Raw genomic sequence first — 53,654 nt, 5'->3', positions numbered from 1 at the left:
TATCGAGCGGCCTGGCTGGTAAGTGCCAGCGATCAGGTCGTCGTGTAGCTGGATCAGGTTCTGTTCCAGGTTCAATTCGAAAGCCAGAGCGCTGTCGCTGTTTCGCTTCGAGCGCCGACAATCGTAATAAGCCTGCACTAAATCCTGAAACTGGTACGGACCAACAGTCGAATCTGCGGACGGGGCGGACACGGAGCTCGTTGTTCTTGTCGTTGTTGTTCTGATTGCCATCATCGAAGTTCATGTTGAATGCGTTGTTGGCTGAGCGCTGCGACCTATCGTGCTATCTACGTCGCCAAGCCGAAGGCAATGCCGATCAGCGAGGAAACTGCGCGAGACCTACGCGGACGCTTTAGACCGGCGGTATCTCTGATGCGCATGGCGGTGACCAGGAGGTCAGCGGCACGACCAGATTCAATATCGCACAGACCTGAAAGCCGTAACTCTCAGGTGGCGGGCGCGGTTGGGGTGTAGCGTTTCCAGGCATTGGCCTGCTTTCCGATAGAGGTGGTCACCGCTATCGCTTTTGCGTGCTGCTGGACACTGATAAAGCGGTTCTCTTTGAACAGCCTCATCATGAACTCGACCACCTGGACCTTCTCAACCAGCAACGTCAGGTGAGGGTGCTTGTCCCGGGTAGAGTTTGCTCGAGCAATCAACATCAGCACGTCAATGCATTCGTCGATCACACGCTTGCTGAGCGGCAGCTTTAAATCCCGAGGGATGTTCCGGGTGAGGTTTGTTGCGAGGCTTAGCAGGTCCATCGACACTTTGTAGATCTGCAAGTCCGTGTGCATTGCCATTAGCGGGAACTCCAAACAGCAACCGGCCGCACGCGGCCGGATTAAATAAGCGAATTAATCAATTATCAACTCTCTGCGGACGGGGCGGACACGGAGCTCGTTGCTCTTGGCGTTGAGGTCCTGAGTGCCATCACCGAAGGTCATGTAGAATGCGGTGTCGGCTGAGCGCTGCGAACTCGACCAATACCAGGAGCCGCTGAAAGCTTCTGCGCCATCGTCTTGGAAGGCCGGGAGCGTTGTCTGCGCCGGTAGCTCGGCGGTGTACAGCAGGCCGATGGGTAAGCTATTCGGGTTATCGCCATCCCGACCCCAGCAGTAGTTCTCCTCACTGGTGGGTTTGAGGTGGCGGTACTGCAGCTCCTGCACGTCACGTGCTGGAATGGCCCAGTCGGTGTGCCCGTCGATTTCCAGTGCCAAGACTTTCTGTGCCAGCTCGCTACCAGCAGCGGCCATTGATTCGGTATTGCTGCGGCTGTCAGTAAAGCTACCGGCGCCCTCGATGATCACACCCCGAGCACCCCAGGTACCTTTCAATTCGTGAGCGGCACCTGCGGTGATGTTGAGATAACGCTGGCCGTTCTCAACGGTGACGCCCGTGACGAAACCGCCGCCGTAGGCTTTGCCAATGGCTGAAATTGGCGTTACAGGCAATGCTTTAACTATTGCGGACATGGTGCTTCCTCTTTTTTTAGGCAACAAAAAAGGCGCTGATGCGCCCGGTAGCCGGTCAAGAATGAATGATTGAAGGATTAAATAAACAATCTGCGGACGGGGCGGACACGGAGCTCGAGGCTCTTGCCGTAGAAGTTCTGACCGCCACCAACGAAGTGCATGAGGAACGCGAGGTTGGCTGAGCGCTGCGTACTCGACCAGTACCAGCTGTCTTTGGCGAACAGCTCCGGAACGTTCAGCCAGCAGTGGTACAGCTCAGCAGCGGCGGGCAGGTAGAAGTCGTGGTGGCCATCCGCTTGATACTCGGCGCAAGCATTGGCCGCCGGGTACTTTGTTTCGTCGTCGTTGCCTATCAGCACCTGGGCGTTGGTGTAGCCGTCAGTCTTGCTGAGACCTTTGACCTCGATCCCGCGGCCACCCCATTCGTGGTCACCAACGTCTTTCGCCGCGACAATCACGTAGTGCGCTGGAACGTCATCGCGTGCAGCTACCAGACCACCATTGAATCCGCCCTGGCCGGGCCATGCCGTGCCGAGTTCAGGAACAGAATGCTGGTAGTTCGGCTGAACATTCGCAGCCGGTGGCAGCACCTGGGCGAACACGCTGGCCACGGCCAGTTTTGCCAGCGATGCGGCAGGCATCTTGATCGTGGTGTCGCCGTGCTTGAGGGTGATCATTTCGGGTTTCATTAAGGATTACCTGTCTGAGTCCGGTTTTTTTAGACGGCGAAAGTGCCGAGCGTAAGCGGAGTTGCTTCCCCAATCTGCGCATCGAGCACTGACTTGAACTCTTGCGCGATTTCTTCACGCTGCACTTCTTCGCCGATCCAGCGCAGTTTCAGCATTGGCTGGGCGCCGCTGGTGATGACGGATACGCGCAAAGTGATGTTGCGCACGCTCAAGCCCTCGTAAGGCACTGCCGAGAACACCAGCGAGGCGGGCAAGGTCTCTTTGCTGGTGGCTTCGATCTGGTCCATCGCGCTGCGACTGGTGCGGGTTTCGCTGACTGCGTGGTCGCTTTCCGATGAGGCTTTGATGGTGATCGTGCGTACCGCAGCGATAGCTTTGACGATGCTCATCGTCTGGCCGGCTTCGTCAGTGGCGCTCAATGATGCATTCCAGTCTTCGATCCAATCACTCAGGTCTTTCTGCGAGAGCGCGCGCCCCGGGATGCTCTGGACAGCCTTGTAACCTGCTGACGGCTTTAGACGCAGCACTGCGCGATCATCTGCGTGCCCGGGCGCAACGTTGGTGCCCAGATTGAAGATCAGTGTGCAGGTCATTTCGTCCTGATCGATAAAGCCGCGGGCGCCTTCAATGGCGCGTTCTTTAACGTAGGAACTGAAATCGACCAGGGAGTTGGTGGAGAGCACGCCGCGGAAGCGGCTACGGCCTACCTGATACTTTTCCAGATCAACCACTTTCACGCCTTCAGGCAGGACTGCCGTTGGTGAGTAGGTTGACAGTGTTTTACCAGCAGCCAAAAGGGCTGTGTCGGTGATTAATTGAATTGCTTCTTGGCTTAGGGACATGGCTCAAGTACCTGTGGGAGCGGGTTTAAGTGCGCGGGGTGATTGGTGCTTCTTCTCGACTGAATAGCTGGTCGTGCTTTTCAGGAAACATCGTGATGCTGCCGCCGGAACCGACATGCATAGGCGTGTCGAGGCGGGTGTTTTCGCTGCGGGTACCACGCTTGGTGGGCACCTTGTAATCCAGTTTGTGATTGATCTTTACCTGGCTGGATTCGCCGATCTGGGTGATATCGAGGGTAATTACCAGCTTCCCGGCTTTGCCGTGGTCGACTACGCCTGCAGCTACTTCTGAGAGGGCGTGGCCGATTTGGCTGATGAAAGCACCTCCATTGAGGTCTTCGAGAAACTGCGCGGTATCAGTAGGTTTGGACATGACTGTTGCTCCGGTCTGGCTTGGAGTCCGCTGGGCGGCAGGTGGTGTTGGGGCTGGCGAAGGCGGCGTTGCGCGGATGCGTTAGCGCGTTTCAAATGTGACTGCCGAAGAAGGCGAACACGGTCAGCGTGATGCCAAAGCGCAAAGTCCAGCTGCTCAAGAATTTTCCGAACTGCTTAACATTGAACTGCGCTTCTTTTGCCTCCAGCTCACGAGCATGAGCAGTGGCATTGTTGTGACCGAAGCGCTCGGCTACGACCACGCCAGTAGCGCGATTGATCAGCGAAAAGGTGTTGTTGCCGCTCGGCCGCACGATGATCAGCGGAGCCAGCGGTGGCGGTTGTACGCCGGGCTTTTGGTAGAACTCGGCCGTAGCTTGGCGGGCACGTGCGCGCAACCCTTCGAGGGCAGTGACGCGTTGGGCGAAAGATGGGTGCATGGTCGATCCTCGACGTGGGTTGCGGGTATTCGTCAGCCCTCTGGACTTGCGACAAGGGAGGGCTGACGAATAACTGCAGGCATGAAAAAGCCCAGTCGAAACCGGGCTGTGTTGCACTCTTAAAACGCCACCGTATGTAAGAGCAAGGCTGTGCGGGCGTGCCCATCACGATTCACTTGTGCATGGCTGAATCCTCTTTTTTGTTTGTCAGCAGGTAAGGGGTGATGCAGGTGTCCAGCGTCTGCTGGGTTGGCGTCCGCATCGGGGTGTGATTTGTCGTCCGGTCTGGGCTGCCCGACTTACTGGCTTGCGCCTCCCATATTCCTCCGCTCCGGCTTCCCATTTCTGGGCCCACCCATTGCGGGGCAAACACATCACACTCCGATACAGCCTGCGCTTCGGCACGCAGGTGACCGGGCAGTTAGCGACAGGCTGTCGTGGCGCTGGTTGATTCTGATTAGCCGACCAGATCAAAAGAGTCAGCCCGGCGCGTCATTCTCAGTTCGCCGCCTCGTCGCTCACTGGGGCGGCGATCACGTCGAGCCATCCCGCTGTCATCAAGACCTTGCATCGTCATCACTGCGATGAGCAGCAAGCACAGCGGGGTGATGATCTGTCGTCGCATAGCTTCGGCGACCATCGCGCCTTGGCGGTGAACGCCTAGCTTGTACATGGCGCAGGCCAGTCGCTTAACCACGGTGCCCGGTGCAATGTCGAACGCCCTGGCGATTTCCTTGGCCGTCAGCCCTTGAGCAACTGAAAGCACGAACTGCAGTTCCCGTGGCGCAAGGCCTCGGCCGAGGTGGCCCTTCCATGCACCGTCTACGATTGTCGATTCCATGATGTATACCCGGTTGTTTTCCTGCTGCACCCGGTTGCCCAGGTGCAGCAGTGAAAGTGTCCGTTTCTAAAGAGCTCTCATTGCTGAGCCAGTCGGTCCCCGTGAGGGGGCTGGGGTCAGGATTCCCCCTGGCCGTGGTAGCCGGTGAGTCTCCGGCTTGTTGCCGGTGTGATTCGGCGATGAAGCAAACAATACCAATGGCAATATTATTTGTAAATGCCAATGGTAATAATATTTTCAATAGGTATGAAAAAACCCGCACTTGGCGGGTTTCTATATTGGGCAGATGAGAGCTTTCAGGTGTGACGCATGGCGTTAGCTGTTTGCAGGCTGTCCGAAAAGGGCTTCTTGCCAAGCATGCTCGCCAATTATGGCTACTGGACTCCCGGACTCGCGCAGCTCAACGGCTCTCATGATCTTTAAGCCATAGCTGCTATGGCGCCACTGATCGTTCCCAACACTCCCCACCACCAGGTAGTGAGTTTTTTTATTGATCCCGCCACCAATCAACCCTCCACGCTCCTCAATAAGCGCCTGGCAGTCCTTGCGCGGCCCATAGGCCATAACACCCGTGAAGACGAACAAGCGTTCTTGCCAGACTATTTCTGGAATGGGCATGTTGAAGGGGAGGTCGTTCGGAGCAGTAAAGCTGTTCTCGCTGGCTTTGCTCACGGCTTTACCTTGGCAAAGGCTAAGGCCTGAGAAATTTTGCAGCATTGCCAAAAGCTCTCTCGACTCCTCGGCATCCAAGACCCCATCGGAAAGCATATTTGATAGGCGGCGATAGAGGATGTTGACGACAGGGTCTTCTAAGTGCAGAAGATTTTTGGCAATCCACTCTTCAAGAAAAATGGCCTCTTTCAAGGTTACGACACCGTCCGAAACAATTCCGGCTGCCAGGCCTACAAGGGCATCAGCAGAGCGTCTATCAATACGGTCCTCATGGAAAAAGCGACTGTTCTGAAACTCCTGATGTAGGTCCACCATTTAAAGCTCCTTCTTCAATGTTACTAGTTTCGGACTCATTCAGGATTTTGCGAATGTCCGGAGTGAAGGTCACTATCATCTGCGTTTTAGCACATTTGATAGTTACTTCTGAATCCAAGGAAATGCTCAGATCTTCCCCGCGTAGCCCCTGCCATTGGGCCAGATAGCGCAAGGAGCCGAACTTCTCGCGCTTAACTAGAGTTCGATCGCTTCCACCTTTCCAGTTCAAGGGAGGGAGCTCTCCGGCCCGTGTTCGCGAGGCCAAGTCGGGGTTATGGATAGCAAGCTTTCGACCAATCTCCCAGTTCTTTATCAGTCCAGAGTCTGGGCCTTGCCAAGTATCGTGCCAGCTGAGGCGCGACCTTGCCGGCTCAGCATGGGATCGCTGAATTACTCGGCTTGTCTCAATTGATTCGATCAGGGTCATCCAAGGGTCCATCCTGCAGATTTTTGTTACAGCTTCTTCACATCCCAAGCCAAAAGGACGCGGGCGTGGACGTGCATGCGCTCCAGTTGCTCGCCATGCAGGTCAATAGGTCGATAGATTGGGTTGTCAGAAATCATCGACAAGGACTTGCCGGTGATTCGTTGCAAACGCTTGATAAACAGATCGCCGTCGAGCGTGAAAACATAAATGGCATCTGTTTTTATTTCAGTAATCCCGCGATCAATCAGAAGGGACGCACCATCACTGAAGGTGCCTTCCATGCTGTCGCCATCGCCAGTAATGATCGCCAGATTTTCGAGCTTTGAATAATGGACTCCTCGGCGGGCGAGCCAGTCCAAATGCACGGTAATGTCACGGATCACATCAATGTGCCCGTCTGGCGCTGCTATGCCTCGGCCCATGGAAGCGGACACATCCAGACGAGGGATTGTCACGTATCCCTCACTGTCAGGCTTTCTGGCGAAGTCGACAGTTATTACGTTGTCTTCTTTGGCAGCCTGCGGGCCGATAGCTTGGGCGATCTTGATCATTTCTTCGGCAAGACGCTCGCTGAATGCGGAAACATCGACGCCGAGAATTTTCGCAAAGCTTGCAGCCACTGTGGCGTTGAGGGGGTTAATGCCGTTTAGGTAATGGCTTACGGAGCTCTGGTTAATTTCCAAAGCATGAGCAAGCTTCTCCTGGGTTAAACCAAGCTCATTTTTCTTCGCGTTAAAGATGGCCTTGAGTCGCTGGCACTCTTCTTTCTTTTCGGGGGGTAGCGGCTTTTTGCTCATGGCCGAATCCTATGCCCATCGGTAATAAAGCATCAAATGCCATTGGCATTTACATTTAAAAATGCCATAGGTAATATCTCTCCATGAAAACCATGGAGAGAACTCCTGTGAAGAGAACCCACATCACCCATTTTGCTCAGGAGTTTGGGCAATGTGAGGCGGCAGCCTTACTCAAAATGACTCAAGGCGCGCTCAGCAAAGCTATACGTCGTGGTCGGGACGTATACGTCACCGAGCACGCGGATGGCTCATACACGGCGGAGGAAGTGCGTTCATTCCCTTCGCAGAATCCTGCAAAAAACAATCCACTTGAAGCTGTTGCCGTCTGAGCAATCAAGAGGACCGGCTTTGCGTGTCTGGCAATTATCCATCCTCCAGAGCCCACCAAACAGCACCTCGGATTAGCTGTTAATCCATCCAGTTGATAAATCGCAGGCAAAAAAAAGCCCGCCGGACAGGGCGAGCTTTTTCACAGCTTTACAACAAACTTCGGGAGCCATTATGAGCGCCACAGAATCTTCACGCAATACCTCTGAAAGCACATTCCAGCCCCGCATAAATCACCAGCGCGCGGCCATGAGTGCTGCACGCTTGGTTCGTTTTCAGTACTCCCGAGAATCGAAAACCCAGCTCAGTCGAGAGTGCCTTGAACATCTGAAAGCATCCCTTGCACCTGGGCAGGAGACTTCTGCATGAGCACGATCATCATGAGCGCTTGCTGGCCACTCCAAGGCATGAGCCCGACCCAAAAGTCTGTACTGATCAGCCTTGCAGACAACGCCAGCGACGAGGGTGTTTGCTGGCCTTCGATCAACACCATTGGTGTTCGCACTTGTTTGTCAGAGCGAGCTGTTCGAGGTGCATTGCGTTGGCTTGAAGAGGCCGGTGTTTTGGTCAGTAATCAGCGCTACGGTCGATCCACTTGGTACACGATAACCCCGGCAGGATATGCCCCCGGCACTAAATGCCCCCCGGCACCAGATGCCCCATCACCCCGGCAGGAGGTGCCGGATACCCCGGCAGCAGCTGCCCCCAGAACCGTAAAGGAACCATCAATTGAACCGTCACCTCTTGTAGGGGGTGATGAATCGCCGAAATTCTCGAAGCCGAAGTGCGACCCTCAAGCCATCGTCGACTTGTTCAACAAGACTCTTCCAGGGTTGCCGCAAGTGGCAATGCTCACCAAGGATCGGAAATCCAAGATCAGTGCTCGCTGGAACGAAAGTGACGTGCATCAGGATCTGGATTTCTGGGCTGACTTCTTCGCCCTGGTTGGTTCAAGTGCATTCCTGATGGGGGAGGCTGATGGTCGAAATGGCGCCAAGCCTTTCCGTGCCACGTTTGACTGGCTGATCGCCCCGAGCAACTTCGTCAAGGTTGTGGAGGGTAATTACAATGCGTGATCCCTACAGCGTTGAGGCCGAACACGGCGTGCTGGGTGCGATGTTCCTGCGCCCCGAGCTGATCGACATCCTGAGTGCAGACTTGGCTGTCGATGATTTTTACTACCAAGACAACGCAGCCCTGTATCGCGGCATTCTGGCCTTGCACGCCGAAGGCAAGCCGGCTGATGCCGTAACGGTGGGCGTTTACCTCGGTGAGCTTCCCAGCACCAAGAACGCCACCTGGTATGCTGCTGAAATCACCCGAAACACGCCCAGCGCCGCCAATGCTGCGTCATACGCCATCACCGTGCGTGAGCGCAGCCTAGACCGGGCCATGATCGCGCTTAGCGATCGCATCAACGAGATTGCCCACAGCGACCAGCCAACCGTGGACAAGGTCGCGGCGGTGCAGGCTGAGGCCCAGACCATCGACAGCCAGTCCGCCACATCCGAAGTGGTGATGGCCGAAGACATTCTGGATGACTACATCGAGGTCTTGCAGGCCCGGGCAGATCGTGGGGAGGGCATCGACGGCCTGTCTACCGGCATTCCTGATCTGGACGCCAAGCTTCAAGGGCTCAAGTCTGAGCAGTTGATCATCATCGCTGGGCGCCCGGCGATGGGTAAAACCACCCTGGCCATGAACATCGCCTCCCATGTCGCTATCCGCGAGAGCAAGAGCGCGATGGTGTTCAGTCTGGAAATGAACAAAACCGGCCTGATGGATCGCTTTATGGCGTCCGAAGGGCGTATCCCACTGCAATTGATCAAGAACGGTACGGCCCCTCAGTCTCACGGCTCCGAATTGATGAGCGCTGCTGGCAAGCTCAAACACTCCAAATTATCCATTTCTGATCGGGCCTCGATGACGATCAATCGGATTCGTTCGGCTGCCCGGCGCCATAAGCGACGCCACGGTCTGGATTTGATCGTGATCGATTACCTGCAACTGATGGACTCTGATTCGCGCACCTTCAGCCGGGAGCAAGAAGTCAGTCACATGACCCGCAGCGCCAAGCTGATGGCTCGTGAGCTGGGTATCCCGGTGATCCTGCTCAGCCAGCTTTCGCGCAAATGCGAAGAGCGCCCGAACAAGCGCCCATTGTGCTCGGATCTTCGGGAGTCAGGTGCAATCGAGCAAGACGCCGACATCATCCTATTCGTGTACCGCGACGAGGTTTACCACGAACACAGCGAAGCCAAAGGTATCGCAGAAATCATCATCGGCAAGGGTCGGGACATTGAGACCGGCACCGTGCGTACGGCCTTTCTGGGCCAGTACAGCCGATTCGAACAACTGGCGGCGGGCTGGGTTGAGACCCCTAAGGTCCAGAAGGTCGCCAGCATGGCCAGCCGCTACAGCAAGGAGAAGTTCTGATGGACTTACTTGAAAAGCAGGTACTCACCCATGAATGAATTACGCGAGCAACAGCTTCTCGCTGGGCAGTCCTCAATCGCCCAGAAGATCTTCTGTTTCGTGCCTATTCAAGACAATTGGACCACTTATGAGATTCGTGGTGCGGCCATGGCCGCCACCGCAACGACTGCTCCGGATCACGCAATACGCCGCGCCCTTGGCGAACTCAAGGACGCCGGCCTTATTCGTGAGCCCGTAGGCGGGAAGTTTCAGCGCGATGCCGCCACCCCAAAACCAAAGAAGGAGCAAATCATGACCCAGGCAGCCAAACAGACTGTTGTACCGATCAAGAAGCCTGAAGGCGCTCTGGATGCTTTGGCTGGCCTGTCCGGCGAGATGGTGAGTCTTTCTGACGAGTTCAGCAAACGCATGAAGGCGCTGGCTGGGCGCATTGAAGAGGTGGCGTTGTCGGTTGAGGCGGAGCGGGAAAGCAATGCTGAAACCATCACAAAGGCCAAGCGCCTGCAGGAAGCGCTGAAGGAGTTCGCTTGATGGCCTACTCACGGACCATTGATTCAATCGCTCTGTGCTTGGGCTATGGGGTGATGGCGGGCGCTGCCGTTGCTGTGTTGGCTGCGGTCTTGTTCGTTCTGTCCGGCGTCTGCGTTTACATCGTGAACAAATGGATCAAAGCGATGATGTACGCATATGACCTCAATACCCTGCGCAAGATCATGCGTCAGCTTGAGGCGGAAGGAAAGGTTAGCCGGAAGGGAAAGATCTGATGCCCAACCCAAACCTCGCCCCAGTTGAGTTGAGCGCCTATCGCTGGGCAGTGCACTCCTGCTCGTACAAGTTTGACTTGAGCCACAAGCCCGATCGGGCAGTCGCCTTGTTTGAGCATGAGAGTGCGGCACACACGTTTGGTCGCCTGATGTGGCCAAGTACTTTTGAGGTGGTGGACCTGCAATCAACTGTGGGAGCGGGGCAATGAACACCAAAATCAAAACCCTGACCGTAAAGCTGTCCGACGCGGAGATTGGGCGCAATGCCAAGCTTGAGCATGTGCGTGACCTGCGTGATGCCGGTCACCCGGCGTTGCACTTTCGCTTCTCCAAGAACCGCACCCGTGGCTCTTGGTACTTGGTCAGCAAGCGCCGCTGGCATCGCATCGGAGCCTTTCCGGCCTTGAGCGCCAAGCAGGTTTTGGCTGAGTTGCCGGCCGTGCGCCTGCGTGTGTCGGCCGATGCGCGCTCGACCATTTCCCAGTGGGTCACCACGGGCGAACTGCTGAGCTGGTATGCCGGCCGCATGGCTCTAGACCGCAACCTGTCGGCCAAGCGAAAGACCACCGGGGCCTCGGCCATGAAGTGCCACTTGTTGCCGCGTTTGGGCGGACTGCTGCTGACCGAGGTCAACAAGGCCACCCTCGACAACCTGTTCATGTGGCCGCTACAGGAAACCCTCTCCATCGATTACGTGCGCCTGGCGTTCCAGTTGCTGGCTTCGGCATTCCGTCAGGCTTTAACGCTGGGCTGGCTTTCGTCCAATCCAATGGCGGGCATCAAGTTCAGCGACTTCTCCAAGGCCAAGCGCGGCATTAAGCCATCCCGGCTGCGCGGCGTGCAGTTGCAGGATCTGCTGAGCGAGCTGGCCCCGGTCATGGCGAATGAACCCGCTGACGCCATGCTGGCCTTGATGATGCTGTGCCACGGCACGCGTATAGGGGAGACCCGGCAAGCGCGCTGGTCGCACATCAGTCTGGCCGAACGGGAGTGGTTCATTCCGGCTGAACACACCAAGACCGGTGTGGAGCATCACCTGCCGCTGACCGACCAAGTGCGCGCCCTGTTGATCCAGTACCGCGACACCCAAACCGCCCGCGGCTATGACGGCCAGTACCTGTTCCCGGCCCGCAATGGCAAGGCGTTGAGTGAAGGGCAGGCCAGTGCTGTATTCGCTCGGCTGGGCAAGGGTGAGTGGACCAGTCACGACCTGCGCAAGGTGGCCCGTACCGGTTGGGCAGACCTTGGAGTTGATCACCTGATTGGTGAGCTGCTGATCAATCACGCGATGGGCCACAGCGTGAAGGTGTACATCCAGTCGGACGTGATGAGTCGCAAGCGTGACGCCCTAGATAAATGGCATGCCCATCTAGACCAGAAGGGTTTCGGCCTGATCCACGGGCAGACAGGCGTTAGATTCGGAGAATCCGGTAATTCGCTGGAAGCCGCTAACGGCGTGGCGTGCAGCGCTATTCAGAAAACAACCACAGTAGAGGATTAAAAATGGCCACCGCAGCTGCTGAGTTGACTGATCAAGAAGCCAAGGTTGCTCAGATGCTGGGGGATGCTTGGAATGAATACCTGAAGCTGCCCATTGAGCACCCGATGGAACAGAAAGAGTTCTGCAGCGCTATTCATGCCTACCAGAACATGGTGTTGGCCAGATGTGGTGTGCGGGCTTTGAAGTCCACCCAGTCAGTAGCGTTGGAGATCAAGTGATGGGTATGTACAAAGACGTGATGGGCACCCTGGTGCGCGTGCTTGCAGCAGACAACATCGACAATTCAACCAAGCAGAGCTGGCAGAAGCTGATCGATGCCGAGCTGCGATCAGGCGGGCAGGGCGCGGGTATCTCCGTGCGGGACAAGTTCGACTATGACTGCTGCCTGTATGCGCTGCTGCACCGTGAGCTTGCCCCGGCCCAGTGGGATGTGTTGGTGGCGAAGTACTCGACGCACAAAGCGAACAAAGTCGGGGCAATTGGGCGACTTGTTCCACGTATCTCCTCTCCGGCTCCACAGCTCTTCATCTACAAAGCTGTGACTGCATGGGCGATTCCCAAGCTGCGCGGCGTGCAGGATGGGAAGCGGTCCACGGATATGATCGTGCTGCCTGTTGAGTTCTACGACATGAACACTTGGGATCCAGCGGCCTCGCCTGAGCGTACCCGGCATAGATGGCGGTCTGGTATCCATCAGCGGCTTGAGTCTTTGGAGGAGACGGCAGTGATACACGCCACAGAGCTCTTCGACCGCGAAGAAATCTTTATTGATGCCGCTTGACTGAGTGGCCGACTGGCCGTAAATTAACCCCATCATGTCGATCTTACGCGTTATGAGAATTGACAAGCTAAAGCCCTGCCCTAAAGCAGGGCTTTTTTGCGTTTTAAAGGCGGCTGAGTCATCCTTTAGCTTCGAATAGGAGGAAGGCCCGATGGATATGGAAACGCAAGGATTAATCAGCAAGATGGTTACCGCTATGGAAAGAATGGCGAAAAGTGAGTTTGCCGAGTTACCTCTCAGTAATTTACCTTTCGAAATTTCTTTTCCGCTTGAAGATGATAATCCCGACCAGGCTCAGTCGGTCTGTGAAGGCTTGCAGCTGGGTTTGAGTAAAGTCTTTAGGCCTTCGCCTGTCTCCGCCATAATCCAAGGTGCGCATTACAAGGTGCGTATCGACCGATAACGATTGCTGCTTTAAATTGCCCAGCCAATGTGCTGGGCTTTTGCTTTCTACAGTTCACAAAGCCTCGGCATTTGCCGGGGCTTTTTCGTTTTCGGGTCTACGCCTGACACTTTTCTCCAAGCGGATGGCAGGGACATATACCCCGAATTTATTGAGGACCATAGATGAACACTGAGCATCAAGCTCTCACCGATGTACCCCTTTGGTTGCTGATACTGCTGAGCATGGCCGGGTTATCCGGGGAAATGCTGAGAGCTTCAGGCTCTGACCTTGGCCTTCGGCAGATTCTGCAGCGTGTGGCTTTACGCTTTCTCGCGTCAGGTCTACTGGGTATGGCAACGCTGCTGCTCGCAATGGCTGTATGGAGCAATCTCTACTTGGCGGCAGGCTTGGGCATCGTTATCGCAGTGATCGGTGCCGATGTCGCTGGCGGTCTTTACACCCAGTTCTTGGCGAGAAAGGCTGGCATCAACACGCGCAACCAATGAAAGGTGAGGCTATGAGCAGTTTTTGCTGTTTTTACAACTTTTTTGTTGCAAATGATAATACTTCTCGACTCTCAAGCCTTGGCGGGGACCCTGGGGAATATCCGGGGCTACGGGGTCGGAAACCCGCGGGAAATTTTTAGCCGCAGGCCTGAAAAGTTACTGAAATATGCCTTACTGAAATTTCAATAATCGGGCTGTAAGCCACGCTTGATAAGGCTTTAAAGAAATTTCAGTAAGGATTTCAGTTAGAAAAATTTTCAGCTAAAAATTTCAGTAAGAACAGGCTCGGGGAAAAGGCTCATGACAACGCCCATTTACCTATCCAAAAAGGCCTTTGCGGACCGCATCAATCGGTCACCCAGCTATGTCACGCAACTAAAAGACAGCAACCGGTTAGTCCTGGGCCCGGACGGAAAGAAGGTCGATGTTCTCGCCACCGAAGCGCTGATTCTCGAAACGATTGACCCGAGCAAGGCCGGTGTCGCGGCTCGTCACCAGCAGGGCAGAGCTCAGCGTAATGGTGGTGAGCAGGCATCTCTCCCGTCAGTGCAATTGTCGTTAGAGGGCGAGCCCAACTTTCAAGAAGCCCGGGCGTTACGCGAGCACAATCTGGCGCAGTTGGCCGGGATTGATTTGCAGGAGCGACAGGGACTTTTGGTTGAGCGAAGTCGGGTGGAAATCGCCGCATACAACGCTGGCCGTCTTTTGCGTGACCAACTCTTTGGACCGCTTCCGCAGATGGCTCATGAACTGGCCGCTATGACAGATCCTTGGTTAATCGAAAAACACCTGACGGCAATTATCCGTCGAACGCTGGAAGAAACTGAGCGCTTGTCTTCAGCGGACCTTGAGCATGCACTGACCCAGAATTGAATCTATGCACACGGAATTTTCTGACGGTGCCGAGGTGTACCGTGAGTCGTATTTTCGTGGGCTACGCCCCGATCCTGATCTCTGGATCGATGAGTGGGCTGATGAATACATGCGGATTCCACGAGACACCGGAGCGCCTGAGCCCGGCCAATACCACACCTCCCGTACGCCCTATGCGCGTGAACCCATGCGCTGTTTGTCCCCCGCACATCCTTGTCGGCGTGTGGTCACGATGGTGGCGTCACAGTTGATGAAAACCCAGATTGCCTTGAACTGGATCGGCGGGCTGATTCACATGGCTCCATCGAACATCCTGGCTCTTCTGCCAAGCCTGAGTTTGTCAAAGCGGGTTTCAGGTCGAATCAGCAAGACCATCAAGGCAACCCCGGCACTGCGTGAGCGGGTAGCCGCCAATCGGTCACGTGATGGTCGTAATACTATGGATACCAAGGAGTTTGAGGGTGGCTCGCTGTATGTCACCACGGCAGGCTCGGCGGCCAACTTGTCGGAGCTGTCGGCGCGTTACATTTACGGCGACGAAGTCGATCGTTGGGAAACCGATGTAGGCCAAGAAGGGGACCCTGTTGGCCTGGCAGAAACCCGAGCGACCAACTTTGGACGCAACGCAAAAATCTACTTTTCCAGTTCGCCAACCTTCAAGGGCGCGTCGCGTATTGCGGCCTTATTTGAGTCCAGTGACCAGCGTTACTACTACGTGCCGTGTCCAACGTGTGGGCACATGCAGGTGCTGGAGTGGGAGCGACTGCACTACAACGATGATTACAGCGTCGTGCATTACCAGTGCGAAAACGCCGACTGTGATGTGTTGATTGAGGAGCACTTTAAAACTGACATGCTCGCCCGTGGCGAATGGCGTGCCCATTCAATGAATGATGGCGAGACCGTTGGCTTCAACCTCAACGCCTTGTACTCACCGACAGGCTGGCTGGCTTGGCGCACTCTTGCGAAGGAATTTGAGGAGGCGAAAAAAGCTCAGAGCAAAGGCGATATGGGGCTGATGCAGGTGTTCTATAACACCCGTCTTGCCAAAGTATGGGATAGCGCCCAAGAGCAAACCAAGGCCGAAGTGTTGGTCGCCCGGGCGCGCCTGGAAACCTACGCCCTCGGAACAATGCCTGCGGGTGTGTTGATGCTCACTGCCTCCGTGGATACGCAGGCCAACCGTCTTGAACTGATGGTGATGGGCTTTGGTGTGGGGATGGAGCGTTGGGTCATCGATCACCAAGTGATCTGGGGTGACCCAGCGGACGAGCGCACTTGGGCAGTGTTGGATGAAAAGCTCAAAGCCCGCTATCAGCATCCTTGTGGTGTTGAACTGGCGATACTTGCGGCCGGTGTGGACTCCGGCGGCCATCACACCGACGAGGTGTATCAGTTCTGCCGCGTGCGTCGTTGGCGCAATATTTTCGCCATCAAAGGTGCGAGCAAGCCGGGCAAGCCAGTAATTGCTCAACGTCCTTCGATGGTCGACGTTACTTGGAAGGGTCAGACCGAACGTAACGGCGCGGAGTTGTGGTTTGTCGGTACCGATACGGCCAAGGATTGGATCTACAACCGGTACCCGTTTGAAGACGGGCCTGGTGCTTTGCACTTTGCCAACGACTTACCTGACGAGTTCTTCGACCAGTGTGTGGCTGAGCGCAAGGTCGCTCGATACGTCCGCGGTAACACCATTCGTATCGAATGGACGAAGGGCAAGGGCGACCGAAACGAAGCCCTCGACCTGATGGTGTATTGCTTGGCGATGGCCCATTACTTGGGCATAAACCGGTACCAGGAGCGTGACTGGGAGCGGATACAACAAGCTTTGGCGCAAGCCAGCCCGACCGGTGAAAAACCAGTCAGAGCGGAGCGACTCGTCGCTCCGCCTGCATCCACACCAGTGACGACGCAGCAACCAGCTGAGCCTGCTCCATCACCCGTACCAACACCGACGGCGTCACCGCAGCCGGTTGCACGACCCCCTCAACGTCGCAGCTCCAGCAGCGGCTATCTCAAGAGACGCTGATTATGTCCTTTACCCAAAAGCACCTCGACGCGGTTGAGTCGGCCATCGCGCGCGGCGAGAAAACCGTGCGCTACGCCGACCGCACCGTGGAGTACCGCACGGTGGATGAGCTGCTCAAGGCCCGCGATCAGATCCGCACGTCGCTGGTCGCGTCTGCCGGGCCGCGCTCGCGGGTCATGCGGCTTTACCACGGAGGCAAGGGACTCTAATGGCGCGCCAATATCCAACCCTGACCCGCAACGGCTTTTTGCTGCCGGAGCGGATCAAAGCCAGTTACGAAGGGGCCGGAGAGGGCAGGCGCTCGGCCAGTTGGGACGCCCCCGATGTCGGCATCAACAGTATCAACACCCCGGCCTTGCGCAACCTGCGGGCCCGTTCGCGGGCGGCAGTGCGTAATGACCCGTATGCCTTCAACGTCATCGACAAACGCGTTAGCAACCTGATCGGTACCGGCATCACTCCGCGACCCAAGATCGATGACGATGCCCTGCGTAAAGTGCAGCAGGAGTTGTGGGAGGACTGGGTGGACGAGTCGGACGCCGATGGCCTGACCGACTTCTACGGCCAGCAGGCCTTGATTGCGCGCACCGTGGAAACGGCTGGTGAATGTTTTGTGCGTCTACGGCCTCGCGGTCTAGAAGAAGATCTGGCGGTACCGCTGCAGCTCCAGGTACTGGCTCCCGAATTTGTGCCGCACGACAAGTTTGAACCGGCCAAAAACGGCAACAGCATCCGTGCCGGTATCGAGTTCAACCCGGCCCACCAGCGCGTGGCGTATCACATGTACCGGGTTCACCCCCGCGATGCCTCGTCACTGAGCGCCGGTTACAACCAATTGGTGCGTGTACCGGCCGAGCAAGTACTGCATATCTTTGAGCCGGTCGAACCTGGGCAGTTGCGTGGCGTGCCGCGTTTGGCGCCGGTGCTCAAGCGCTTGCGCAGCCTGGACAACTACGACGACGCGGTGTTGTTTCGTCAAGAGGTGGCCAACCTGTTTGCCGGGTTTATCTCCCGGCCACCGCCCGAAGCTTCACAGCAACCCCGCGACCCGGTCACCGGCCAGTTACTGACCGAAGACCGCGACGGCTTCACGCCGATGGTCGCGCTGGAGCCAGGGACCATGCAGGAACTGGGGCCGGGTGAAGAGGTGGAGTTTTCCAAGCCACCGGACGCCGGCAATAACTACCCGGACTTTATGCGGCAGCAGCTGATGGCCGCTGCGGCCGGTACCGGTACGCCTTACGAAATTCTCACCGGTGATATGCGCGAGGTCAACGACCGGGCGCTGCGGGTTGTGCTCAACGAATTCCGCCGTCGCCTGGAGCAACTGCAATTTGGTGTGTACGTCCACCAACTGTGCCGCCCGGTTCGGGCCGCCTGGATGGACATGGCGGTGTTGGCCGGTCGCCTCAAGCTGGACGATTACGCGCAGCGCCGTCGCGAATACCTGCGCACCCGCTGGGTGCCGCAGGGCTGGGCCTATATCCAACCGGTGCAGGACATTCAGGCGCGAATGATGGAGGTCAACGCGGGCTTCAACTCCCGCAGCGAAATGGTCCTGCGTTCGGGCTATGACGCCGAAACCGTGGATGCTGAAAACGCTGCCGATCAGGCCCGCGCCCAAAAGCTTGGCCTCAACTATAAAACGCTCGTCGACCAGCCTGAACCGGCCGCTGACAAGGAGACACCATGATCAAGCAGCACCCGCTACGGATTTTCAACAAAGCCGGTGACCCACCAGCGCCGCAAAACAAACACTGGTACAGCCTGAAGGCCAGAGGCGAGGCTGAGACCCGCAGCATCGAGGTCTACGTCTACGGCGAGATCGGCACCTGGGGCATCACTGCCAACCAGTTTGTCCGCGACCTTGCAGCACTCGATGATGGTGCGTCGCCAATCGTGGTGGCATTCAACAGCGTCGGTGGTGACTTGTTTGACGGCCTAGCCATTCACAACGCGCTTTCGCGACTGGGCGAGCGTTGCACCGGCCGAGTCGATGCCTTGGCAGCCAGCGCGGCCAGTGTCGCGGTATGCGGCGCACACAAGGTCGTGATCGCGTCCAACGCTATGCTGATGATCCACAACCCGTGGACCTATGCCTCTGGCGATGCTGAGGATTTACGCAAGGTCGCCACGGCGCTGGATCAAGCAATGGAGGCCATCATAGCGGCCTACAAAGCCAAGGCGCCGAACATTGACGAGGTCGAGTTGCGACGCCTGGTCAATGCCGAAACATGGCTCACGGCAAGTGAGGCGGTGGCTTTGGGCCTGGCTGACGAAGTGGGCGAGGGCGTTACGGTCAAAGCCTGCCTCGGCCAGGGCGGTGCGTTGCAGCGTTACCAGCATGCACCGCAAGCGTTGCTGGCCCAGCTGGAGGAGGAGCCTGAGCCTGAGCCGGAACCTACCCCGGAGCCCGTGAAACCAGAACCGGAAAATCCGCCCATCGTCGATTCGGCCAAGCTGGCCTTGTTGATCACTCAAAGCTGCAACACGGCCGGTATCAGCAACCTGATCGAGTCGTTGATCAGTCATACCAAATTGGCCGACGAGGCCACAGTTAATGCCGCGCTGACCAACGCCAAGGCCGTGCGCGACCTGTGCGTGGCTGCGCGTTTGCCGGAGTTCACCCAGGAGTTTGTCGCGGCTGGGCTCAGCGCCGAAGCGGTGCGCGGGCGACTGTTCGACAAGCTGGTCAGTGGCGGGGGCTTTGAAATCGACAACAGCCTGCCGATCAGCGATGACCCAGTACCGAAAATTCAGGCCAAACAACCTGATCCACCCTCGATCTGGGCGGCGCGTCAGTCGGCGCAAAGTGGTCAATCTAAATCTGCAAAAGGTACGAGAGCATGACGATCCAATACGAACAGCGCCACGCCGGTGAATTCCTCTTGTCTGAGGGTGCCGGCAACATCTCGCGTGAAGCGATCAACGTTGCGGCCGGCGCTGCGCTTGAGCCAGGCCAGGTTCTGGGCCTGATCACCGCCACCGGCGAGTTTGCGCCGTATCAGCCGACTGCTGAGGACGGTACGGAAAACGCCGTCGCCATTCTCTACGGCCCGCTGGGTGAGTCGGATGTTGTGCGTCGCGGTCGCGCCGTGGTGCGCCTGGCGGAGATCAGCGAAGTGCACCTGACCGGCCTCGATCCTGCTGCTGAAAAAGCACTGGCTGCCCACTTCCTGATCGTTCGCTAAGGCGAGCATCCCTATTTATCCGTCCCGCCCAGTGCGGGATTTTTCGTTTCTGGAGAGTACCTCATGGCCGATATCGCCATTTTTGAAGACGATGCGTTTAGCGTTTCGTCGTTGACCGCTGCACTCAATGATCAGGAGTACTTGCCGGGTCGCATCAGCAGCCTCGGCCTTTTTCGTGAAGAAGGCATCACCACCCTGACCGTGCAGATCGAAAAAGACGGTGACACTCTGGCATTGGTACCAGCGGGTGAACGCGGTACTTCCGGCCTGGTGGTCGCTGGTACCAAGCGTCACATGATCCCTTTCAACACCGTGCACTTGCCGGAACGTTTCACCATCAAGGCGGACGAGATTCAGGGCATCCGTGCCTTCGGTACCCGCAGTGAGCTGCAAGCCGTGCAGGACGTGGTCAACCGACGATTGTCCAAGGCTCGTCGTCAGTTGGATGCCACCCACGAATTCCAGCGCATGGGTGCCTTGAACGGCCAGATTCTGGATGCCGATGGCACCACGGTCTTGCTTGATCTTTACAAGACCTTTGGTGTCACGCGCAAAAAACAGTCGATGGGCCTCAACGACCAGGCCACGGAGTTGCGTGTGCGCTGCTCCGATGCCCTGGACCTGCAGGAAGATGCGCTGGGTAACATCACCAGTACCGGCTCTCGCGCATTCTGCGGCAAGAACTTTTGGAACAAGCTGGTCACGCACAAATCGGTCAAGGAAACCTACCTCAACACCATGCAGGCCGCGTCCCTGCGCGGCGATGCCCGTGAAAGCTTCGAGTTCGGTGGCATCGTATGGGAACGTTATCGCGGCAAGGTCGCGGGCGTGTCGTTCATCCATGACGACAAGGCGCTGTTGATCCCTGAAGGCGTCCCTGATCTGTACATCTCTGTGTTCGCCCCGGCCGACTATATGGAAACGGTCAACACTCAGGGCATTCCGTATTACAGCAAGATCGAGCCACTGCCCTTCAACAAAGGCATGGCCGGCGAAGCTCAGTCCAACCCGTTGCACATGTGCACGCGTCCCCTGGCGCAGATCCTGCTGGAGCTGTAACCGTGGGCATTCGTGATCTGGTGGCCGATATCGACAACGTGATCTTCGACGTGTTGGGCGATACCGCGCGCATCGAAGGTCGCGCCGAACCGGTGCTGGGGATGTTCTCGGCACCGTGGAAACAGCCGCAGATTGGCCGTCTCAACACCGGCTTGCGCGAGCCTCACTTCGTGGTGCGGGTCGCGGACTCGGATGGCCTTAGCAAAGGGTTACTGGTCACCATCGACTTGCCCGAGCTGGACGGCGGTGGCGACTACGACCTGCTGCAGCTGGAGCCCGGCGGCGATAGCCTGGTATCGCTGATCTTGAGGAAACGCGCATGAGCATTGGCAGCTTTAGTGAGAACAGGGCCAGCAGCGGGATGTTCAATATTCAGGTCTCGTCCGAGGACCTGAAAGCGTTTGCAGCACTTGCCACGCTGGTACCCAAAGCCGCTGTCAATGCGCAACGCCGTGCGATCAACAAAACCCTGGGCTGGCTCAGCACCCATATCGCCCGGGCCGTGGGCAAGCAGGAGCGAATCGCGGTCAAGGCGGTGCGGCAGCGTTTGCGCAGCTATCCGATCGCAGGCGGCGCGATGCGCGGCAAACTCTGGTTTGGCATCAACCCGCTGGAAGCCAGTCGTAGTGGGCGGCCACGGCAGACCAAGGCCGGTGTGTCGGTGGGCAGTCGTCGCTATCGCGGCGCCTTCTATAAAAAAGTGTACGGCAATCAGGCCGATATCTGGATCCGTACCGCCAGTAAACACTTCGTCCGGGCTGACTACCCCGATAGCGAAGTCACTTCGCAGACCGGGGCCAGCTCCGGCTTTGTGGGGGAAAACAGCGATCGCTTTCCTTTGGCCAAGGCCAAGATTTCGCTCGACTCGGTGCGACCTCACTTCGAAGCCTGGAGCCGCAAGGCCGATGAGCGCCTGCTGCAGATCCTCCGGCAAGAAATGAACTTTGAACTGCAGAAATACCTGAAGGGGACGCGCCGTGTCTGAACAGCCGTTTAGCCTCGACCTGTTGTATCAAACCATTGAACAGCATCTGCAGGAGAAACTGTCAGGTGTTCAGTTGGTCCGATTCTGGCCTGACATTGAGCAGCACATCCCTCTGCCGGCAGTGTTTCTCGATATCGCCGAGATTGAGCCCGGTACCGATATCGGCACCGGCGAAAGCACCCTGAACGTCACCTTTGAAGCCCGGATAATTGTCGATGTGATCTGCGACCAGCATTACCAGCAGGCCATTCACTTGGCCACGCAACTGGCGGTGTTGTTGCGCACTCAGACGTGGGGCCTGGCGGTTGAGCCTGCCGAGTTCAAGCGTTCAACGCAGGACTGGACCCGTCCGGAGCTGGATGGGTACACCGTGTGGCTGGTTGAGTGGACCCAGACGATTTACCTGGGTGAAACGGAATGGCCGTGGCCGGATGAGAAACCGGGCTCGTTGGTGTTCAGCGTGGGCGGTGAGGTTGACCCATGAGCCATGCCCTGGCCGAGCACGACCGTATGATCGCCGGGGTGGTCAAGAGTTGCTATGTGGTCGCCCTTGACCTGACTGTCAGGCCGCCCATGTGTCGGGTGTCTGATGGCGAGTGGGTCAGTGCCTGGGTGCGCTGGCACAGTCAGGCGGCGGGTAAGGCACGGCACTGGCGGGTGCCCAGTATGGGCGAGCAGGGTGCTTTGCTTAGCCCGAGCGGCGACGTGTCACAAGGCACCTTTGTGCCGGGCTTGTTTGGCGATGCCGGACCAGCCCCGGATAACCGCGATCACGTCGAGCGCTGGCTGTTCGACGATGGCGGGTCGCTGACTTACGACTGGCTGGCCCACAGTTACAGCATTGTGCTGCCGACTGGCTTGGTGGATATCAAGGTCGGCGGGTCGTCGGCGACCGTTACGGACAGCGCTGTGGTGGTCACGTCGGGGACGATCGCGCTCGATGGCGACGTCACGATTTACGGCGAAGTGCTTATCAACGGCGGGTTGCGCGTGACGGGCGATATCAACGGTGGCGGCGCGATCATCGACACCAGTGGTAACACGCCGAACCACAAGCATTAAACCAAACCTTCAACCAGCCCGCCGCGTGTGGGCTTTTTTATGCCTGGAGGAAATTATGGCGAGCAAATTAATTAAGGCCGATGAGACGGCCGGCGTGGTTCCGGTGGACGCCGTGGCTGTACCGATCACCGTGCATGCCGTGGCGGTGCCTATGACTGCCGATGCCGTTGCGGTGCCGATCAAGACGGCGGCCGACTTCAGCGCCGAAGAGCTGGCGGCGGTAGTGGTCTACAAGGACAAACTGTTCACCTCTCGCAGCCTGGTGATGCCGGGCGGACGCTTGCTGCAGGTCAGCAAAGGGCGTGTTTCGGTCAAGGTTATCGACGCCCAAGCGCGTGCGTATCTCGATGGTCACGCTGATTTAGAGCTGCTGTCGGAGTAGACCCATGATCGGAATGGACCGCCGTACCGGGCTGCCTATCTCGGGCGTTCATCACCTGAGGCAGTCCATTGAAGACATCTTGACCACGCCACTGGGCTCGCGGCTGATGCGGCCGGAATACGGCAGCACAATCCGCCGTTTTGTCGACCTGCCTGTCAGTGAGGGTTGGAAAAGCGCTGTGCAGGCTGAAGCTGCGCGTGCCCTGAAACGATGGGAACCGCGTCTGGAGCTGACACAGGTTCAAGTCCTGTCAGTTCTTGATGGGCGCATCACCTTTCGCCTGTCGGGCACTTATCTGGGCGACAGCAAGCTATTGGAAGTGACTGTATGAGCACACTGGACCTGTCCCGTTTACCAGCACCGCTTGTACTGGAATCACTGGATTTTGAAGCGCTGTATCAGGAAGCGCTGGCCGACTTTCGCGGCTTGATGGGGGACAGCTGGTCGGCAGCGCTGGAGTCCGATCCGGTGGTCAAGCTGCTGGAAAAGGCCGCTTACGACAAGATGATGAGTCGGGCGCGCATCAACGATGCGGCCAAGGCGCTGCTGTTGGCCTACGCCCGTGACAGCGATCTGGATCACCTGGCGGCCAACTACAACGTAAAACGCCTGACCGTGGTCGAGGCTGACTCCGCTGCAGTGCCGCCGATCGAGGCGCAGTACGAGTCGGACGATTCCCTGGTGGAGCGCACGCTGTTTGCGTTTGAGGGCCTGTCGATTGCTGGCCCTCGGGATGCTTACGTGTTTCACGCCATGTCGGCCGATGGCCGGGTGGCGGATGCCCGGGCCAGCAGCCCGAGCCCGGCCACGGTGCTGGTCAGCATCCTGAGCCGTCTGGGCGATGGTAAGGCGTCGGCGGATCTGCTGGAAAAGGTGCGGGTCGCGCTCAATGATGAGGATGTGCGGCCGTTAGGCGACCGCGTGACGGTCCAATCTGCCGGCCTGATCGACTACCGGATCGAGGCTGTGTTGTACCTCTACCCGGGGCCAGAGATTGAGCTGATCCTGACTGAGGCCCGGTCGTCCCTGAATCGCTACATCAATACCCAGCGCCGCCTGGGACGGGATATCCGTCGTTCGGCGCTCCATGCCGCCTTGCATGTGTCGCGGGTGCAGCGCGTGGAACTGGTCCACCCGGTTGCGGATGTGGTGGTGCTGGATCATCAGGCCGCCAATTGCACGGGTTTTAGCGTGGCGTTCGGTGGCACCGATGAGTGATGCCAGCCTGTTGCCGTCGAATCGCACGACGCTGGAGCAGGCGCTGGCCCTGGTGTCGATGGAAAACCCGGATCTGCCGAACGTCCTTCGCCGCATGAACTCACCGGACACCTGTCCGGTTGAGTTGCTGCCCTGGCTGGCCATTCAGCGCAGTGTCGATCGCTGGGATCCTGACTGGTCGGAAGCGATCAAGCGCAAGGTGATTAAAGACTCTTTCGAGATCCACAAGCGTAAGGGCACCGTGGGTGCGTTGAAACGGGTGGCCGAGTCCTTGGGCTACGTCATTGACGTGGAAGAGTGGTGGCAGACCCTGCCTGAACGCGAACCGGGCACCTTTGCGTTGAAGGTCGAGGTTCGGGATGGCGGCTTCACCGAGAAAGTGTGCCAGGAGCTGATCCGGCTTATTGAGGACACCAAGCCGGTCAGTCGGCACATGAATCTCCTGCGCATCAGCCTGGAAACAACCAGCTCCCTGCGGTTCGGTGCCTGTGTTGTAGAGGGTGAAGTCACCACGATTTACCCGTTACAAGTCACGTTGATGGACCTCACCTGTGCCGTTCGAGAGGCGGCCAGCATTGCCATGACCACCGAAGATACGACGCTGTACCCGCTGCACCCCACATTGCTGGAACAACACGCCTACCCCGCAAAAGAGGCGGTTGGCAGTGCTTACAGCGAGCAAACCACAATCCACCCCTTGCAGGTCACTGAGCTGGAGCAACAGGCCGAACCGGCCTGTCAGTCCATCACTGTAGACGCGGGGGAGTTAACCACTATTTACCCGTTGGAGGCGTGATGGCAGCGCAAGAGTTCTATACGATTTTGACCAAGGCCGGCATGCAATATGAAGCCACCTGCAAGGCCTCAGGCAAGCCGATCAAACTGGTAAAAATGAGCGTGGGTGACGGCAATGGAGCCACCTACAACCCAGTCGATACGCAAGTTGCCTTGAAGCGAACGGTCTGGGAAGGCAGCTTCAGCAACCTGTATCAAGACAAAACGAACACGGCCTGGCTGGTGGTCGAAGCGATCATCCCTCAAAGCGTGGGGGGGTTCTGGATTCGTGAGGTTGCCGTCTGGACAGACACGGGTGTGCTGTACGCCATCGGCAAATACCCTGAATCGTTCAAGCCGCTGATTGCCTCCGGTGCTGGCCGCGAAGTCAACATTCGCACCATTTTCACCACCAGTAATGCCGACAATGTGACGTTGGTCCTCGACGGCACAGTCATTCAGGCTACGCGGGCCTGGGTGAAAGACTTTGTCGACACCGAGTTGGCCAGCATCTTGTCGGGCGAGCATGAGGCAGGCAAAGCCCACAAGTACCCGCTGGCCAACTTCATCGAAACGGATTGGGTCGCCGAGTCGAGCCAGTTCGAATACCTGTCGGAGATCCTGCGCGGCTTTGGCCAGTCGGGTGTGTTCGGCAGTCGCCAATACGGTTATGGGGGCACCGAGTCATTTAACCGCACGTTCGACGGCTCCTATGCCTCGATCAACCTACACAACCACTCAAACCTGCTGGCGACTGCCGGTCTGGGTGAAATCGCCGCCATGATCAATGGCTACTACGTGCGGACCCGTCACAACGACTATCGCCTGCGTGGGGCGGTTCCGGGCAAATATCTGCAAATGGCAGACGTGGCTCCGCCTCCGGCACCGGCCTCGGTGAATGCCGCCGTTGGTACTCCGGCGAAGGTCGAAGAAATGAAAGAGTACTTTCGCGCTTTTGCTGCGCGCGATACCGGTATTCGCGATTATCGGCCGCACTTTCGTTGGAATCTTTCGGTGCTGGAAATCTGGCCCGAGCTGTTGACCGATGATATTGGCGACACGTTTGAAAGCTTCCGGCACCTGGAGGAAATCAACGGCTATCGCGATTTGCTGTCGCGCACCTTGTTGATGGGGAGCACGGGACACAGCAGTCGGAACGAAAACGGTTCATTTATCCCAAGTTCTATTCGCCAAGTGATGAAGAACGGCCGACCGCAATATGTGGCCTGGCGTTACCGGATCTCGGTTGCCGATGTAGGTTCGGTTGGGGATTACCCCGTCGAGCAGTTGATGACACCGCTTGACCTGCCGGTGAGCCGTTGGAATGTGAACCAAAACGCCCAACAGATCGCCGCTGGCCGTATCCAGCGTTGGCGCATCAACAGTGAGCTATCGGCAGACCCGACTTGGGGTGGTTATAACGACCGTGCGAAAGTCGACTTGCTTGACGAGTTGATGGCCAAGGTTCCGGGTCTTAACGGTGCTGGGAGCGACCTGGTCGAGGAATACACCGACAGCTCGATTGTGACCAGGCTGACCAAGTGGAACAGCCCTGAGCTGCTGAACGCCGCTTATTACAACCGCCGCTATGGGCACGCGAGCAATGCCAGCGGCCGTACCAAGAGCTTGCGCAGTTACAACGATCCATCACTGTTTGTGTCGTCCAATACGCGCCCGGAAGTGGCCGCGTTCGCGGCGGATGGGCAGACCTACCGTCGCAGCTACGCCATTCCCCTGGAGTTGATCCTGCGTACCCCGTTGGAGGGATGGAATCCCTACGACATCCCGACGATGGAAGTCTCGACCGGGGACGGTATCACGCAAGGGACAGCCTGGCTGGGCCGCAACGACAGCTCGCGTCACTACATTACGCCGGCTGAGATTTTTGGCGATGCCGTGGCCAACCAAGATCCTGCGGATACCGGCGCAAGTTCGCGCTGGGTTAAGGATGGTGCAGGCACGCCGCGTTTGGTCCGTGCGTCCGGCATCTATTCGGTACTGCCAACCATCGCAGGAGCCGGTGCTGTGCGTCTGCGTTACCCGGTCTATCCGCTGTATCACGAAGGTGGCTTCGGCGCGGCTGCGACTGAGGCGCTGGCCGGTGATACGGCGACCAGTATTACCCAGGTGTTGCGGGGTCAGACAGAGCAGCAAGATGTAATTGACGGGCTGAGTAAGTCCGTTAAGCAACTGCAAAACGAACTTGAGCAATTTAAGTTGAAGAATCGGGAGTAAACTTTTTATGGGTATGTCGGCTTTGCTTAATGAGGCATCGGCACTTGTCGCAACTTTTCGCGAGAAGAACAAAGTTATTGATGCAGCAATGGCGGCCGCTATTAAGGCTGCGCCTGGGCTGTATAAAGCATTTTATGTTGATGCTGTGCTCGGGGATGACGCTACCGGGACCGGCGCTGTAGACAAACCTTTCAAAACAGTAGGCAAGGCTGTTGATGCGTTTCCATATGGAGGCGGTGGTACTATTTATTTGCAAGGTGGTCAAGAGTTTGTGCTGGCCAGCGATGCTGTACTTGCTAAAAAGAGAATCACTATCGTGCCGGCGCCTGGATATCTGGTTAAGCCAGTCTTGCGCAATATTTGCCTTCCTGCCGGAACGCCTGGATTCACAGCTGGATCTAGCAACATGACCACGGGTTTTCGCGTGGAAAGCTCTACTTTGGTGCTTCGCTCTCTTCGCATTCGCACTGCGGATTACGTGGAGCCTGCCGCGTTAGTGAATAACGCCTATACGGGGTTTATCCGCCGTGGTGACTCTCCTAGCGGGACTATTCACGCAGATACATGCGAGATTGAACTGGGTGACACCCCTTTTATGCGCAACGCCATTAACGGTCAACTTTCGACCGTGTCGCTTTATATCGTAAAGGTCTCGCGAGTTGGACCTGTAGTGACCAATACCCCATTGATTGATATGGACAGTACGCCAATGATGTTTTCGGCGAGCGGTATGACCGTGCCCGCTGGGGCTACTTGGCTGAATGACTTACTGCGCGGTGTAAAGCTCGATACCAACGGCTTGCCTCGTAACATCATCACTAACCTCATTCTTTAAGTCGGGGCAGATTATGCAATTGGATTTTAATCACAACGGCTTTTTCCACTCCGCGTTTACTTTGGAAGATGCTCGTGCCGCTGGGGTGCCGGAGGCTGTCCTTGCGGCGGCTGCAGCAGAACAAGCCAAGCAGTCGATTGATGGTGCTGCCTCCCGTGCTCGATCGCGGCATTCCACGATGATCAGCGGCCAGGGCTCTATGTATATGATCAAGGCAGACGAGGCCGCACGCTATATCGCGGCTGGCTCGCCTGCTGACGCCTCGGCGTATGCATTGCTGTCTGCCGAAGCGCAAGCGTTGCAAATCACTCCGCAGGAGCAGGCGACGCGAGTCATTGAGGCCCGCGATGGCTGGCTGTTGGTGGCTGCGCGCATTGAGGCGGCCCGGATCAGCGGCAAGGCCGCGCTCGACGTGCTGCAAGAAGTCGACGCGGTGATTGCCGGTCGCGATGCGACGGTCGAGGCCCTGGACGCGATCTAACCCCATTCCCCCTGGATAGGCCAATCAGCCGCGAAAGCGGTTTTTTTGTGCCTGGAGAAAGCTATGAGTTCTACTGACTTCTTTCACGGCATTACCGTGGCCCTGGTCGAGACCGGTGCCCGCATCATCGCGCTGCCCTCGTCTTCGATCATTGGCCTGGTCGACACCTTCACTCCGGGACTGGGTCTGGTGGCGGCCAACGTGCCCACTCTGCTGACCCGTGAGAGTGAAGCGGTGGCCGCATTCGGCGCTGACTCGGCGCTGACCCGAGCCTGTAAGGCGATCTTTAACCAGTCGGCTGCCGCGATTGTCGCAGTAGGTGTACCGATCGGCACCGAGGCGGCGGCACTCACCAGCTCGATCATTGGCGGTGTGGCGGCGGACGGCAAGCGCACCGGCATGCAGGCGCTGCTCGATGGCAAGAGCCTGTTCAACTTGCAGCCGCGACTGGTGATTGCGCCCAAGCACAGCGCCACGCAAGCGGTGGCCACTGCGATGGATGTACTGGCCGGCAAGCTAAAGGCCATCGGCATCATCGACGGTCCAAACACCACCGACGAGGCCGCGATCGCCTACGCCGAAAACTTCGGCTCTAAACGCCTGTTTATGGTCGATCCGGCGGTCAAGCAGTGGAGCACAACGCTCAACGGCGATGTGTCGGTGCCGGGTTCTGCGATCGCTGCAGGCCTGTTTGCACAGACCGATTCGCGCTTTGGTTTTTGGTCGTCGCCGTCGAACAAAGAGATTGCCGGTATCACCGGCACCGTGCGCCCGATCGAGTACCTGGACGGCGACAAGACCTGCCGGGCCAACCTGCTCAACGGCGCCAATATCACCACCATCATCCGTGACGGCGGCTATCGCCTGTGGGGCAACCGCACCCTGTCGAGCGATTCCAAGTGGGCCTTTGTCACCCGCGTGCGCACCACCGACATGGTGATGGAGGCCATTCAGGCGGGCATGAAATTGGCGGTCGACCGGGGCATTACCAAGACTTACGTCAAGGATGTAACCGAGACGATCAACGCCTTTATGCGTGACCTGAAAGCGCAGGGCGCGGTGATCAACTTTGAGGTCTACCCCGACCTGGAGAAGACCACGGCCACGCAGATCGAGCAGGGCAAGGTGTTTTGGACCATCCGCTTTACCGATGTGCCGCCGGCGGAAAACCCGATTTTCCAAGTTGAAGTCACTAACCAGTGGCTGACTGAAGTTCTGGAAGCCTAAGGAGGCGTTCAATGATTCCGCAAACCCTGTTTAACACCAACATGTTCGTGGACGGGATGAGCCTTCAAGGCGACGTGCCGAGCCTGAGCCTGCCCAAGCTGACCGTCAAAACCGAAGAGTACCGCGGTGGTGGCATGGATGCGCCGGTGGGCATGGACATGGGGCTGGAAAAGCTGGAGTGCAGCTTTACTACCAACGGCGTGCGAAAAGAAGTGCTGAAGTACTTCGGGGCTTTTGATCAGACCGGTTTCAACGCGTCGTTTCGCGGGGCCTTCAAGGGCTTGAAGGGGGCGACTACCGGTGTGGTGGCCACCTTGCGTGGCGGCCTGCGCGAAGTCGACCCGGGAGAGTGGTCGGCGGGTTCTAAAGCGGAGTTCAAGTACGCCGTGGACGTGACCTACTACAAGCTCGAAATCGACGGGCGCGTCATGTACGAAATCGATCCGATCAACTCCGTGCGCGTCATCGATGGCGTGGACCAACTGGCGGACGTGCGCAACGTCCTGGGCCTTTAAGGAACAATGAACATGACCACTATCACTACCAAGAAACTGCCGAGCTGGCTGGAATTGACCGAGGACGGGGCCACCATCACCCTGCGCAAGGCGGTCGAAATCAATCAGATCAAGGTCAACCAGATCCGACTGCGTGCGCCCACCGTCAAGGATGTGCAGCAGGCCACTGTCCAGTCCGGCGGTGACGCCGAGAAACGCGAGCTGATCCTGTTCGCGTCCCTGACTGAGGCGGGGGACAAGGATATCGCCGGCATGACAGTGGTGGACTACAACCGCTTGCAGGCCGGTTATTTTCGCCTGGTCGAGGATGATGAACCTTACCCCTACAACGATTAAAGCGGCGGCCAAGCACCTGGCCCGGGAATTTCATTTCTCGGCCAGCGAGATCGAGGCCATGCCGTTCAATCGCATGCTGTGGTGGCTCACGGATTGAGCCGTCCCCTCCGTTACGCGTAACAGGGCATTCCTATGGCAAATAAAATGCAGCTCGGTCTGGTGATCGGCGGGGCCGTCAGCTCGACCGTGGGCGCTGCTTTTAAAGACGTTGAAAGCCGCGTCAAAAAGCTCAGTGAGCAAGGCAAGAAAGCCCGGGTACTGCAGAGCACGATCGGCGAAACCATGCGCCTGCGTGACGAGTGGCGAAAGTCTCACGCCGCCGGCGAGAAGGGTGCGCAAGCGTTGCTGAACCGGCTGGAGCGAAACCTTGGCGTACTGCGCAAGGAAGGCGTGGAAGTCGGCCGGCTGGCCAAGGAATACGATCGGTTGGGTCGCGCCGGGCGCAAGGCTGAACTGAAGGCTAAAGGCTTTGGCCAGATCGATCAGGGCAAGCAGCAGGTGCGCGCCGGGGTTGCGCAGGGTGTTGTGGCCACTGGCATGGTGGCCGTGACGGCCAAGGTCAGCGCCGATTATCAGGCGATCATCCGTGACATTGCGATCAAGGCCGGGGTGGCCCGTTCGGCGCAAGAGGCCGATATGTCGCGCAGCATCATTGCGACGTCGAATGATATCGGCATGGGCCGCAACGAAGTGGCCGATGTGGTCAACCAGTTGGTCGGCGCGGGGATGGACTTGAAGCAGGCGATGGAGTTTGCGCCGGTAGCGGCCAAGTTCGTCGTGGGCCAGGGCTCCAGCGGCGTCGACACCGCCAAGATGATTCAGGCGCTGCAGAGTAACGCCAACATCACCGACCCAAAGATGCTGGAAAAGGCGCTGGAGGCAGTGGCTTTCCAAGGGCAGGCGGGCAGCTTTGAGGCCAGCGACATGGCGCGCTGGTTCCCGCAACTGCTCGCAAGCATGCAGAAACAGGGCATCACCGGCATGGACGCCGTGACGCAGCTGGGCGCGATGCTCCAGGTGCAGATGAAAACTGCCGGCACCTCCGATGAGGCGGCCAACAACCTCAAAAACTGGATGGAGAAAATCGGCTCCGGCGAAGTGGTGGATGCCTATTCAAAGGCGGGCATTGATTATCAGGGCTCGCTCAACACCGGCATTCAGGGTGGTATGTCCACGCTGGAAGCCAGTTTCGGGTTGGCCAAGCGCTACATCGAAGCCACCGACCCGAAGAAAGCCGCCAAGATGGCCGAGGCCACGGCCCAGATCAGCAAGGAAGCGAACCCGGAAAAGGCCAAGGCCATGCTCAGCAGTCTGGAGCAGGCGCTGCGCACCGGCGATATCTTTGCCGACATGCAGGTCAAGTCGGCTTTGACCGCCTATGTGCAGAACAAGGCGCTGTACGAGCAACTTAAAAGCGAGGCGTCCGGGGCCTCTGGGATCTTGGATAAAAACCTGTCGGAACGGCGCGATACCTCATCGCAAAAATGGGCCGAGACGATTCAGGCGGGCAACGATGCCATGCGCAGCGTGGGCGATGCCATTCGCCCGGTTACGGATGCGATGGCCAGCGGGCTGACCACGGTGGTCAAGGGCATCACCAAGCTGTCTGACGAGTCGCCCAAGCTGGTGATGGGCCTGACGGCATTAGCCACCGGAGCCAGCGTCGTAACCAGTCTGCTGGGCGCGTTCAAGATTGGTCGGGGTCTGGTCAATCTGGCCCGGGGCGGACTGGGTGGCGGCGGCGCAGGTCGCGCCGGTGTGCAGTCGGTCTTTGTGACCAACGCCAAGGACGCCCTGGGCGGTGGTGACGGTGATGGGGACGGAAAGGGTGACGCGATCAAGTCGCTGGTCTCGGCCGGCCTCGGTGCGCTGATGGGTCGCAAGGACGACGCGCCGGAGGGTGAGGGTGCTGCGGATACCAAACTGGACCCGGTCGAAACCGGTCTGAAGCTGCTCGATGTGATCCGGGAGGCCAAGGGCGGAGACGATGAGGCCGGGCCTGACCATACGCAAAAGGTCTTTGTGGTCAATGCTCGGGAACTCGGCGGGGGTGGTCCAGGTGGCGGTGGTCGTGGTGGCCGTCGATCGCGGCGCCGGGGGCCACCGCGCCCGCCGGCGCCACCGCCCGTGCCGCCGCGTTTGGGCGCTCGGTTGATGAACGCCGTGGGCACCATCAGCAAGGCAGGGAAAGCCATCCCGGCCGGCTCGCTATTTGAGGCGGGTATCAAGGCCTTTGACACCTACACCACGGCCAAAACGGCCGAAGAGAAGGCCGAGGGTTACGGTGGTGCTGCAGGCGGACTGGCGGGCACGATGGCCGGTGCAGCTGCCGGCGCGGCGATCGGCTCCGTGGTGCCAATCATTGGCACGGCGATGGGCGGCCTGGTCGGCGCGTTTCTGGGGGGCATGGGTGGTGATGCCGTGGGCGGTATGTTCGGCAAGTCGTCGTTTGCCAAGTCGCTATTTGGCAGTGATGCGGAGCCGGGCGATGTGGTGCGCTCGATGTCGGCGCAGTCCGGTCGGACGCAAGCCCCGTCGCCGCTGATGCTAAAGCCTGAGTCCAAGCCAGCAGTGGTGGATCAGAAAATCACCTTTGCCCCGCATATGCCCATCACCGTTCAGGGCGATGTCAAAGATCCTGACGAGTTCATGCGCAAGCTGCAGCCGATGATGCAGGGCCAGTTCCAGGACTTTGCCCGGCGGATGGAAGACGACGCCCGCCGCGCCAATGACCGCAAGTTATACGACGCCCCGCATATCGGGTAAGGAGGTGATATGGCCTACATGGAACAGATGCAAAGCACCGTCAGTTACTTGGCCACTGCAGGGGAGGCGGGGCGGCGAAGCCTGGACGGGATGATGGGGCCGGTAAACGGTGCTATCAGTGAAATCAGCGGCGCCGCTTCGGAGCTGGAGACCCTGCCGATCATTGGCCCGATGGTCGGTGAAAAGCTGCAGCGGGTCATGCGCAGTATCAGCGCGGCACAGTCCAAGGTGGGCTCGGTGGTCGCGGTCTATAACCAAGCCACCCGCGCTGCCTCGCAGATCGAGCAGCGCCTGGGGGTGTTCAGCGAGCAGGCTACGCGGGCCAAAAATGCGATCAACCAGATTGCCGGCAAGATCAATCCCGCGCTGGGCAACATCCTGCCCACCAGCGTGTTTGCGACTGATACCACCCCGGCAGTGGAGGCGGTGAAGCCGTTCCCCCACTTGCTGATCCTGCAGCCGCACAAGCATGAGGCGCCGCCGTACTACTTCAACCTGGACACGGCGGCTTTTGAGGAACTGAACCGGCAGAGTGGTTTTCGTTGGGCCTCGCAAGAGCGCCTGATGCGTCGGCCGGCACAGCAGGCAGTGGGCATGGGTGACGACAAAATCACCCTCAAAGGTTCGATCTTTCCCGGGCACCGGGGCGGTCTCAAGCAACTGGACACCCTGCGTAGCATTGGCGGGTTGTTGGTGCCTCTGGGGCTCACCACGGGCTATGGTTTTGTCCTGGGGGATTGGTGTTTGACCTCGATCACCGAGGATCAGAGCGCGTTCCTGCAGGGCGGAATTCCCCGCAAGCAGGGCTTTAGTTTGGAGTTCGTCCGATATGGCGAGGACCTGCAGAACACTTGATGGCGACAAGCTGTACACCATTTGCCACAACGCCTATGGCCACCTCAATGGCAGCGTGGATGCGGTGCTGGAAGCCAACCCCGGGTTGGCAGCCGAACCGGAGCCGTATCGGGGCGGCGTGCTGATCGTGTTGCCGGACTTGGCGATGGCCAGCGATGAGCAGGCCGTCCAGCTCTGGAGCTGAGCGTTACGCGTAACGCGCCTTAAAACCTGAGCCCCGCCTTTGTGCGGGGCTTTTTGTTGGAGCTGGATATGACGCCCGTTTTTCGCATCGTCGCCGATGGCAGCGATATCACCCGGATGATCAACGACCGGCTGATTCTGTTGCGCACCTCGGACAAGCCCGGGATGGAGTCGGACGAGTTTGAGTTGCGCATTGATGACCGCGACAGCGCCGTGACGTTGCCGTCTCGCGGTGCCAGCATCGAAATCTATCTGGGCTATGCCGGGTCGACCTTGTCCCGGGAGGGTCGCTATGTGGTCGATGAGGTCGAAGTCTCCGGCCCGCCGGATACGCTGGTGATACGCGGCAAGGCCAGCGACATGCGTGGCAGCGGCAAGACGACCCGAAGCGGTAGCTGGGAGGGCGATAGCCTGGCCACCATTGTCAGCGCCGTGGCGCGGCGTAACGGCTGGGAGCCAGCCTGTACGGTGGCCACGATCGTGCCCCGGGCGGACCAGCTGGGGGAATCAGACTTCAATTTCATCACCCGGCTGGCCCGACAGCACGACTGCACGGCCAAGGTCGCAGACGGCAAGTTGATCGTGATGCCGCGTCAGGGCGGTATCACGGCCAGCGGCAAGACACTGGGTGTCGTGACCATCAACAAGACAGACGTCAGCCGCTACAGCTTTCGGCTGGGCGACCGATCGACCCACAAGGCCGTCAGCACCAAGTACCAGGACAAAGCCACCGGCAAACTGGCGGTGGTGAATCTGAACAACGACGACGCCCCGGACGGACTGCCGCCGGTGCATACCGATCGGCATATCCACCCGAACAAGACCGCCGCCGAGCAGGCCGCCAAGGCGCGCTTGGCTGCGTTCAACCGCTCGACTGCAGGTGTGCGGCTGGAAATGCCCGGACGCTCTGATCTGTTCGCAGAACGGATGATCAACGCACAGGGGTTCAAGGACGGGCTCGATGGTGAGTATCTGGTGGACTCCCGGGAACAGGTATTCACCCAATCCGGCTGGTCGACCACGATCGAGTGCAATGCCGGCAAGAAGGGTAAGGCCAAGGTCAAAGGCAAGAAGCCTGAAAAGACCCTGAAAATCGTTCAGCTCTAACCCGACGACCTTCACATCTGGACTCTTTTAAGGTGGTGATAAGCCCAGTCGTCAGCGGCGAATATGAATTTTTCGCTGAGTTAACGTGCTGGGAAAAGTCCCCGTATCGCCTCGAACTGCATACAGAGTCGCTCTGTAGATCGCAGTCAATCGAGAGCAGTGAAGATCACGTATCTTGCGATACGCCCACATCCATCCACGTTTAGAGGCCGTACTCATGACGTTGCTTCCGGGTAATTATTTTTGGAGTTGGAACAATATCAAATAGCCACTAACGAATGGTATAGCTCTAAATATTAAATATTTGTAAAAACTGGAGGCCTTATGCCTATTTCAAAGCAGCAATTGCTGCATATTTTTCCTAACGCCGGCCAGTCAGCCGGCGTTTTTGTGTCAGCACTAAACACCGCCATGAACCACTACCAGATCGTTGGTTTGAAACGCGTGGCGGCATTCGTTGCTCAGATCGGTCATGAGTCTGGCCAGCTCAAGTATGTGAAAGAGATATGGGGCCCAACCAAAGCGCAGGCCCGTTACGAGGGCAGGGCAGACTTGGGTAATACCGTGGCGGGTGACGGCTCCAAGTATCGCGGCCGTGGCCTGATTCAGATCACTGGTCGCGCCAACTACAAAGCGTGCGGCGAAGCGCTGGCCCTCGACTTGATCAATGAGCCAGAGCTGCTGGAGAAGCCGCAGCACGCTTGTATGTCGGCGGCATGGTTCTGGGCGAGCAGGGGTCTCAGCACCTTGGCCGACGCGGGCCAGTTCGACAAGATCACCCAGCGCATCAACGGTGGTCAGAATGGCGCGGCCGATCGGCAGGCGCTGTACGCCAAGGCGCTCAAGGTGTTGGCGTGAGTCCGGGGCGCTGGATAGGGATTGTACTGCTGATGTCCATTGCTTGTTTTTCCACATGGACAGTGAGCTCTTGGCGCTACGGCAAGCAACTGGCCGACCTGAGCATGTCATATCAAACCGACCTGATTACCATTTCCAACGCTGCCGCCGCTCAGGCACGGCAGGCAATAGAGAAACAGCAGGCCACTCAAAAGGCCCTGGCCGAACTCGACGCCAAAGCAACCAAGGAGAAGACGAGTGCTCTCGCTGAAAATGAAAGGCTGCATGCTGATGTTGCCGCTGGTGATCGCCGGCTGCGCATCGCAGGGCGTTGTAGTGCCAGTAGCGGCAATCTGCCCGATACTACCAGCACCGCCCGCCTGGATGATGGTGGAACCGTCGAACTCGCTGGAGTTGCTGGACGAACTGTTTTCGATATCAGGGCAAGGATCATCAAAGACCGGGCAGCCTTGAAGGGGTTGCAGGAGTATGTGTTGAGGGTGTGTCAGTGACCTACATTCGTGGTCGTAAAAATTAGCACGACCTCAATTCATGTAGAAAAAACGGAATAGGGCTTATCTGCCAACCAGCGCAAAAAGCAAAGCCCCGGAGGTTCGCGACTCCAGGGCTTCTATTTTCGCCTCCATCCCTTAATGTCGGACGAACGTGGCGCCGAGATTACCAGCGCTGAGCTGATTGTTCATTACTGCTATAGGCGGATTGTGTTCGGCCGGCATGACGGAGAGTCGCCCTCCGCTGAGCGGAGCTTTATCCATTCATGCGAAGCTGTTACAAATACTGTTCATAAGTACAGTATTTTAAAATGAAGCGCTACGTTGAAAACCCGCTTGCTGACTGGCAAGCCGCGAGCAAGCAACAATTCGACTTGGTTACCGACCCTGAGGGTCATTGGCGCAAGCTTGTAGATCTAGCGATGCTCGCTCATGAGCGCCGTCAGGTGCGCAGTGATGAGCTATCTGAAATGCTAGAGCTTGCTGACGCAGCCAGGCTTTGGGGATTAGTTGAGTGGGAGGAGGCTGACCGCGCCGGGCTATTTCTGGGTCATGTAATTGATCCCGACGATGTTTCTTTTTTCGCAAAAAGGGATAGGTGAACTTTGGCAGGAGGCCGGGGGAAGAGAGAATAGTGCGTCGGGGGAAATTCGGGGAATAGCTCATCATGGTAGAGCATCGTGGGGCGTCGTTGCAGCGAGCGCGAGATGCAAAGCCATGATTTCATAGGGCTTTTAGGAGCTATGCAAGCATGGGGTGCTAGGCTTCTAGGTGTATCTTTTTTGCTGAAACAAAGGGAGGTTGTTTGGTCGGCAGGACGCCGTAGGAAGAGTGAAAATCAGTTCCGATACTAGATGTTGAGGCCTTATAGAATGCAGTCTACAGAGGCGCTGAAAACAAAAAGTTTCGGAAAGGAAAATAGGCTCTAGGCCATGGCCCGTCGCGGTCTTTATACCGGTCTTGAAAACCGGCGAACGTTAATAGCGTTCCCAGGGTTCGAATCCCTGGTTTCCCGCCAAGATTCGATAAAAAAGGGCATACGCTAACGCGGTGCCCTTTTTTTTGTGCCTTCGTTTTAGTGAGTCTGATCCATTATCAAGGGGCAGCGACGCCGTTGCCCCTCGATTTGTTCGTACAGGCTGACCTGTGCCGCAGGCTTCAGCGGCACTCAGTGCCCGCGGTGGCTACGAATCAACTCATAGGCTCGACGAACCAGGGGGTTCAGGGTGTTGGGCCGAATCCACAGGTAGTAGGTGACGTCCGGCAGGCGGGGCAAACCATCGCTTTCACCCAGCACCCGCATATCCGGGCCCAGCATTTCCATGCTTCTGGCAGTGACGCCAAGGCCTGCCCGTGTTGCCGCCTTGATGCCGATCAGGTTCGATGCCAGGTAAGCCTGGCGCCAAGCAATGTTGGCGCTCTCCAGTGCCTCAAGGGCATATCGTCGATAGATGCTGGGCTCATCCACCAGAATCAACGGTATCGGCTCCCCGGGGGTGTGAAGGTACTGCGCGGAGCAAATCCACCATACAGGTGAGGTGCGCAGGGCAAAGCCTTCCAGGTTCGGGTCTTCGCGAGTGGAAATCACCATGTCCACCTTGCCCCGATGCAGGTCGTCCATCAGGAAAGGGCTTCTGCCGACGTCGATTTCCAGGCGCAAACGCGGCGCCGAGCGCGCGATGTGGCTCAGGATGGGGGGCAGGATGGTGTCCGCGATGTCATGGGGTGAGCCAATGCGCAGCACGCCGCTCAAGCTGCTTTCGCGCAAGGAATTCAGCGCATCATTGTTGAGCGAGAGCATCTGGCGGGCATGGCGTAGCAACTGCTGTCCGGCTTCCGTGAGCTGTTTTTGTCGGCCGCGCTTTTCAAACAGGCTAACCCCGACCTGTTGCTCCAGGCGTTGCATGTGCTGAGTGACCGACGATTGTGTGCGGGCCAGTTGCACGCCGGCCTCGGCAAAGCTGTGGTGGTCGACCACGGCAATGAAGGTGCGCAGTAACTCGAGATCCAGGGTCGACATGGAGGCTTTTTTTATATCAGGAGTGAGAACCTAAACATTACATATTTTTATGTGTTTGCACGAAGTTATTTCTTTGAATACTCACATTGGCCCGTAAATCCAGGCTTATAAGCATTTGTCTAAAAATTGAAACCGGCTCAGTTATAACGATATTAGATATTTGTATTTCCGTTACCTCCGTGCTGTACGCAGGATGTCCACTTATTGGATCGGGCTTTTCCCGGTCATTCATGAGGGGAAATCCATGTTGCTTGAGCGCGCGCCTGTAAGACGTCTATTGCCTGTACTGTTGGGCGCCCTGGTCTCATTGGCGGCCAGCACCGCTGTCCAGGCTGACGCGACACTGGACAAGATCGAGCAGCGTCATGTGTTGGCCGTTGGCGTGCTGCTGTCAGGCGGCCCCTTTGGCGGGATAGACCCGAGCACTCAGAAGCCGCGCGGCTTGAACGTTGAACTCGCTCAGGAACTGGGTCGGCAGTTGAATGTTGAAGTGCAACTGGTGCCGGTATTACCTGCCAACCGTGTGCAATTTCTACAGCAGGGCAAAGTGGACTTGCTGATCGCCAACATGGAATGGACGCCAGAGCGCGGCGAAATCCTCGGGTTTGTACCGACACCGTTTTACCGGGTTGGCGGTACCGCCGCGGTGCTCAAGGACAGCAAGATCACTCGTTGGGAAGACCTGAAGGGGCAACCCGTCTGCACCTCTCAAGGCAGCAGCTACATCAAGCCGCTGACCGAGTTGGGCGTTGAGTTGAAGGCGTTCAAAAGTTCATCCGAATCCTTGTTGGCACTGCGTGGCAGTAACTGCGTTGCGGCGGTACATGACGCCACACTGATCAACCCGTTAATCGCCGACAACCCCGAATGGCAAGGCTATCGTGCCCTAAGTCCGGAGCTCAACCCGGCACCGTCCGTGATCTGGACGCGTCGTGGTGAAAGCGACACCCAGGCCAGGCTTGACCCGATCGTCAAGGAGCTGCACCGCAGCGGCTGGTTGATCGAAGCCCAGACCCGCAATCACATCACCCCCGCGTCACCTGCACTGGTCGAATTGCAAAAGCAGTTCCAGGGCGACGGCGCCTGATTCCCCCTCATCGTATTTAACAGGTCGCCGCATTGCGGCTGCTCTCCAAGGTAGTTGCCCATGAGTCATTGGCTGGAGCTTTTCGTCCACTGGGCCGCCGGGTTTGGTCTGAACTACAACTTTCTGCTGGATGCCTATCAGCGGGGCACCCTTGTGCAAGGGGCGTTGACCACGGTGTGGTTGTGCCTGTTTACCATCATCGGCAGTTTGCTCGCCGGGGTTGGACTGGCGGCCATGCTGACATCGGGCAACCCGTGGCTGGCAAAACCTGCGCGGGTGTTCGTCGAAGTCACCCGCAACACGCCGACTCTGGTGCAGCTGTATTGCGCCTTCCTCGTGTTGAACATGTTGCTGACCCAGGCGGTCGGTGCGGCGAACCCGCTGACGCCCTTTGCCTGGGTGGTGATCGTGATCTCGCTGCACAAGGGGGCCTTTCATGCAGAGGCCCTGCGTGCGGGCATCGAAGCTGTGCCGGCAGTGACGCTGGAAGCCGCCAGTTCGTTGGCATTCAGCAGCCGCCAGTTGCTATGGCACGTGCAGTTGCCGTTGGCCCTGCGCTTCGCATTGCCGTCGTTGATCAACAACCTGATCGACCTGGTAAAGATGACCGCCGTCGCCTCGGCAATTGCCGTCGGCGACATCACCTACGCGTCGATCATGATCTGGACGCAGAGCGATAACGTATTGGAACTGATGATCCTGATCCTGAGCTTTTTTGGTCTGCTGAGTTTTATCGTCAATGGAGTGGGGCGCTATCTGGAAGCGCGCCTGAGGATGCCCGGCTATGGCCATTGAATCGTCTGTCACTGCATCAGTGGCCTGGTCGCGACGGCATTTGGGCACGCTGCTGCTGTTGCTCGGCGCCGTATTCTGGCTGTTGTGGTTTACCCCGCAAAGCCCGGTGTTGAAAGCACTTGTGCAATGGTCGCCAGCCTTGGCTGCGGGCTTTGGCCAGAACATTCTGATCAGCCTGGTCGCCATCACGCTGGGTTCAGTGCTGGGGTTGCTGGTGGGGGCGTTGGCCTTGTCGCCATTGTGGGTGCTGCGAAAGCCTGCGCGAATCTGGGTGCACGTTTTTCGCAATGCGCCCTGGCTGGTGCTGATCTATTTCACCACTTATGTATTCCCGTTCGAGATCAAGATCGGGAGCGCCTACCTTCCGTTTCCGGACTGGGTCAAGGTAACGATCGGGCTGGCCTTGCCGGCCAGTGCCAACGTCGCTGAAATCTTCCGCGGCGCCATTGCTTCGATCCCGAGCACGCAGTGGGAAGCAGCGCGATCCCTGGCGTTTACACGCTGGCAGATTTTCAGCTCGATCATTCTGCCCCAGTGCTTCAAGCGCATGTTGCCGCCGTGGATGAACCTGTATGCGGTGATCACCATGGGCACGGCGCTGGCCTCGCTTGTGGGCGTGCACGACGTGATCGATACCGCCCAGATTGCCAGTAACACCGTGAACATGACCGGCTTCACCGTGGTGGTTTACCTGAGTCTGCTGGTGATGTTCTTTGCATATTGCTATCCGATTTCCCGTCTCACCCAGCGCCTGGAGCGACGTTATGCCTTCTATTGAAACCGTCGCCGAGCCTCTGGTCAGCCTGCGCGATGTACACCTGTCGTTTGGCGGTAACCCGGTGCTCAAGGGCATTGATCTGGACGTGTATCGAGGTCAGGCGGTGTCGATCATCGGCCCATCGGGGTCTGGCAAATCGACCATCCTGCGCTGCATCACCGGGCTGTTGCAGCCCCAGCGCGGCACCCTGCGCGTCGGTGCCGCCGAGGTACACACGATGGCCCAGGAACCGCAGCGCATCGAGTTGCGCAAGCGCGTGGGGTTTGTCTTTCAACAGTACAACTTGTTCCCGCATCTATCAGTGCTGGAGAACCTGGTGATCGCGCCACGCAAAGTGCTGGGGCGCAGTCGCGCCGATGCCGAAAAAGACGCCCGCGCCTTGCTGGCCAAAGTGCGCATGGAGCACAAGGCCGATGCCTATCCGGGACAACTGTCCGGGGGCCAGCAACAGCGCGTGGCAATTGCCCGGGCCCTGGCGATGCGCCCGGAACTGATCCTGTTCGATGAAGTGACCTCTGCCCTCGATCCTGAAACCGTCGGCGAAGTACTGACGGTGATTCGCGAGTTGACCGAAGAGGGCATGACGTGCGTGTTGGTCACCCATGAGATGCGTTTCGCCGAAGAGATCAGTGACATTGTTTACTTCACCGAAAACGGCGTGATCGTCGAGCACGGCAGCGCCGAACAGATTTTTCAACGCCCAGCCAGCGTGCGCACCCAGGCATTCCTGCGGCATGCCTTGGGCGATCCGGGACGCCGTCCCGTCGTTGCCAACGATCCGTACCTGCTGACCAACCTGGGTCGCTACAGCTTGTCTGTCTAATAACGAGGAGCCTGCCAATGAGTACCGAAAACCGTGCCGCCATCATCGAGGATTTCCTGAAGAAAATCCGTGTCATTAACCAATCCGGTGTCGACCGTTCTGCACTGGTGCACATCGTTACCCTGCTCGAGGCACTGGCCGAGCGTCGTGATCTGTTCAATTTCGATGAATTCCCGGCACCGGTGCCGGGGCAGGGTACCACCGCGTTTCGCTACCGCCTGAATGACGATGGCGACACCCCAACGCTGTACCTGAACTCGTTGTTGCCAGGCAAAAGCACGATTGCTCACAACCATGAAACCTGGGCAATCATCAGCGCTGTTGAAGGCCAGGAGATCAACTACGTGTATGGCCGTGACGACGAAGGTCGCGAGCCAGGGTTCACGACATTGCACCTGCAGCAGGAAGTGGTCGTGCAACCTGGCACGTCGATTTCGTTTCTGGGCGACGACCTGCACGGCATTCGCGTCGAAGGCGAGCAGGCGACCCTGCATTTCCATCTCTACGGTTTGCCGCTGGAGTCGCTCAATGGTCGCTACGGCGTCGAGGCCGACGGGCGCATTCTCAATTACAACGCCTCGCAAATGGCGCCGTCGATCAAGGCCTATGCATAAGCGCTTTGCGGCGCATCCATCATTTTTTAACGGAATTCCCATGAGCCAGACCGTAACCCCGGGACACTTGCAGCAGTGGCTGTTCGACGGGCAGGAAATCGCCCTGTTTGATGTGCGCGAGCATGGCCAGTATGGAGAGGCCCATCTGTTTTTCGGGGTCAACCTGCCGTACAGCCGATTGGAACTGGAGGTCCGGCGACTGGCGCCCAACCTGCAGGTGCGACTGGTGATCTACGACCAGAACGGCAGCGATGTTGCGGCACGTTCAGCCCGGCGCCTCCAGGCGTTGGGGTATGAACGCGTACACGTGCTTCAGGGCGGTGCCGATGGCTGGCAGGCAGCTGGTTATCAGTTGTTTGCCGGGGTGCATGTACCGTCCAAGGCATTTGGCGAATTGGTCGAACAGGTCAGCCATACGCCCCATGTCACCGCACAACAACTGGCCGACTGGCAAAGCCGGGGCGAGCCTTTGGTGCTACTCGACGGTCGTCCGTTCGATGAATACCGAAAAATGACCATTCCGGGTTCTGTGTGCTGCCCGAACGGTGAGTTGGGGTATCGCATCCATGACCTGGTGGCGGACGAAAAAACACCGATCGTGGTCAACTGCGCCGGGCGAACCCGCAGCATCATCGGCGCACAAACCCTCATCAATCTGGGGGTGAAGAATCCGGTCTATGCCCTGGAAAACGGCACTCAGGGTTGGGATCTTGAAGACTTTGAGCTGGAGCACGGCAGCCGCCGTCGCTATGCCGATGGGGTGTCCACGGCATCATTGCCTGTGCAGCGGCTGGCCGCTTCGCAACTGGCGGAACGGGCGGGGGTGAAAACGGTAGCCGCGGTCCAGGTTGAGCAGTGGGCTGCGGATGCGCGGCGCAGCCTGTTCCTGTGTGATGTGCGCACTGCAGAGGAGTTTGCCGCGGGCAGCCTGACCGGCGCGCAACATACGCCGGGCGGACAGCTGATTCAATCGACCGACCTGTATATCGGTGTGCGCCAGGCGCGGGTGGTGCTGATTGACAGCGATGGCGTACGTGCGCCGATTGTTGCGAGCTGGCTGCGCCAGTCGGGCCATGAGGTGTATCTGCTGGCAGAGGGCGTGAACAGCGGTCTGGCGTTACCCGAAGGCGATGTGGTCGGCCATGAGGCGCTGCCATTGATCTCGGCGCAGGCACTGGCGGATGCACTGAAAGACAAGGCGGTTGCGTTGATCGACCTGCGTGCGAGCAGTGCCTATCGCAAAGGCCATATTGCCGGTTCACGCTGGTCGATCCGCTCGTTGCTTGCGCAGCATGTGGCGGGTGAACAGCGACCGGTTGTGCTGTTGGCTGATCAAGCGCAACTCGCTGCGTTAGCCGCCCGTGAATTGCCCGAAGCCCTGCGTGCGCACGTGCAATTGCTGGACGGCGGACTCGAGGCCTGGCGTGCAGCAGGATTCGCCGTGGAGGAAAGCCCGGACAGTCCAACCGATGATCAATGCATCGATTTTCTGTTCTTCACCCATGATCGCCACACGGGCAACAAGGATGCGGCGCGCCAGTACCTTGCCTGGGAAATCGGTCTGCTGGCGCAAATGAGCGCCGACGAAATCGCCAGCCTCAATCCTTTGCAGCCGACAGTACGTCCAGATGAACGGGTGCGCACGCGCTTGGTGCATGCGGCACGGGCCCAGGGTATCGGCGGGCGGGCGGTCAATGTGCCGGTCACTCGTCTGAGCACCGTACTGTTCGATAACCTGGCACAGATGCGTGACGCCCGGGCCCGGCGCGATCATGAGCGCGTGCTCAGCTACGGTGCTCGCGGCAACCCGACGGCGTTCGCCCTCGAAGACCTGGTCACTGAGCTGGAGGGGGGGTACCGCACGCGGTTGTTCGGTACCGGCCTGGCGGCTGTGGCGCAGGTGTTTGTGGCGTACCTGCGGCCCGGTGATCATGTGCTGATTACCGATGCGGTGTACGCGCCGGTGCGGCGTCTGGCGCGGGAGTTTCTCCAGCCTTTCGGTATTGAGGTCAGCTATTTCGCTGCGAACGGCCACGACCTTGAGGCTCAACTGCAAGCCAACACCAAAATGATCTACACCGAAGTGCCAGGCTCATTGCTGTATGAACTGTGCGATTTGCCGGCCATTGTGGCGCTGTGCAAAAAGCGCGGCATCCTGGTGGCCGTCGACAACACCTGGGGCTCGGGTTATCTGTACCGACCGCTGGCGCTTGGCGCAGACATCTCGATCATGGCGCTGACCAAGTACCTGAGCGGTCATAGCGACGTGCTCATGGGCAGTGTCTGCACCCGTGAAGAGGCATGGCCGGCACTCGCTTCAATGAGCGACAACTTTGGAGCAACGGTCAGCCCCGATGATGCCTACCTGGTCCTGCGCGGCGCTCGAACCCTGGCGCCCCGACTGGAAGTGCATGAGCGCCAGGCCCTGGAAGTCGCCCATTGGTTGCAGGCGCAACCGCAGGTGAAACGTGTGTTCCATCCGGCTTTGCCCGATCATCCTGATCATGCTTGTTGGAAGCGGGATTTCACGGGCAGCAATGGCTTGCTGTCTTTTGAGCTGAACGACACGGACACCGCCTGTGTTGAACGCTTCATTGATGCGCTGCAGGTGTTCGGGTTGGGGGCTTCCTGGGGCGGTTTTGAAAGTCTGATTACCGTAGCCGATACACAAGATCGCAACAGTGCGGCTGATCGCTCACTGAACCCTGTGTTGCGCTTGCATATCGGGCTGGAGGATGTCGCCGCCTTGATCGAGGATCTGCAGCGCGGGTTTGCGGCTTTGGAGAAGGGTAGGGGCAAGCCTTTGGACGAGCTTTCGCGCCGATAAAAACGTTAAGGCAGTGTTTTCGAGGAGCAAAGGCACAACGGTTTGGCCTGATTAGCTATGCTCAATCCCTGGCTTGGGCTACCGAGGCATTTTTAGACCAAAAAGGGGAGCGATATGAAAACTAAAATCCATAAGAAACACATATTTGTCATTGTTCTGGTCGTGTTTGCCGTGTTCAGTTTTTTGATGACTAACTGGGATCAGTCATTGTGAATCGTCTGGAGTCAGTAGCCTTTACAGTCACTCAAAGGTGTTTGGTGCCTGGCTGACTCTAGCCAAGAAAGACGCCGCTCTCTCATGATGAGGTCGGCGGCGTTTTTCCTTAAAGTTCATGCCGTAACGGTGCAAGGCGGGGGGACATGCCCAGAGCTTGCCGGTTGTAAGTTGTGTTGGCGTCCGGGGTGTCATGGGAGCATCAGGTGCCATTTTCTAGCCCGCAGTTGCATGAAATGCTCACACGCTGCAGGTATCAGGCTAGACAATCGAATCAATATCGAAATTGAAGGGTGTTCCCGGAATGCGGACTCCGATAATGGCTGCTATCGCCCGCTCATCATCGCCGGCTGCTGGCGGAGCCATTGCCAGTTGTTCCTCCTTACGGTTCTCTGCATGAGCTTTCCAGCGAGGCAAATCCTCATCAGTCAGTTTGGGTAGTCCCGCGAACACGCCATACACATCGGCCTCACTGACACGGCTAACCCGTAACTCGCTCAGCCGCGTGCGCGTGATCTCTATGTTGCGAAACTCTTGTTGAAGAGCGGCCATCGCCGCGGCTTGATTACGGACATATTTGTCGGAGCTCGCCGCCAGGCGGCTCTCCAGGGTGAGTACTTGCCGCTTGGCATTGGTTAATGCCTCATCCACCTGCTCAAACTCATCAATAGTCACCAATGAGCGATTGGACTCCTGAGCATCCTGCCAGCGGCGCAGGCTGGCCCAGCAGTTGGGAATGTAGCTGACGACCATTTTGTGGTGGGCATTATCAATCACTTGTCGCAAGAATGAGCCACGGGAGGGCAGGCCGTCGGTTGCCTTCAGCGCTACGGCACAACCGTGGTCGTTGATGGTGCTGCACCCCGGCTTCCAGAGGATCGAGGACATGATGCCCGCGTTAAAGTAGACCGGCATGAAGTGTCGCAGTGTGCCGTGGTGAGCGTAGGGCTCACCGGTCATGTTGACCATGCCCAGTACCAGCGATGCCACCCCGATAGCCGGGTTCAACACGGTAACGACACCCTGTGCCATGTACTCCCGCTGGGTGGACGTATTCATCCATGTCGATGGAACGCTGGGCACCGGGTCGTTGTGGTTAACTATGCGGTGGTGAACCAGCGGCTTGGCCCCCTCTACGAAGACCTTGTCACCGGCCCGGGGGGCGCCATAGGTGTAAAGCACGATGTCATAAGTGAAATCCGGTCGACGTCGTAGCATTTCAGACACGATCAAGGCAATCGCCCCGCCCAGGCTGTGCCCGGTGATAACCAGTTTTTGTCCGCTGTAAAACTTGTCCAGGTAACGAGTGACAAAAAGGTAGGCCACCTTGGCCGCACCATAAAATCCGTTGTGCACCTTGCCAGGTGAATCGCCAAAGGGCACCTGAGTCGCATCCATGTCGCGCAAGGCATCAGCCACACTGGCGGTGCCCCGGATCGAGAGAAGAATCAGCGCATCATGGTGAGTGATGAAGGCTTGGGTATCGGTGCCACCGTCATGTGCACGATCATCAAACCAGTGAATAGTCGCCGGATTTTCCTGCTTTTCCCCCAGGCTTGGGCTATTAACCTGCGGGTAGAGTTCCGGGTCGAAGGGCACCACCTCCAGGCGTCTGGAGTACGGCACCTCCTCATACAACGGGTAATACGCCTTCCCCCCGGCCTGCGCGGCATCCACCTGCCAAAGCTCGTCAAATTTTGCTAACGCGTCAGCAAACCAATTGCCGATGCTCGGCTTTAGCGGAAAGCTCACTGTGTCGGTTTCTACCGGATGATCGATGGGCTGCTGGGCAAAGTCGCTGTAACTCAGTGTCGACATCAGCGCCAGTTGGTAGAGGTTGAGCGCGCAGAAATCGTTGCTGGGTGACAGCATTGGGCGCAGGGCGCGCAGAGGGCGCACCTCCAGCACGCTGTGCCTGTTCGGCATCAGCGGAACGCCGAAACGTTTCGCTAGCTCAGGTTTGTAACCAGCACTTCCTTTGATAGGTAGCGGTCGAAACAGCTTAAAGACATGGAAGTTGGGAGGGGAATGGCGTGCGGCCAACGGCGGCAGGTGTGCGCCGTGCTCTACGAGTTCTCGTACCTCTACCTGATAAAATGCTCCCACATTGGTCTTGTCTTGTGCAGGATTGGATTGAGTGCGAAGACCGGACTTATTGGAGAAGCGAGTTTTCTCGGCTCGCACCTGTAGTTCGGTGATGGGTAGGGGGTAGTGATCTCTTCCACTTAAAACTGTGTAGGTTTTCTCGCGTCCCTGATAGGGCTGATTCAGCGTCAGCACCACAGGGCCGCAGTAGTGGTTTTCCACTTTCCCGGAGCCTGTCACATCCAGCTTGCCGGTGTAGATAATGTCTTCGTAGTCGATGATCTGATAGGTCAGCCCGGCATAAGGTTGTCCATCACCAAACTCGTCCACTAACTGAAAACTGGTCGAGTGTTCCCGTAAAGGGCAAGCGTGAATTGTGCCATCCATGGATGACCTGTCACGTTCTGGCAGTGCAGGTATCATGGGGTCACCTCCTTGTTTTCGGTACAACCGGGGTAAATGGTGCAGGTGTCGCGGCCATCCGGCATGCGGAAGGTGCTGAAGTCTTTGTAATTGCCATAGCAAAAGGCATATTGGTCTTCAAAATTGTCTCCCATACAGCGTTTCCATCCACCGGGCACCTTGACCCAGGTGTCCTTCATGTAAGGTCTTTCCTCATCGGCCAACTTGATTTTCAGTTTCACGGTTTTGCCTGGTAGCTGATCAAGGGTGTACGCGGCGAACGGACGACCTTTGGTGACATTGCCCTGGGCATCGGTGTTTTTGCAGAAGAGGATTTTTACAATACGACGCAAGCCTCCCGAGGTCCGGAAAGTCCACTGGCACTGCCCCGAAATCTGGCTTTCGCCAGCAGCATTGAAGGAGCCTTTGTCGCGAGCGTCGAGATAATCGCGCACCGCGATAAACCCGGAATCTCCGCCGGAGTCACCAAAATCTTTGCCATATACCCCATTGATCTCAAGGTCTATGCCATTCAGCACCAACTCACAGCCTTTGCGGGTGAGGTGTATTTCAATCTCTACATCGGGCTTGTATTCAGACCACCATTCGCGATTGAACTGCTGTTTCACATTGTTATACCTGCCCAGGTTGCAAGATTGACCGGGGACAGGTACGTAGGTCACTTTCGCGACATAGGCAAAGCCCGGTGGCATGTCGGCGGTCAGGGTAAAAGTGTCGGACTTCCCTGTGGCTGAGCAGCCGCCAGTCAGGGCCAGGCAACTGCCAAGAATTAAACGGTGAATAACGCGTTTCATACGGGGCCATCTCCCTGCCAATACAGCGCTTGCTAATAAACCCGGTCAAAGTGCATCGCCGGAGTTTCGTTTGGCCGGGGTAGCCAGTTTTTGGGTGGGTTGGAATCCGGCGCCTGCAAGCTTTGCATCAGCAAAAAGTGAATGCTGTCGGGTCCCTGCCAGCCCCAGGTGTGCGCCAGGTCGAGCTGGCCCCGTAGCCAGGCATCAATGTCTTGTTCTCGGGCCAGATCGAGCAGCGTGTCGAAGTGCTCGCGGACCAGGTAACGGCGCGTATTGTCGAACTGTATGCCCATGAAGGTTTCGTCAGGCGTAGGGATATGGCACCAGGCGGGGTCTGTGGGCAGGGGATGAATACCGGGATCAGGGTTGTCGGTAACAGTCCACTGCTCAGCCTGCCAATAACACACGCTGGTCATGAGGCCGAGGTAGTCCGCACGCTGCTCGGGTTGCAGGTAGGCCAGTGCACGCCCCAGTACGCGGTTATCGTGAAAGCGATAAAGCGCTTGGTTCGGCCGCTCACCGGTCACCAGACGCTTCTGCCAATGGGCGGTCAACGCATCGAGGTCAGCGCTTGCGGCGCTGGCAAGCCAGCCCCAATGACGGTCCGGTGTCTTGAGCAGGGCCTGAAGGGTCGGATGCTCAACCGCGTCCAACCGGAAGAGGCAGGGAGCAACGTTCGCCAATGAATCAGCAGGTGTTCCCCTGTACAGATTGCGGTAGTGATCGACGCCCAGTTCACTGACCAACCCATTGCGCTCGTCAAGTTGGCCATCTGAATCCAGTACCAGGTAAAGGTGTCGTCCCTGCCGGGTTTGCTCTTGCAACCATTGTTCAAGGGTAATCATGCACGTTCTCCAGTGTTGCATAGACCATCACGACAGGCCTCGCACAGTGGGCATTTGTCCGCCGCTTTCTGTTTGACGGCGGCCAAGATGGACAGCGGACTAGCGATAATCGATTGCGGTGCGCTGGCCAGCGCCTGGGCCGCTTGCAGCGAAGGAACACCCGCCACGGGCGCGCCCCCCTGAACAATGTCCACGCTGCTTAAAATGCCGCCTGCAGTGATGAGGATGTGTTGACCACCGGCCTGGAGCGTCAGGCTCATGCCGGCATTGATCACCACATTGGCGGCGCAGACAGGCGCATCAGGTGGCGTTGCTGACCGCGAGTCGCGCAGCGGTGCGCGGCACGCTGGAGCACTTCTCGCCAGAACAGTTGACCTTGCGTTTCGAACGCGACAACAAGCCGATCCTCGCCACTTCTGGCAGTCGCTGGAGAGCCTTCGGGCGTTATCACCAGGCCCTGCGTCAGGACGATGACTGGAGCGAGCGCCTGTTGGCACGTGACTTTGCCCAAGCCTACGAAGAGCAGGTCCGCTTGATTTCCACCCTTTACACCGACCACCAAGGATGACCCGCATGGCTCGCTGCGCGACCGTTTTTTTCAAGATGCTGACTGCATTCGTGGCTCTGGCGCTGATGGCCGGTTGCTCGTCAATGTCGCCGTATTCCAACGTGACCAAACTCAACCTGAAGCTCACCGCCAGCGATCAGCTGAACCCTGACCTCAACGGTCGTCCGTCGCCGATTGTCGTCCGTCTGTTTGAGCTCAAGCACCCGGTGGCGTTCGAGAACGCGGACTTCTTCAGCCTGTACGAGCGCGCCAAGGAGTCCCTGGCTCCAGACATGGTTGCGACTGAGGAGCTGGAGCTACGTCCGGGCGAAACCGTCGAACTCAAACTTAGCGTCGAGGAGGGTACCTGATGCTGAACATGGAGGATCGTCGCGACGCGCCGTGGCTCAAGGACTGGGTCGCTAGCCAATGGTCTCAACGTTACACCGGCAATACCGCTGTACAAAACGGATTGAACAGCCACTTCGAGCGCTTGCTGAAGCAGCCGTTTATCTATCCGCTAAATGATCAGCTAGTGGCTCAGGCGCGTCAGGTTTTACGCAGCGAGTCCCTGGCCAACGTCGTGTATCGGATGCTGCGCGAGCAGGCCCGTGATCTGCCGGACTACCGTTTCAGCCAACACCTAGGCCCACAGGGGGCGTTGTTTGTGGGCACTGATTACGTGATTCCGGGGTTTTACACCCAACAAGGTTATGAGCAGTATTTTTCGGTTCAGGGCTCGATGCTGGTCACTGAGATCCTGAGTGACAACTGGGTACTGGGTGAAAGCTCGGGTATCAGTGGTATGGATTTGCGTCGCCTGTTGGTCGAACTCGAGCAACTGTATTTTCGCGACTACGCCAACTACTGGGGTGAAGCGGTGGGCCGGATCGCGCTGGCGGCCATTAACGATTTTAGTGACGGCGCCGAGCAGTTGGCGGGTCTGACATCTGCCAACTCACCGATCCTGCAACTGTTGGTTCAAGTGCGTGAAAACACCCGATTCCCAGTGGTCGCCGATACGGTAGATGACGCCGCCGATGCGGCAGGGAAACCGGTACAAAAGGGCAGTAAGCTCGGAAAACTGGCGGTCGCTACGGCGGGCAAGGCGTCAGACGCCTTGGTGAAAAAGCTTCCGGATACCGCGAGGAAATCCTTGCAAAGTCGCTTTGAGTCGCTGCACCGCTTACTCGACGACAACAACGGCCCAACCGCTGACCTGATCCCGGCCATGACCGCCCTCAATGAGCTGCAAATGCAGATGGCCAGTCTGGCCCGTTCCAGCTCGCCGGAGCAGGCCGCGTTCGAAGTGGCCAAGATCCGCATGGGTGGCCAGCGTGATGCGCTGAGCAACCTGCGCACTGCGTCTGGACGTCTGCCGCGGCCTGTAGGCGTGTGGTTCAACGTATTGGCTGAAGACACCTGGCGCCTGGTACTCAGCGACGCCTATCGATATTTGAATCAGCGCTATCAGAGTGAGTTGTACAGCTTTTACGCCAAGGCGATCAGCAAGCGCTACCCGTTTAGCGCCCACAGCGCCAGTGACGTGGCAATCAGCGACTTTCGCGAGTTTTTCAAGGCCCAAGGGATTGCCGACCAGTTCTTCGACAGCTACCTGCGTGCGTTTGTCAGCGGTGATCCGGGTCACTATCGCATGCGCAGCGTCGATGGTCAGAGTCTGCCGATTTCCAAGGTCTACCTTGATCAGATGGCCGCCGCGCGGGTTATCCGGCAGAGCTTCTTCGCCGACAATCCGGCCGAGCCTCAGGTGCAGTTCAAACTGGAGCCGTACACCCTCGACCCGGCTGTCAGCCGTTCGGCGCTCAGGTTTGGCGACACGACCATTGAATACCGTCATGGCCCGATAGTACCGGTGTCGTTCAAATGGCCAACCGACGCTGAAGACGGGCGTGCCAGTCTGGTGCTCGACAAAATGGTCGGCCGCCCGCTGGGGATCGAGAAGAACACCGGCCCTTGGTCGTTGTTCCGTCTGTTTGATTTGATGCAGACCGAATACCTGACCGGCCGTGACGTGCTGGTGCTCAAGGCTGACGTAGGAGGCCTGCGCGCCAATTACTTGTTAACAAGTCAACGCGCGCCAAACCCTTTCGACACGGGCGTGTTGCGCACCTTCCGCCTGCCGGTGCAACTCTGATGCGGGTGGCCAGTCCCTGGCGCAGCGTTGCGCGCACCGATGCAGGCAAGGTTCGGGCGCGCAACGAAGATGCTTTCCTGGACGCTGCGCAGCAAGGGTTGTGGGTGGTTGCGGACGGCATGGGAGGGCATCAGAAAGGCAATATCGCTAGCCAGTTGATCGTCGACAGCCTGGCGCAATTGCCGGTGCTGGATGATTTCGATGAACGACTCAAAGGTATTCGTCAGTGCCTGCACTGGCTCAACCGCCGATTGAGTCAGGAGTTGACGGTCACTGCTGGGTGTCACGACAGCATCATGGGCAGCACCGTGGTGGCGCTGTTGGTAGAAGGCAGCCGCGCGGCCTGCATCTGGGCCGGTGATAGCCGCTGCTACCTGTGGCGTGGCCAGCGTTTGTATCAGCTGTCCAAAGACCATTCGCTGCAACAGCAACTGATCGACGAGCAACACATGAGCGTCGAGCAGGCCAAGGACCATCCGGCAGCTCATGCTCTGACCCGCGCTGTAGGCGCTGCCGAGCAACTGACTCTGGATGTGCTGGAACTGGAGGTGTATCCCGGCGATGCGTTTTTGCTCTGCAGCGATGGGTTGTATCAAGGACTTGGCAGCGATGCACT

The 53,654-nt window shown here is 58.0% G+C and carries 63 protein-coding genes and 3 pseudogenes (2 of these 66 only partly in view); 50 read left to right on the top strand and 16 right to left on the bottom strand.

The features are described from left to right. The 11 genes from AC19YQ_RS09670 to AC19YQ_RS09620 form a co-directional block, all read right to left on the bottom strand. Positions 1–234, bottom strand: partial view of an RNA-directed DNA polymerase gene (locus AC19YQ_RS09670; RefSeq protein ID WP_500595020.1) — the 5' portion only. 927 nt of this gene lie to the left of the window's left edge; only the first 234 of its 1,161 coding nucleotides appear in the window; the start codon lies at positions 232–234; its stop codon lies off the left edge, out of view. A gap of 212 nt (positions 235–446) precedes the next feature. Then, a complete protein-coding gene (locus AC19YQ_RS09665; RefSeq protein ID WP_500595019.1) occupies positions 447–803 on the bottom strand; it encodes a four helix bundle protein in 357 nt (118 codons plus the stop codon). A gap of 54 nt (positions 804–857) precedes the next feature. After that, positions 858–1,475 (bottom strand): Lcl C-terminal domain-containing protein, encoded by a 618-nt coding sequence (locus AC19YQ_RS09660; RefSeq protein ID WP_500595018.1) that lies wholly within the window; start codon positions 1,473–1,475, stop codon positions 858–860. Positions 1,476–1,552: 77 nt separating this feature from the next. Beyond that, positions 1,553–2,164: an Lcl C-terminal domain-containing protein gene (locus tag AC19YQ_RS09655; protein WP_500595017.1), complete on the bottom strand. Its 612-nt coding sequence runs from the start codon at positions 2,162–2,164 to the stop codon at positions 1,553–1,555. Between the two features lie 29 nt (positions 2,165–2,193). Further along, positions 2,194–3,006 (bottom strand): YfdQ family protein, encoded by an 813-nt coding sequence (locus AC19YQ_RS09650; protein ID WP_500595016.1) that lies wholly within the window; start codon positions 3,004–3,006, stop codon positions 2,194–2,196. 25 nt (positions 3,007–3,031) lie between these two features. Further along, positions 3,032–3,379 carry a YfdP family phage-associated protein gene (locus AC19YQ_RS09645; RefSeq protein ID WP_500595015.1) on the bottom strand — a complete coding sequence of 116 codons (348 nt, stop codon included), beginning with the start codon at positions 3,377–3,379 and terminating at the stop codon, positions 3,032–3,034. A 91-nt stretch (positions 3,380–3,470) separates the two neighbouring features. Beyond that, on the bottom strand, positions 3,471–3,818 hold the full coding sequence (locus AC19YQ_RS09640) for a hypothetical protein (protein WP_500595014.1): 348 nt from the start codon (positions 3,816–3,818) through the stop codon (positions 3,471–3,473). Between the two features lie 457 nt (positions 3,819–4,275). Next, positions 4,276–4,659: a LuxR C-terminal-related transcriptional regulator gene (locus tag AC19YQ_RS09635; RefSeq protein WP_240882331.1), complete on the bottom strand. Its 384-nt coding sequence runs from the start codon at positions 4,657–4,659 to the stop codon at positions 4,276–4,278. Between the two features lie 315 nt (positions 4,660–4,974). Further along, positions 4,975–5,646: a BRCT domain-containing protein gene (locus tag AC19YQ_RS09630; RefSeq protein ID WP_240882332.1), complete on the bottom strand. Its 672-nt coding sequence runs from the start codon at positions 5,644–5,646 to the stop codon at positions 4,975–4,977. Beyond that, positions 5,600–6,073: a hypothetical protein gene (locus tag AC19YQ_RS09625; RefSeq protein ID WP_240882333.1), complete on the bottom strand. Its 474-nt coding sequence runs from the start codon at positions 6,071–6,073 to the stop codon at positions 5,600–5,602. Before AC19YQ_RS09625 ends, AC19YQ_RS09630 begins: the two co-directional genes overlap by 47 nt. Positions 6,074–6,099: 26 nt before the next feature. Continuing rightward, the gene (locus AC19YQ_RS09620) at positions 6,100–6,870 is read right to left on the bottom strand and encodes a LexA family transcriptional regulator (RefSeq protein WP_240882334.1); all 771 of its coding nucleotides are present in this window, start codon (positions 6,868–6,870) and stop codon (positions 6,100–6,102) included. A gap of 83 nt (positions 6,871–6,953) precedes the next feature. On the opposite strand from AC19YQ_RS09620, the gene AC19YQ_RS09615 reads away from it, so the two are divergent. From AC19YQ_RS09615 to AC19YQ_RS09420, 40 genes are all read left to right on the top strand, one after another. Beyond that, positions 6,954–7,199, top strand: coding sequence for a Cro/CI family transcriptional regulator (locus tag AC19YQ_RS09615; protein ID WP_240882335.1), 246 nt, complete (start codon positions 6,954–6,956; stop codon positions 7,197–7,199). Positions 7,200–7,562: 363 nt separating this feature from the next. Then, entirely contained in the window at positions 7,563–8,273 is a 711-nt protein-coding gene (locus AC19YQ_RS09610) for a helix-turn-helix domain-containing protein (protein ID WP_500595013.1), read from the top strand. Beyond that, positions 8,266–9,633 carry a replicative DNA helicase gene (gene dnaB, locus AC19YQ_RS09605; protein WP_500595012.1) on the top strand — a complete coding sequence of 456 codons (1,368 nt, stop codon included), beginning with the start codon at positions 8,266–8,268 and terminating at the stop codon, positions 9,631–9,633. Before AC19YQ_RS09610 ends, dnaB begins: the two co-directional genes overlap by 8 nt. 30 nt (positions 9,634–9,663) lie before the next feature. Then, positions 9,664–10,164 carry a hypothetical protein gene (locus tag AC19YQ_RS09600; protein WP_500595011.1) on the top strand — a complete coding sequence of 167 codons (501 nt, stop codon included), beginning with the start codon at positions 9,664–9,666 and terminating at the stop codon, positions 10,162–10,164. Next, positions 10,164–10,397 (top strand): hypothetical protein, encoded by a 234-nt coding sequence (locus tag AC19YQ_RS09595; protein ID WP_500595010.1) that lies wholly within the window; start codon positions 10,164–10,166, stop codon positions 10,395–10,397. The genes AC19YQ_RS09600 and AC19YQ_RS09595 overlap by 1 nt, the downstream gene beginning before the upstream one ends. Next, the gene (locus tag AC19YQ_RS09590) at positions 10,397–10,606 is read left to right on the top strand and encodes a hypothetical protein (RefSeq protein ID WP_500595009.1); all 210 of its coding nucleotides are present in this window, start codon (positions 10,397–10,399) and stop codon (positions 10,604–10,606) included. Before AC19YQ_RS09595 ends, AC19YQ_RS09590 begins: the two co-directional genes overlap by 1 nt. Beyond that, positions 10,603–11,898 (top strand): tyrosine-type recombinase/integrase, encoded by a 1,296-nt coding sequence (locus tag AC19YQ_RS09585; protein ID WP_500595008.1) that lies wholly within the window; start codon positions 10,603–10,605, stop codon positions 11,896–11,898. The genes AC19YQ_RS09590 and AC19YQ_RS09585 overlap by 4 nt, the downstream gene beginning before the upstream one ends. Before the next feature lie 2 nt (positions 11,899–11,900). Beyond that, on the top strand, positions 11,901–12,116 hold the full coding sequence (locus tag AC19YQ_RS09580; protein WP_409497637.1) for a hypothetical protein: 216 nt from the start codon (positions 11,901–11,903) through the stop codon (positions 12,114–12,116). Then, on the top strand, positions 12,116–12,679 hold the full coding sequence (locus tag AC19YQ_RS09575) for a hypothetical protein (RefSeq protein ID WP_409497636.1): 564 nt from the start codon (positions 12,116–12,118) through the stop codon (positions 12,677–12,679). Before AC19YQ_RS09580 ends, AC19YQ_RS09575 begins: the two co-directional genes overlap by 1 nt. A 151-nt stretch (positions 12,680–12,830) precedes the next feature. Beyond that, positions 12,831–13,082 carry a hypothetical protein gene (locus tag AC19YQ_RS09570; RefSeq protein ID WP_500595007.1) on the top strand — a complete coding sequence of 84 codons (252 nt, stop codon included), beginning with the start codon at positions 12,831–12,833 and terminating at the stop codon, positions 13,080–13,082. 164 nt (positions 13,083–13,246) lie between these two features. After that, entirely contained in the window at positions 13,247–13,570 is a 324-nt protein-coding gene (locus AC19YQ_RS09565) for a phage holin family protein (RefSeq protein ID WP_237149484.1), read from the top strand. A gap of 300 nt (positions 13,571–13,870) precedes the next feature. After that, positions 13,871–14,443, top strand: coding sequence for a terminase small subunit (locus tag AC19YQ_RS09560; RefSeq protein WP_237149483.1), 573 nt, complete (start codon positions 13,871–13,873; stop codon positions 14,441–14,443). A gap of 4 nt (positions 14,444–14,447) precedes the next feature. Then, positions 14,448–16,472 (top strand): phage terminase large subunit family protein, encoded by a 2,025-nt coding sequence (locus tag AC19YQ_RS09555; RefSeq protein ID WP_237149482.1) that lies wholly within the window; start codon positions 14,448–14,450, stop codon positions 16,470–16,472. 2 nt (positions 16,473–16,474) lie between these two features. Next, positions 16,475–16,681 (top strand): phage head-tail joining protein, encoded by a 207-nt coding sequence (locus AC19YQ_RS09550; protein WP_218723570.1) that lies wholly within the window; start codon positions 16,475–16,477, stop codon positions 16,679–16,681. Beyond that, positions 16,681–18,165 carry a phage portal protein gene (locus AC19YQ_RS09545; RefSeq protein ID WP_237149481.1) on the top strand — a complete coding sequence of 495 codons (1,485 nt, stop codon included), beginning with the start codon at positions 16,681–16,683 and terminating at the stop codon, positions 18,163–18,165. The genes AC19YQ_RS09550 and AC19YQ_RS09545 overlap by 1 nt, the downstream gene beginning before the upstream one ends. Continuing rightward, positions 18,162–19,322: a head maturation protease, ClpP-related gene (locus AC19YQ_RS09540; RefSeq protein ID WP_237149480.1), complete on the top strand. Its 1,161-nt coding sequence runs from the start codon at positions 18,162–18,164 to the stop codon at positions 19,320–19,322. Before AC19YQ_RS09545 ends, AC19YQ_RS09540 begins: the two co-directional genes overlap by 4 nt. Continuing rightward, complete coding sequence (locus tag AC19YQ_RS09535) at positions 19,319–19,663, top strand: head decoration protein (protein WP_237149479.1); 345 nt, start codon at positions 19,319–19,321, stop codon at positions 19,661–19,663. The genes AC19YQ_RS09540 and AC19YQ_RS09535 overlap by 4 nt, the downstream gene beginning before the upstream one ends. Positions 19,664–19,726: 63 nt before the next feature. Continuing rightward, positions 19,727–20,722: a major capsid protein gene (locus tag AC19YQ_RS09530; protein WP_401368335.1), complete on the top strand. Its 996-nt coding sequence runs from the start codon at positions 19,727–19,729 to the stop codon at positions 20,720–20,722. Between the two features lie 2 nt (positions 20,723–20,724). Then, positions 20,725–21,045: a head-tail joining protein gene (locus AC19YQ_RS09525; RefSeq protein ID WP_500595006.1), complete on the top strand. Its 321-nt coding sequence runs from the start codon at positions 20,725–20,727 to the stop codon at positions 21,043–21,045. Beyond that, positions 21,042–21,707, top strand: coding sequence for a hypothetical protein (locus tag AC19YQ_RS09520; protein ID WP_500595005.1), 666 nt, complete (start codon positions 21,042–21,044; stop codon positions 21,705–21,707). Before AC19YQ_RS09525 ends, AC19YQ_RS09520 begins: the two co-directional genes overlap by 4 nt. After that, positions 21,700–22,191, top strand: a complete 492-nt coding sequence (locus AC19YQ_RS09515) for a hypothetical protein (protein WP_500595004.1) — start codon at positions 21,700–21,702, stop codon at positions 22,189–22,191. The genes AC19YQ_RS09520 and AC19YQ_RS09515 overlap by 8 nt, the downstream gene beginning before the upstream one ends. Then, on the top strand, positions 22,188–22,769 hold the full coding sequence (locus AC19YQ_RS09510) for a phage baseplate assembly protein V (RefSeq protein ID WP_500595003.1): 582 nt from the start codon (positions 22,188–22,190) through the stop codon (positions 22,767–22,769). The genes AC19YQ_RS09515 and AC19YQ_RS09510 overlap by 4 nt, the downstream gene beginning before the upstream one ends. A 55-nt stretch (positions 22,770–22,824) precedes the next feature. Continuing rightward, complete coding sequence (locus AC19YQ_RS09505; RefSeq protein WP_463986419.1) at positions 22,825–23,151, top strand: hypothetical protein; 327 nt, start codon at positions 22,825–22,827, stop codon at positions 23,149–23,151. 4 nt (positions 23,152–23,155) lie between these two features. After that, on the top strand, positions 23,156–23,482 hold the full coding sequence (locus AC19YQ_RS09500) for a GPW/gp25 family protein (protein WP_133078406.1): 327 nt from the start codon (positions 23,156–23,158) through the stop codon (positions 23,480–23,482). Then, positions 23,479–24,369, top strand: coding sequence for a baseplate assembly protein (locus AC19YQ_RS09495; RefSeq protein WP_500595002.1), 891 nt, complete (start codon positions 23,479–23,481; stop codon positions 24,367–24,369). The genes AC19YQ_RS09500 and AC19YQ_RS09495 overlap by 4 nt, the downstream gene beginning before the upstream one ends. Next, positions 24,362–25,165 carry a phage tail protein I gene (locus AC19YQ_RS09490; protein ID WP_500595001.1) on the top strand — a complete coding sequence of 268 codons (804 nt, stop codon included), beginning with the start codon at positions 24,362–24,364 and terminating at the stop codon, positions 25,163–25,165. The genes AC19YQ_RS09495 and AC19YQ_RS09490 overlap by 8 nt, the downstream gene beginning before the upstream one ends. Next, the gene (locus tag AC19YQ_RS09485) at positions 25,165–27,378 is read left to right on the top strand and encodes a phage tail protein (protein ID WP_500595000.1); all 2,214 of its coding nucleotides are present in this window, start codon (positions 25,165–25,167) and stop codon (positions 27,376–27,378) included. Before AC19YQ_RS09490 ends, AC19YQ_RS09485 begins: the two co-directional genes overlap by 1 nt. Before the next feature lie 7 nt (positions 27,379–27,385). Further along, entirely contained in the window at positions 27,386–28,213 is an 828-nt protein-coding gene (locus AC19YQ_RS09480) for a hypothetical protein (RefSeq protein WP_500594999.1), read from the top strand. Positions 28,214–28,226: 13 nt separating this feature from the next. Then, positions 28,227–28,694, top strand: coding sequence for a hypothetical protein (locus AC19YQ_RS09475; protein ID WP_500594998.1), 468 nt, complete (start codon positions 28,227–28,229; stop codon positions 28,692–28,694). Between the two features lie 63 nt (positions 28,695–28,757). Beyond that, positions 28,758–29,921, top strand: a complete 1,164-nt coding sequence (locus AC19YQ_RS09470; protein WP_500594997.1) for a phage tail sheath subtilisin-like domain-containing protein — start codon at positions 28,758–28,760, stop codon at positions 29,919–29,921. 11 nt (positions 29,922–29,932) lie between these two features. Next, positions 29,933–30,436, top strand: coding sequence for a phage major tail tube protein (locus AC19YQ_RS09465; protein ID WP_095025770.1), 504 nt, complete (start codon positions 29,933–29,935; stop codon positions 30,434–30,436). 12 nt (positions 30,437–30,448) lie between these two features. Continuing rightward, a complete protein-coding gene (locus AC19YQ_RS09460) occupies positions 30,449–30,772 on the top strand; it encodes a phage tail assembly protein (RefSeq protein WP_500594996.1) in 324 nt (107 codons plus the stop codon). Further along, a complete protein-coding gene (locus AC19YQ_RS09455) occupies positions 30,747–30,869 on the top strand; it encodes a hypothetical protein (protein ID WP_254925088.1) in 123 nt (40 codons plus the stop codon). The genes AC19YQ_RS09460 and AC19YQ_RS09455 overlap by 26 nt, the downstream gene beginning before the upstream one ends. A 35-nt stretch (positions 30,870–30,904) precedes the next feature. Then, entirely contained in the window at positions 30,905–33,538 is a 2,634-nt protein-coding gene (locus AC19YQ_RS09450; RefSeq protein WP_500594995.1) for a phage tail tape measure protein, read from the top strand. 9 nt (positions 33,539–33,547) lie between these two features. Next, positions 33,548–34,393, top strand: a complete 846-nt coding sequence (locus AC19YQ_RS09445) for a phage tail protein (protein ID WP_016781365.1) — start codon at positions 33,548–33,550, stop codon at positions 34,391–34,393. After that, the gene (locus tag AC19YQ_RS09440) at positions 34,368–34,577 is read left to right on the top strand and encodes a tail protein X (RefSeq protein WP_095025326.1); all 210 of its coding nucleotides are present in this window, start codon (positions 34,368–34,370) and stop codon (positions 34,575–34,577) included. The genes AC19YQ_RS09445 and AC19YQ_RS09440 overlap by 26 nt, the downstream gene beginning before the upstream one ends. 68 nt (positions 34,578–34,645) lie before the next feature. Then, positions 34,646–35,683: a phage late control D family protein gene (locus tag AC19YQ_RS09435; RefSeq protein ID WP_500594994.1), complete on the top strand. Its 1,038-nt coding sequence runs from the start codon at positions 34,646–34,648 to the stop codon at positions 35,681–35,683. Positions 35,684–36,007: 324 nt separating this feature from the next. Continuing rightward, positions 36,008–36,541, top strand: coding sequence for a glycoside hydrolase family 19 protein (locus AC19YQ_RS09430; protein ID WP_237148513.1), 534 nt, complete (start codon positions 36,008–36,010; stop codon positions 36,539–36,541). Beyond that, the gene (locus tag AC19YQ_RS09425; RefSeq protein WP_237148514.1) at positions 36,538–37,032 is read left to right on the top strand and encodes a lysis protein; all 495 of its coding nucleotides are present in this window, start codon (positions 36,538–36,540) and stop codon (positions 37,030–37,032) included. The genes AC19YQ_RS09430 and AC19YQ_RS09425 overlap by 4 nt, the downstream gene beginning before the upstream one ends. Positions 37,033–37,343: 311 nt before the next feature. After that, positions 37,344–37,634, top strand: a complete 291-nt coding sequence (locus AC19YQ_RS09420) for a hypothetical protein (RefSeq protein WP_409497622.1) — start codon at positions 37,344–37,346, stop codon at positions 37,632–37,634. A gap of 566 nt (positions 37,635–38,200) precedes the next feature. Here the strand turns inward: AC19YQ_RS09420 and AC19YQ_RS09415 are convergent. Continuing rightward, positions 38,201–39,052, bottom strand: a complete 852-nt coding sequence (locus tag AC19YQ_RS09415) for a LysR substrate-binding domain-containing protein (protein ID WP_219261046.1) — start codon at positions 39,050–39,052, stop codon at positions 38,201–38,203. 244 nt (positions 39,053–39,296) lie between these two features. Here AC19YQ_RS09415 and AC19YQ_RS09410 point away from each other — a divergent pair, with 244 nt between their 5' ends. The 6 genes from AC19YQ_RS09410 to metC are packed head-to-tail and all read left to right on the top strand — an operon-like array spanning position 39,297 to position 45,976. Continuing rightward, a complete protein-coding gene (locus AC19YQ_RS09410) occupies positions 39,297–40,139 on the top strand; it encodes a transporter substrate-binding domain-containing protein (protein WP_133076097.1) in 843 nt (280 codons plus the stop codon). 60 nt (positions 40,140–40,199) lie between these two features. Continuing rightward, positions 40,200–40,934 carry an amino acid ABC transporter permease gene (locus tag AC19YQ_RS09405; protein WP_339478181.1) on the top strand — a complete coding sequence of 245 codons (735 nt, stop codon included), beginning with the start codon at positions 40,200–40,202 and terminating at the stop codon, positions 40,932–40,934. Continuing rightward, the gene (locus tag AC19YQ_RS09400) at positions 40,924–41,712 is read left to right on the top strand and encodes an amino acid ABC transporter permease (RefSeq protein ID WP_500594993.1); all 789 of its coding nucleotides are present in this window, start codon (positions 40,924–40,926) and stop codon (positions 41,710–41,712) included. Before AC19YQ_RS09405 ends, AC19YQ_RS09400 begins: the two co-directional genes overlap by 11 nt. Then, the gene (locus AC19YQ_RS09395) at positions 41,699–42,535 is read left to right on the top strand and encodes an amino acid ABC transporter ATP-binding protein (protein ID WP_500594992.1); all 837 of its coding nucleotides are present in this window, start codon (positions 41,699–41,701) and stop codon (positions 42,533–42,535) included. Before AC19YQ_RS09400 ends, AC19YQ_RS09395 begins: the two co-directional genes overlap by 14 nt. Positions 42,536–42,552: 17 nt before the next feature. After that, entirely contained in the window at positions 42,553–43,149 is a 597-nt protein-coding gene (locus AC19YQ_RS09390) for a cysteine dioxygenase family protein (protein WP_500594991.1), read from the top strand. Between the two features lie 40 nt (positions 43,150–43,189). After that, positions 43,190–45,976 carry a cystathionine beta-lyase gene (gene metC, locus AC19YQ_RS09385; protein ID WP_500594990.1) on the top strand — a complete coding sequence of 929 codons (2,787 nt, stop codon included), beginning with the start codon at positions 43,190–43,192 and terminating at the stop codon, positions 45,974–45,976. A 474-nt stretch (positions 45,977–46,450) separates the two neighbouring features. Here the strand turns inward: metC and AC19YQ_RS09380 are convergent, their stop codons facing one another. The 4 genes from AC19YQ_RS09380 to AC19YQ_RS09365 are packed head-to-tail and all read right to left on the bottom strand — an operon-like array spanning position 46,451 to position 50,596. Beyond that, positions 46,451–48,697, bottom strand: coding sequence for a lipase family protein (locus tag AC19YQ_RS09380; RefSeq protein WP_500594989.1), 2,247 nt, complete (start codon positions 48,695–48,697; stop codon positions 46,451–46,453). After that, positions 48,694–49,491: a hypothetical protein gene (locus AC19YQ_RS09375; protein ID WP_500594988.1), complete on the bottom strand. Its 798-nt coding sequence runs from the start codon at positions 49,489–49,491 to the stop codon at positions 48,694–48,696. Before AC19YQ_RS09375 ends, AC19YQ_RS09380 begins: the two co-directional genes overlap by 4 nt. 32 nt (positions 49,492–49,523) lie before the next feature. After that, positions 49,524–50,336, bottom strand: a complete 813-nt coding sequence (locus AC19YQ_RS09370; RefSeq protein WP_500594987.1) for a DUF4123 domain-containing protein — start codon at positions 50,334–50,336, stop codon at positions 49,524–49,526. Then, positions 50,333–50,596, bottom strand: a complete 264-nt coding sequence (locus tag AC19YQ_RS09365; protein WP_500594986.1) for a hypothetical protein — start codon at positions 50,594–50,596, stop codon at positions 50,333–50,335. The genes AC19YQ_RS09370 and AC19YQ_RS09365 overlap by 4 nt, the downstream gene beginning before the upstream one ends. A gap of 20 nt (positions 50,597–50,616) precedes the next feature. Here AC19YQ_RS09365 and AC19YQ_RS09360 point away from each other — a divergent pair. The 4 genes and pseudogenes from AC19YQ_RS09360 to AC19YQ_RS09345 form a co-directional block, all read left to right on the top strand. Beyond that, a pseudogene (locus AC19YQ_RS09360) lies at positions 50,617–50,904 on the top strand (type VI secretion system-associated FHA domain protein); the annotation flags it as partial. A 5-nt stretch (positions 50,905–50,909) separates the two neighbouring features. Beyond that, positions 50,910–51,251: pseudogene (gene tssJ / locus AC19YQ_RS09355) on the top strand (type VI secretion system lipoprotein TssJ); the annotation flags it as partial. Then, a pseudogene (gene tssM / locus AC19YQ_RS09350) lies at positions 51,248–53,038 on the top strand (type VI secretion system membrane subunit TssM); the annotation flags it as partial. The pseudogenes tssJ and tssM, both read left to right, overlap by 4 nt. Next, on the top strand, positions 53,038–53,654 hold the 5' portion of the coding sequence (locus AC19YQ_RS09345) for a PP2C family protein-serine/threonine phosphatase (protein WP_500594984.1). 112 nt of this gene lie beyond the right edge of the window; only the first 617 of its 729 coding nucleotides appear in the window; its start codon is at positions 53,038–53,040; the stop codon falls past the right edge of the window. The pseudogene tssM and the gene AC19YQ_RS09345, both read left to right, overlap by 1 nt.

The sequence above is a fragment of the Pseudomonas sp. MF06569 genome, assembly GCF_059862735.1.
The sequence above is the reverse complement of the archived record's forward strand: the minus strand, read 5'-3'. Positions and strand labels throughout refer to the sequence as shown.

Bases quoted from the DNA above. Each gene is read 5' to 3' on its own strand.
- AC19YQ_RS09665 (WP_500595019.1), bottom strand. From the start codon at position 803: ATGGCAATGCACACGGACTTGCAGATCTACAAAGTGTCGATGGACCTG.
- AC19YQ_RS09660 (WP_500595018.1), bottom strand. From the start codon at position 1,475: ATGTCCGCAATAGTTAAAGCATTGCCTGTAACGCCAATTTCAGCCATT.
- AC19YQ_RS09655 (WP_500595017.1), bottom strand. From the start codon at position 2,164: ATGAAACCCGAAATGATCACCCTCAAGCACGGCGACACCACGATCAAG.
- AC19YQ_RS09650 (WP_500595016.1), bottom strand. From the start codon at position 3,006: ATGTCCCTAAGCCAAGAAGCAATTCAATTAATCACCGACACAGCCCTT.
- AC19YQ_RS09645 (WP_500595015.1), bottom strand. From the start codon at position 3,379: ATGTCCAAACCTACTGATACCGCGCAGTTTCTCGAAGACCTCAATGGA.
- AC19YQ_RS09640 (WP_500595014.1), bottom strand. From the start codon at position 3,818: ATGCACCCATCTTTCGCCCAACGCGTCACTGCCCTCGAAGGGTTGCGC.
- AC19YQ_RS09635 (WP_240882331.1), bottom strand. From the start codon at position 4,659: ATGGAATCGACAATCGTAGACGGTGCATGGAAGGGCCACCTCGGCCGA.
- AC19YQ_RS09630 (WP_240882332.1), bottom strand. From the start codon at position 5,646: ATGGTGGACCTACATCAGGAGTTTCAGAACAGTCGCTTTTTCCATGAG.
- AC19YQ_RS09625 (WP_240882333.1), bottom strand. From the start codon at position 6,073: ATGACCCTGATCGAATCAATTGAGACAAGCCGAGTAATTCAGCGATCC.
- AC19YQ_RS09620 (WP_240882334.1), bottom strand. From the start codon at position 6,870: ATGAGCAAAAAGCCGCTACCCCCCGAAAAGAAAGAAGAGTGCCAGCGA.
- AC19YQ_RS09615 (WP_240882335.1), top strand. From the start codon at position 6,954: ATGAAAACCATGGAGAGAACTCCTGTGAAGAGAACCCACATCACCCAT.
- AC19YQ_RS09610 (WP_500595013.1), top strand. From the start codon at position 7,563: ATGAGCACGATCATCATGAGCGCTTGCTGGCCACTCCAAGGCATGAGC.
- dnaB (WP_500595012.1), top strand. From the start codon at position 8,266: ATGCGTGATCCCTACAGCGTTGAGGCCGAACACGGCGTGCTGGGTGCG.
- AC19YQ_RS09600 (WP_500595011.1), top strand. From the start codon at position 9,664: ATGAATGAATTACGCGAGCAACAGCTTCTCGCTGGGCAGTCCTCAATC.
- AC19YQ_RS09595 (WP_500595010.1), top strand. From the start codon at position 10,164: ATGGCCTACTCACGGACCATTGATTCAATCGCTCTGTGCTTGGGCTAT.
- AC19YQ_RS09590 (WP_500595009.1), top strand. From the start codon at position 10,397: ATGCCCAACCCAAACCTCGCCCCAGTTGAGTTGAGCGCCTATCGCTGG.
- AC19YQ_RS09585 (WP_500595008.1), top strand. From the start codon at position 10,603: ATGAACACCAAAATCAAAACCCTGACCGTAAAGCTGTCCGACGCGGAG.
- AC19YQ_RS09580 (WP_409497637.1), top strand. From the start codon at position 11,901: ATGGCCACCGCAGCTGCTGAGTTGACTGATCAAGAAGCCAAGGTTGCT.
- AC19YQ_RS09575 (WP_409497636.1), top strand. From the start codon at position 12,116: ATGGGTATGTACAAAGACGTGATGGGCACCCTGGTGCGCGTGCTTGCA.
- AC19YQ_RS09570 (WP_500595007.1), top strand. From the start codon at position 12,831: ATGGATATGGAAACGCAAGGATTAATCAGCAAGATGGTTACCGCTATG.
- AC19YQ_RS09565 (WP_237149484.1), top strand. From the start codon at position 13,247: ATGAACACTGAGCATCAAGCTCTCACCGATGTACCCCTTTGGTTGCTG.
- AC19YQ_RS09560 (WP_237149483.1), top strand. From the start codon at position 13,871: ATGACAACGCCCATTTACCTATCCAAAAAGGCCTTTGCGGACCGCATC.
- AC19YQ_RS09555 (WP_237149482.1), top strand. From the start codon at position 14,448: ATGCACACGGAATTTTCTGACGGTGCCGAGGTGTACCGTGAGTCGTAT.
- AC19YQ_RS09550 (WP_218723570.1), top strand. From the start codon at position 16,475: ATGTCCTTTACCCAAAAGCACCTCGACGCGGTTGAGTCGGCCATCGCG.
- AC19YQ_RS09545 (WP_237149481.1), top strand. From the start codon at position 16,681: ATGGCGCGCCAATATCCAACCCTGACCCGCAACGGCTTTTTGCTGCCG.
- AC19YQ_RS09540 (WP_237149480.1), top strand. From the start codon at position 18,162: ATGATCAAGCAGCACCCGCTACGGATTTTCAACAAAGCCGGTGACCCA.
- AC19YQ_RS09535 (WP_237149479.1), top strand. From the start codon at position 19,319: ATGACGATCCAATACGAACAGCGCCACGCCGGTGAATTCCTCTTGTCT.
- AC19YQ_RS09530 (WP_401368335.1), top strand. From the start codon at position 19,727: ATGGCCGATATCGCCATTTTTGAAGACGATGCGTTTAGCGTTTCGTCG.
- AC19YQ_RS09520 (WP_500595005.1), top strand. From the start codon at position 21,042: ATGAGCATTGGCAGCTTTAGTGAGAACAGGGCCAGCAGCGGGATGTTC.
- AC19YQ_RS09510 (WP_500595003.1), top strand. From the start codon at position 22,188: ATGAGCCATGCCCTGGCCGAGCACGACCGTATGATCGCCGGGGTGGTC.
- AC19YQ_RS09505 (WP_463986419.1), top strand. From the start codon at position 22,825: ATGGCGAGCAAATTAATTAAGGCCGATGAGACGGCCGGCGTGGTTCCG.
- AC19YQ_RS09500 (WP_133078406.1), top strand. From the start codon at position 23,156: ATGATCGGAATGGACCGCCGTACCGGGCTGCCTATCTCGGGCGTTCAT.
- AC19YQ_RS09495 (WP_500595002.1), top strand. From the start codon at position 23,479: ATGAGCACACTGGACCTGTCCCGTTTACCAGCACCGCTTGTACTGGAA.
- AC19YQ_RS09490 (WP_500595001.1), top strand. From the start codon at position 24,362: ATGAGTGATGCCAGCCTGTTGCCGTCGAATCGCACGACGCTGGAGCAG.
- AC19YQ_RS09485 (WP_500595000.1), top strand. From the start codon at position 25,165: ATGGCAGCGCAAGAGTTCTATACGATTTTGACCAAGGCCGGCATGCAA.
- AC19YQ_RS09480 (WP_500594999.1), top strand. From the start codon at position 27,386: ATGGGTATGTCGGCTTTGCTTAATGAGGCATCGGCACTTGTCGCAACT.
- AC19YQ_RS09475 (WP_500594998.1), top strand. From the start codon at position 28,227: ATGCAATTGGATTTTAATCACAACGGCTTTTTCCACTCCGCGTTTACT.
- AC19YQ_RS09470 (WP_500594997.1), top strand. From the start codon at position 28,758: ATGAGTTCTACTGACTTCTTTCACGGCATTACCGTGGCCCTGGTCGAG.
- AC19YQ_RS09465 (WP_095025770.1), top strand. From the start codon at position 29,933: ATGATTCCGCAAACCCTGTTTAACACCAACATGTTCGTGGACGGGATG.
- AC19YQ_RS09460 (WP_500594996.1), top strand. From the start codon at position 30,449: ATGACCACTATCACTACCAAGAAACTGCCGAGCTGGCTGGAATTGACC.
- AC19YQ_RS09455 (WP_254925088.1), top strand. From the start codon at position 30,747: ATGAACCTTACCCCTACAACGATTAAAGCGGCGGCCAAGCACCTGGCC.
- AC19YQ_RS09450 (WP_500594995.1), top strand. From the start codon at position 30,905: ATGGCAAATAAAATGCAGCTCGGTCTGGTGATCGGCGGGGCCGTCAGC.
- AC19YQ_RS09445 (WP_016781365.1), top strand. From the start codon at position 33,548: ATGGCCTACATGGAACAGATGCAAAGCACCGTCAGTTACTTGGCCACT.
- AC19YQ_RS09440 (WP_095025326.1), top strand. From the start codon at position 34,368: ATGGCGAGGACCTGCAGAACACTTGATGGCGACAAGCTGTACACCATT.
- AC19YQ_RS09435 (WP_500594994.1), top strand. From the start codon at position 34,646: ATGACGCCCGTTTTTCGCATCGTCGCCGATGGCAGCGATATCACCCGG.
- AC19YQ_RS09430 (WP_237148513.1), top strand. From the start codon at position 36,008: ATGCCTATTTCAAAGCAGCAATTGCTGCATATTTTTCCTAACGCCGGC.
- AC19YQ_RS09420 (WP_409497622.1), top strand. From the start codon at position 37,344: ATGAAGCGCTACGTTGAAAACCCGCTTGCTGACTGGCAAGCCGCGAGC.
- AC19YQ_RS09415 (WP_219261046.1), bottom strand. From the start codon at position 39,052: ATGTCGACCCTGGATCTCGAGTTACTGCGCACCTTCATTGCCGTGGTC.
- AC19YQ_RS09410 (WP_133076097.1), top strand. From the start codon at position 39,297: ATGTTGCTTGAGCGCGCGCCTGTAAGACGTCTATTGCCTGTACTGTTG.
- AC19YQ_RS09405 (WP_339478181.1), top strand. From the start codon at position 40,200: ATGAGTCATTGGCTGGAGCTTTTCGTCCACTGGGCCGCCGGGTTTGGT.
- AC19YQ_RS09400 (WP_500594993.1), top strand. From the start codon at position 40,924: ATGGCCATTGAATCGTCTGTCACTGCATCAGTGGCCTGGTCGCGACGG.
- AC19YQ_RS09395 (WP_500594992.1), top strand. From the start codon at position 41,699: ATGCCTTCTATTGAAACCGTCGCCGAGCCTCTGGTCAGCCTGCGCGAT.
- AC19YQ_RS09390 (WP_500594991.1), top strand. From the start codon at position 42,553: ATGAGTACCGAAAACCGTGCCGCCATCATCGAGGATTTCCTGAAGAAA.
- metC (WP_500594990.1), top strand. From the start codon at position 43,190: ATGAGCCAGACCGTAACCCCGGGACACTTGCAGCAGTGGCTGTTCGAC.
- AC19YQ_RS09380 (WP_500594989.1), bottom strand. From the start codon at position 48,697: ATGATACCTGCACTGCCAGAACGTGACAGGTCATCCATGGATGGCACA.
- AC19YQ_RS09375 (WP_500594988.1), bottom strand. From the start codon at position 49,491: ATGAAACGCGTTATTCACCGTTTAATTCTTGGCAGTTGCCTGGCCCTG.
- AC19YQ_RS09370 (WP_500594987.1), bottom strand. From the start codon at position 50,336: ATGATTACCCTTGAACAATGGTTGCAAGAGCAAACCCGGCAGGGACGA.
- AC19YQ_RS09365 (WP_500594986.1), bottom strand. From the start codon at position 50,596: ATGAGCCTGACGCTCCAGGCCGGTGGTCAACACATCCTCATCACTGCA.